This is a genomic window from Dokdonella ginsengisoli (assembly GCF_042652785.1).
GTDB lineage: Bacteria > Pseudomonadota > Gammaproteobacteria > Xanthomonadales > Rhodanobacteraceae > Dokdonella_A > Dokdonella_A ginsengisoli.
Genome location: NZ_JBHSHD010000016.1, coordinates 1 through 55739 on the forward strand (window position 1 = coordinate 1; position 55739 = coordinate 55739).

Below are 55739 nucleotides of genomic sequence, written 5' to 3' on the forward strand. Positions count from 1 at the left end.
TGCGCAGCTGCGTGCGCGCCTGCTCGCGCAGCATCCGTCGATGCGGCTCGCGCGCGACGCGCAGACCGTGCGCCGCTGCGCCGAGCGCCTGCGCGCCGGCACCCTGCGCGGCCTCGAACGCCGGCGCGCGCGCCTGGGCGAGCTCGCGCGCACCCTGCACGCGGTCAGCCCGCTGGCGACGCTGGAACGCGGCTACGCGATCCTGCTCGAACGCGACTCGGGCCGCGTGGTGCGCTCGGTCGAACAGGTGCAGGCCGAGGCCGAGCTGCGCGCACGACTCGCCGACGGCGAGATCGCGCTGCGCGTCGTGGATTCCTGATTCCGGGGGTTTCGTTCGCCGGCGGCGCGGCTCAGCCGCGCTCGAGCGTGCCGATCGAATGTCCCTGCTCGGCGAGATACTCGAGCCAGCGGTTGAGGAACGAACTCATGCGCACGCGCTGCTGGAACACGTCGCGCGCCGGCAGCAGCGGGCCGATCGCGTGCACGAGGCGGCGGTCGGCGCGGCAGTCGAGCACCTCGGCCATGTGCGCGTCGTGGTACATGCGCAGCTGCGCCGACGGCGCGGACTCCCCGGTCTGGCTGTCGACGAATTCGTACGTCAAGCGCAGGTCCAGCGTGTAGCGGTGGCGCTCGAGCACGTCCAGGCGCAGGTCGAGCCCGTCGTCGAGCGAGGAGCGGTAGCGGCCCAGCGCCAGCGCCTGCGGCGCGAACAGCCGCGCCAGGCGGTGGTAGTTCTCGGCGTACAGGCCCATCAGCCACGAAAAGCGGCTGGGCAGCAGCGACGACGGACGTTCGAGGACGGCGGACATGGCGGGGATCATAGGCAGGGGACGTTGCAGCGAACAGTCTTATGCAGACGCCGCGCGGCCGGTTAAGATGGGGCTCCCCACCGTCCGCACAAGCACCCTTCCCCGCGGACCACGACCGCGACGCGCCGCGCGCGGTCAGAACATGTGCTTTTCGATGCCGAGCTGGGACAGGATCTTGCTCGCGATTTCCTCGATCGAGGTGTGCGTGGTGTTCTGCACCGGAATGTTCTCGCGGCGGAACAGCTTGTCGGCCTGGTCGAGCTCGAACCGGCACTGCTCGATCTTCGCGTAGCGGCTGCCCGGGCGGCGCGCCTCGCGCACCTGCGCGAGGCGCTGCGGATCGATCGACAGGCCGTACAGGCGCGAGCGGTGCGGCAGCAGGCGCTTGGGAATCTCAAGGCGCTCGAGATCCTCCTCGGTCAGCGGATAGTTCGCCGCCTTCACGCCGTAGTGCAGCGCCATGTACAGGCAGGTCGGCGTCTTGCCCACGCGCGACACGCCGACCAGGATCACGTCGGCGTCGGAGTAATTCACGTCGATGCCGTCGTCGTGCGTCAGCGCGTAGTTGGTGGCGTTGATGCGCGCTTCGTACTCGGTGAAGTCGGTCAGGCCGTGCGCCTTGCCCACGCGCGGCGAGCGCGGCGTGCCGAGCTCGTTCTCCAGCGGCGAGATGAACGGCGCGAACACGTCGAGCATCAGCGCGCCGCTCTCGGCGACGATGTCGCTCAGGCGCTTGTCCATGATCGTGTTGACGACGATCGGCCGCGCGCCGCTCTGCGCGTAGGTCGTCTTGATGCGCACGGCCGCCGCGCGCGCCTTTTCGTCGCTGTCGACGAACGGGATGCGGAAGGTGTCGAAATCGATCGAATCGAACTGCGTCAGCACGCTGTGGCCGATCGTCTCGGCGGTGATGCCGGTGCCGTCGGAGACGTAGAAGATCGTGCGGCGCATGGATTTCCCTGGCGATGGTCGGACGACGGCGACGCAGCCGTCGGGACGCCAAGCATGCCCGAACGCGCGGCCGAGGTCGAAGCGTCGCTGCGCGGCTCAGCCGCGGCCGCAGAACAGGTCGAACAGCGTGCCCATCAGCCGGCGCACGCGCTCGTCGACGATCGCGTAGCGGATCGACTGCCCTTCGCGGCGCCCGGCCACCACGCCGTCCCGCCGCAGCAGCGACAGATGCTGCGAGACGACGCTCTGCGCCAGCCCCAGCGCGGCGGCCAGTTCGTTCACCGAGCGTTCGCCGTCGAGCAGCTGGCAGAGCAGCATCAGGCGGTTCGGGCTGCCGACCGCCTTGAGCACGGCGATCGCTTCGCCCGCGTGCCGGCGCAGGCTCGCCGGCGACGGCGCGGCGCGTCGGCGCGGCGCGCTCGCGCGTTTCACAGCGCGTCGACGGGCAGCTTGAGGTAGCTCAGCCCGTTCGCCTCCGCCGGCGGAAAAACGCCGCCGCGCATGTTGACCTGCACGGACGGCAGCAGCAGGCGCGGCATCGCCAGGGTCGCGTCGCGCGCCGTGCGCATGCGCACGAACTCGTCCTCGCCGATGCCGTCACGCACGTGCACGTTGGCGCGGCGCTCGGCGCCGATCGTCGTCTCGCAGACGTAGTCGTCGCGGCCGGGCGCCTTGTAGTCGTGGCAGAGGAACACGCGTGTCGCGTCGGGCAGCTCGAACAGGCGCCGGATCGAGCGATAGAGCCGGCGCGCGTCGCCGCCGGGAAAGTCGCAGCGCGCGGTGCCGTAGTCGGGCATGAACAGCGTGTCGCCGACGAAGGCCGCATCGCCGATCACGTGGGTCATGCAGGCCGGCGTGTGCCCGGGCGTGTGCAGGGCCACCGCCTCGATGCCGCCGATGCGGTAGGTCTCGCCGTCCTCGAACAGGTGGTCGAACTGGCTGCCGTCGCGGAGGAACGCGGCGCCCTCGTTGAACAGGCGGCCGAACGTCTCCTGCACCTCGCGCACGCCGGCGCCGATCGCGGTGCGGCCGCCGAGCCGGGGCTGCAGATAGGCCGCCGCGGAGAGGTGGTCGGCGTGCACGTGGGTGTCGAGGATCCATTCGACCTCGAACCCGCCCGCACGCACGAACTCGACCAGCGCGTCCGCCGAGGCGGTGGCGGTGCGGCCGGAGGCCTGATCGAAATCCAGCACGCTGTCGACGATCGCGGCCTTGCGCGTGGCCGGATCGTGCACGACGTAGCTGTAGGTGTACGTCGCCTCGTCGAAGAACGCCTTCACTTCGGGACTGGCCATCGCTTCCTCGTCTTCAGCTTCGCCGGGCAGGCAGGCGCGACGCCAGCCAGGAGCCGAGCGCCATCGTTCCCGCCAGCACCAGCACCGACGGTTCGCCGCCGCCGATCGACACCAGCGCAGGGCCCGGACAATAGCCGGCGACGCCCCAGCCGATGCCGAACAGCGCGGCGCCGAGCACGAGGCGGCGGTCGGCGGATTTCGCCGCCGGCAGGTGGAACGAGGAATCCAGCCACGGTCCGTTTCGCCGCAGCAGCAGGCGATAGCCCAGCGCGGTCGTCGCGACGGCCGCGGCCATCACGAACAGCAGGCGCGGATTCCAGGCGCCGAAAAGGTCGAGAAATCCGAGCACGACCGCGGGCTGCGTCATGCCGCCGAGGATCAGGCCGAAGCCGAACAGCAGGCCCGCGAGCAAGGCGACGGCTTCCTTCACGACACCCATCCCGCGAGCAGGTGCCGGAGCACGAACACCGTGGCGATGCCCGATGCCATGAACACCGCCGTCGCCAGCAGCGAGCGCCGCGACAGCCGGGCGATGCCGCAGACGCCGTGACCGCTGGTGCAGCCGCCGCCCAGACGCGTCCCGAAGCCGACCAGCAGGCCGGCCACGGCCATCCACGGCCACGACACCGCGGCGGCGCCGATGCCCGTTTCGCCGCGCAGCAGCAGCGCCGGCAGCGGAGCGGCCACCAGTCCGGTGACGAAGGCGAGCCGCCAGCCGCGGTCACCGCGGGACGCACCGGTCAGCAAGCTTCCGGCGATGCCACTGATGCCGGCGATGCGGCCCAGGCCCGCCATCAGCAGCACGGCCGACGCTCCGATCGCCGCTCCGCCGAGCAAAGAAAGAATCCAGTCCGCAGACACGGCTGCCTTCATTCGTATATTCGATGAAACGAATATATCTCCGCCCGCACGCAAGGCGTCAAGCACTCCGTGCCGCCGGCGCCTGCGGCACTTGCGCGCACGGGCGTGGCACGCGATCGGTTATCGCATGCCACGCCCGCCTTTCCGTATCGCCATCGCCGCAGCCCCGCAGCGGGACTGCGGCGTGCGCTCATCGCGCGACCGGCGTCAGCGTCAGGTCGTCGACCAGCACGCGCGGCGCGCTCGGCTGGCCGTCGTAGGTCGCGTACAGCTTGAGCTGGTCGAACTCCACGCCGGCGATCGAGAAGACCGCCGCGGTGACGTTGTCGCGGCCGCCGCCGTTGGCGATCGTGAGCTGGTCGCCGCCGACCAGGCTGCCGTTGCGGTAGGCGTCCAGGTGCAGCTGGATGCCGCCCCAGGGACCGTTCTCGTAGTAGGCCAGGTCGACCGAGACCGCGCTGGCCGGCTGGTCCAGATCCATCGTCATGCGCACCAGTGCGCCGATCGAGAAGTTCTCGCCGGGGATGTAGGTGGTGCCGAAGGTCAGCGCGTTCGGCGCGCTGCCGAAGTCCGGGAAGTCGCCGTGCAGCAGGCCGACGTTCTCGACGATCAACTCGCTGCCGACGTCCTCGGGCACGAAGGTGCTGCCGTCGGGGAACACGCCGCCGATGCCGTTGACGTCGTGGTAGTTCACGCCGTCGTAGGCGTAGCTCTCGCCGAGGAAGCCCTCGTCGAGGTCGTCGTAGGTGCTCACGTGCGGCTCCTGCGCGGCGCCGTCGAAGCCGTCGGCGAAGATGGCGTCCTCCTCCGGCTCGCCCGCCTCGGCGGTGCCGAACACGTGCATGCCGGTGCGGTAGGCGAAGGCGAACAGGCGGCCGTCGTCGGTCGCACGCAGTCGGCGCGGCTGGATGTAGGCCATCGTGGTGGTCTGACCGAGCTGCACCGGCGCCGACGGCACGGTGACGTCGAATTCGCGCAGGCCCTGCGCGTCGGCGAACCAGGCGCGGTCGCCGTGGACGGCGACGGTCGGCCGTGCGGTCCAGTAGTCGATCGCGTAGCCGCCCACGCGTACCGGCGCGGCCGGCTGGCTGAGGTCGAGCAGCTGCATGCCGGTGCCGCAGGCGACCGCGGCCAGCGTGCCGTCGGCGTTCAGCTCGATGTCGCTGGCGACCATGCCGAGCGTGTCGGCGCAGCCTTCGCTCCACAGCCCCACTTCGGCCGGCGCGTCCGGATCGCTGACGTCGAACACGTGCACGCCGGACAGCTCGTCGGCCGCGTAGACGTAGTGGCCGTGCACCTGCAGGCGGTTGATGGTGGTGACGGGGAGCGCGCCGCGCGCGACGGGATGGGCCGGGTCGGAGACGTCGACGACCTGCATCACGCCGCCGTTGGTGGCGGTGCCCAGATAGGCGAAGTCGCCGCTGGCGGCGACCGCCGACGGGAAGCCGTACGGCAGGCGGCCGAGCTCGGCCGGCTGCGTCGGATTGGACAGGTCGGCCACGACCAGGCCGTAGCCCCAGGCGACGAGGTAGGCGCGGTTGCCGTCGACCGCGAACTGCTCGAAGTCGCGCTGGTTCAGCGCCTCGGGCAGGTCCGCGTCGAAGCGGGCGAGCGGCGCCAGCGTGACGCGATCGGCGATGCCCAGGCCGTAGTTCTCCTGCAGGATGACCGCCTTGTCGCCGAGGATGGCGACGTCGTTGGCGACCGAACCGCCGACCGGCGCGACCGTGCTGAGCGCGACGGGCGCGAGCGGATCGGACACGTCGATGCGCGTGAAGCGGTCGGTGCTGGTGAGCAGCAGCGCGCCCTGCTCCAGCGCGGTGACCGAGTCGGCGCCGAGCGTGGGCAAGGTCGAATGGCCGACAGTGACCGGCGCGCTGCGGTCGGCAATGTCGTGGATGTCGATGCCGGCGAAGCCGAGGCTGTAGGCGTGGTCGCCGGAGACGAAGCCGTCGGTGGCCGGATCGGTGTCGATCACGCCGAGCGGCACCGTGGTGGCCGGGTCGGACACGTCGAACAGGCTCAGCTTGAGCCCGTAGGCGGCGGCCAGCGGCACCTGGATGCGGCTGCGGAACAGCTCCAGCGAGTCGCCGCCGCCGCAGCCCGCGTCGGCGAACACCGGCGCGCCGGGCGAGCTGACGTCGAGCACGACGCAGGCGTGCAGCGGTTCGGCCGAATTGGTCGTGCCGCTGGCGAAGATGCGGTCGCCGGCGACGACGCTGCGCTCGTAGGGAACCGGCGTACGCAGCAGGCGCGTGAAGGTCGGATGCAGCGGATCGGGCGCGAGATCGCCGTAGTAGATGCCGTTCTCGTTGTCGAACAGGTACAGGTAGCCGTTGGCCGCGGCCAGCGTCCACAGCGACTTGTAGCTCGGCGCCGCGTAGTCGCTGAACTGGTTCACCAGCGCCGGGTGGCGCGGATCGCGCAGCGAGTACACGGCGACGCCGCCACTGTCGTCACCGGCCTGCCAGCTCGCGTAGAGGTAGTCGCCCCAGCGCGTCAGGCCGCGGATCATGCCGTCCGTCGGCGCGTCGCCGGTGGCGGCCACCTGGCGCGGCGCGGCGGGATCGGAATAGTCCCAGGTGCTGACGATGCGCCCGCTCGGGATGTAGACCAGATCGCCCGCGATCACCGGGTCGACCACGTTGCCGCCGGCGACCAGGGTCAGCGGCAGCGGATCGGAGCCGCGCGAGGCGGCATGAGCGGGCGGCGCGAGGGCCGCGACGGCGCCGGCGACGGCCAGCGCGAGCAGGTTGAGCGATTTCAAGGCGACGAATCCTCCGGGTGCGTACGGCATCGGCCTCGTCAGGAGGCCGACCCGCCCGGACTCTGCCGCGAACCCGCCGCGAATGCATTCGCGAACGATTCGGCGGCGATGCGCCGGCGATTGAGCGGCGCCTAAGGCGTTGATCCGCCGTCGAAACCGTCGCGGAAGATCGCCTCGTCGACGGGACCGAACTGGTGCATGCCCATCAGGTCCTCGAACGCGAACACGCGGCCGTCGTCGAGCGCGCGCAGGCGCGTCGCCGGCATCAGGCCGGTCTCGTGGACCTTCAGCAGGCGCGGATGGGCCGGATCGCCGACGTCCAGTTCGTGCACGCCGTTGTAGTCGGAGAACCAGGCACGGTCGCCGCGCGTGGCGACCGCGCGGCCGGACCACAGGAACTCGATAGCGGGCGGCGCGTACTCGCCCAGCAGGGTCGGCTGCGCCGGATTGCCGATGTCGAGGATGTGCAGCCGGTCGTGGCAGGCGACGTAGGCGCGCGCGCCGTCGGCGGCGAGCTCGACGTCGAGCACCGGGTGGCTGGCGAACCCCTCGGCGCCGGGGCAGCCCTGGTACAACGCGATCTCGACCGGTGCATCCGGATCGCCGACGTCGAAGACGCGCAGGCCCGAAGTGCTGCTGTAGATGTCGTCGTCGGCGCCGTAGGCGTAGCGGCCGTGCACCTGCAGGCGGTCGATCCTGGGCACCGGCACGTCGCCGCGCAGGACCAGGTTGGAAGGATCGGAAGCGTCGATGATCTTCAGCCAGTTGTTCGAGTAGCCGCCGCGGCCGAGATAGAGGAAACCGTCCTGCTCGGCGATCCACATCCACGCGCCCTCGGCGATGAAGATCGGCGTGCGCGCCAGTTCCACCGGCCGCAGAGGATCGGACAGATCGACGACGTGAAGGCCGGTGTACGGCGAAGGCAGGTAAGCCACGTCGCCGGCGACGGCGAAGTCGGCGACGTCGTTGAGGGTGTGCCTGGTCTGCGGGATGTCGAAGCGCGCCTGCGGCGTCAGGTCGGTGGCGTCGGCGATGCCCAGGCCATAGGTGCCCTGCAGCAGCACCGCCTTGCCGCGCGCCATGGCGATGTTCCGGGCGAACGAGCCGCCGGGCTGCCACGCTTCGCTGGCCACGCGCGGGGCAGTCGGCGCGGTGACGTCCAGGCGCACGAGGCGGTCGGCGCCGTCGAGCACCAGCGCGCCCTGCGCGTAGGGCGTCACCGAGGTGCCGGCGAACAGATCCGGCGTGCCGGGCAGCTGGATCGGCGCATGCGCGGCCAGTACCGGGTTCGCGCGGTCGCTGAAGTCGACGACGTCGATGCCGTCGTGGCCGAGCGCGTAGACGTAGTCGCCGGACAGGAAGCCGTCGACCGCGCTGACGTCCTCGAGACTGCCAGCGACGACCATCGCGTCCGGATCGGCGACGTCGAACAGCGTGACGTTGTCCATGCCGAACGACAGCGCGTACGGCGGCTGCACGCGGCTGCGTGCGTGCATGGGACGCTCGCCGCTGCCGCAGTCCGCGCCGGCCGCCGGAGCGGCGGGCTCGGCCACGTCGTAGCTGGTGCAGAAGTGCCACTGCACGTCGAGCAGGCCGCTGAAGCCGCTGGCGTAGAGGCGGCTGCCGTGCGCGACGGCGCCTTCGTAGTAGATCGGCCCGGCGAACGGCAGCTCGTGGTGCCGCATCGCCGGATGCAGCGGATCGGCCGTCAGGTCGCCGTAGAACAGGCCGTTCTCGCGATCGAACGCGTACAGATAGCCGTTGGCGGCGCTGATCGCCCACAGGTTCTTCAGCGTGAACGCCGGGTAGTCGTCAAACTGGCTGACCAGCACGGGGCTGGCCGGATCGGCCAGCGAGTACACCGCGATGCCGGAATTGTCCAAGCCGGAGTACCAGCTGGCGTACAGATGGTCGCCCCAGCGCGCCAGCCCGGAGATCACGCCCTGCGCCGGCTGCGCGCCGGTGGTGGCGAGCAGCCGCGGCGCGGCGGGATCGGCGTAGTTCCAGGTGCTGACGATGCGTCCGCCCGGCACGTAGACGTAGTCGCCGGAGACGACCGGATCGCGCAGCTGTCCGCCGAGCGCGCGCTGGAAGGACAAGGGCTGCGCCGACGGCGCCTGCGGATTCGCCGGCGCGGCGCCGGCCGCGTGACAGCAGGCGCCGAGCGCGAGAGCGAGCGGAATTCTCATGGAACGGGGCTCCGGAAAGCGCCGGCAGCGGCGCGCCGGCACTCTGGCGCCGGCCGCGCTGCGGCAGCATGTACGGCCCGTGTGGCGGCGATTCGCCGGCGATGCGGAAAACCTTTGATCGCCGCCGTTTCCGATTCGTGGAAACTGAATTCCCGGATCTTTCAGCGGGTTACTTCGCGGCCATACCCGATTCGCGCAGCTCCGGCACGATGCGCTCGCGCGCCAGCACGGAGGCGTGCTCGTAGGCGCGCTGCCAGTCGTCGGTGCGGCCGAGCGCGCGCAGCAGCTGCGCCTCGGTCCAGGCGGCACGGAAATCGACCGGCGCCCAGGCCGCGATGGTGCCGACCAGCGCGGCGGCGCGATCGAGCTGGTCGGCCGCGATCAGCGCCGGCACCGCGATGGCGGCCACCTCGACGCGGTCTTCCGGCACGCCCAGGCGCTCGGCGCGCTGGCTGGCGTCGGCGAACCTGCCCAGCGCGACGTCGCGGCGGCCTTCCGCCCAGGCCTGTTCCGCCTCGGCCAGCAGCGCCTGCAGTTCGCGCCATTCGCTGGCGGGCCGCGATTCGACCCAGGCGCGCAGCGCCGCCGTCTCCCTGCCCGCTTCGTCCAGATGGCCGCTGCGGCGCAGCGCACGCGCGCGCAGTTGCCAGGCCAGCAGATAGGTGTCGGCTTCGTCGCTGCGCAGCGCCGGCGTCAGCGCCGACTGCGCCAGCTCGGCGGCCTGCGCGGCATTGCCGCGCTCGAACGCGACGCGCGCCGAGAGCATGTGCGCAATCGTCCGCGTGGCGGCGTCCTGCGACGGCGAGGCATCGCGCTCGATGCGCGCGAGCAGGTCCGCCGCCTCGCCCAGGCGCCCCTCGACGATGCACACGTGCGCGCGGGCCAGCACCAGCTGCCAGCGCAGGCGCTCGTTGCCGGTGTGCGTCTCCGGCGGCCAGTTCTCGTCGCTGAGCGCGCGCGCGGCGGCGTAGTCGAGCAGCTGCAGCTGCACGCCGATCATCGCGAAGCGCGCGTAGACCGACTCCTCACGCGCGCCGATCTCGCGCAGGCGCGCCTCGGCCTGGCGCAGCATCGGCAGAGCCTGCGCGACGCGATAGCGCTGCGCCACCACCAGGCCGAGATTCATGTCGCTGTGGGCGACGCCGAGCGCGTCGGCGCCGGCGGCGAACTCGACGCGCGCACGGCCGATCTCGGCGGTGGCGCGCTCTAGGTCTTCGTGCTGCGCGGCGACCGCGGCGCGGCCGGTGTACGCGGTGGCGAGGCCGATCGAATCGTGCGCCGGAGCCAGGATGTCGAGCGCCTCGCCGAAGGTCGCATCCGCCTCGGCGAAGCGCCCCAGGCGCAGCTGCGCTCCACCGAGCAGATTGAGGATGCGCCCGTGCAGGGAGACCTCGGCGTCCGCCGGCAGGCGGTCCAGCAGCGCCGTCGCCTGCTGCTGCACGGATTCGTAGCGGCCTTCGCCCATCTCAATCTGCGCCAGCCGCAGCACGACCTCCGGCGACTGGCGCAGGTCCGGTGCGGCCTGCGCGATCAGGCTGCGCGCCAGATCGAACTGGTCGGCGAGGATCGCCGCCTTGGTCCGCTGCAGCAGTTCCTGCAGCGCCAGGGTCGACGGCGCGTCGCGCGCGGCCGGCGGCTGGTAGCCGAGCCGGATCAGCAGCTGGTCGGCGGCGAGCCGGCCGGCGCCGAGCACGTCGGCGGCATCGGCCACGGCCAGGGTCCGTTCGCCGCCGCGGCTGGCGGCCAGAGTGACCTTCCAGCGTCCGTCGCGGAACTCGGCGCTGGGCGAAATCTGCAAGGCATCGGCGAACGCGGCCGGCGGCGCGCCGCCCTGCTTGAGCAGGACCAGCACGCTTTCCGTCGGCGCCGTGGCGAGGCCGCCCAGGCGCAGGCGCCCGGCGACCAGATCCATCAATCCGAACCGCAGCCAGGCCCATTCCGGCGCATCGGGCGTCTGCGCCGGCGTGACGTAGGCACCGACGCGCTCCGCCGCGGCGGGCGCGACGGCCGGTCCGTCCGGCCGCGTCCATTGCCAAAGCGCGGCAGCCGCGACGAGCGCACCGAGCAACAGCACCGCGACGAGCGCGAAGCGCCGCCGGCCGGCGGGACGATCGGGCGGCGGCGCCGCGGCGGGCGCCTCGGCCGGCGGCGCGACACCGATGTTTTCGATCGGCGGATCGGCCGCGGACGGCGCCTCCGGCTCCGCGGAAGCCGGCGGCGCGCCCTCCTCGACCTGCGTCTCCGCCGTCCAGCGGTAGCCGAAACGCGGCACCGTGCGGATCGAGGACTGCTCGCCGCCGGACTCGCCCAGCGCACGCCGGATGCGCAGGACGGTCTGCGCCAGCAGGGTGTCGGCGACGTCGGTACGGCCCCAGACCGCGGCGATCAGCTCGTCGCGGCCGACCGCGCGCTCGCGGTGCTCGATCAGGTAGGCCAGGCAGTCCAGCGAGCTGACCGGCAGCACGACCAGCTCGCCGGCGCGGCGCAGTTCGCGCGCCGCGGGGTCGAGGCAGAAGTCGTGGAACAGGTAGCGCCGCGCGGTCATCCGGGCAGGATAGCAGCCGCGCCGGGCCGGCTTGCTTGCCCGCGCGCGCGCGAAGCCCGAAAATTGGCGGCTCGCGCGGCGCTGCCGCGCTCCTCTCTCGTTTTCCCGGAGCATCCCTTGAGCGACCTCGTCCTTTGGCTCGACAACCTGCGCATGTCCGATCTCGGCAAGGTCGGCGGCAAGAACGCCTCGCTCGGCGAGATGATCGGCAATCTCGCCCAGCTCGGCGTCTCGGTGCCCGGCGGCTTCGCCACCACCGCACAGGCGTTCCAGGACTATCTGGAAAAGAGCGGCTTGGCCGCGCGCATCCAGGAGCGCCTGTCCACGCTCGACGTCGAGAACGTCGACGCACTGACCGCCGCCGGCACGCAGATCCGCGGCTGGATCGTCGACACCGCCCTGCCCGCCGAACTCGATGCGGCGATCCGCACCGCCTACGCCAAGCTGTGCAAGGACGGCGGCGCCGACGACCTCGCCGTGGCGGTGCGTTCCTCGGCCACCGCCGAAGACCTGCCCGACGCCTCGTTCGCCGGCCAGCAGGAGACCTTCCTCAACGTCACCGGCATCGAGGACGTGCTGCACAAGGTCAAGGAAGTGTTCGCCTCGCTCTACAACGACCGCGCAATCGCCTACCGCGTGCACCACGGCTTCAAGCACGAGGACGTGTTCCTCTCCGCCGGCGTGCAGCTGATGGTGCGCTCGGACGTCGGCGCCTCCGGCGTGCTGTTCACGCTCGACACCGAATCGGGCTTCCGCGACGCGGTGTTCGTCACCGGCAGCTACGGCCTGGGCGAAATGGTCGTGCAGGGCGCGGTCAATCCGGACGAGTTCTACGTCTACAAGCCCACGCTGCAAGCCGGCAAGCCGGCCATCCTGCGCCGCCAGATCGGCGCCAAGCAGCAGCGCATGGTGTATTCCTCCACGCCCGGCGAGCGCGTGCGTATCGAGGACACGCCGGCCGCCGACCGCGCGAAGTTCTGCCTCTCCGACGCCGACGTGCACGAGCTGGCCAAGCAGGCGCTGGTCATCGAGAAGCACTACGGCCGCCCGATGGACGTGGAATGGGCGAAGGACGGCATCACCGGCAAGCTCTACATCGTGCAGGCGCGCCCGGAGACGGTGAAGTCGCGCGCGCGCGCCACGCAGATCGAGCGCTTCCAGCTGAAGGCGCGCGGCGAAGTGCTCGCCGAGGGCCGCTCGATCGGCCAGAAGATCGGCTCCGGCAAGGCACGCGTGATCCGTTCGATCAAGGACATGAACCGCGTCGAGCCGGGCGACGTGCTGGTCGCCGACATGACCGACCCGGACTGGGAACCGGTGATGAAGCGCGCCGCGGCGATCGTGACCAACCGCGGCGGCCGTACCTGCCACGCGGCGATCATCGCGCGCGAGCTGGGCGTGCCGGCGATCGTCGGCACCGGCAACGCGCTGGACGCGATCCCCGACGGCACCGAGGTGACGATCTCCTGCGCCGAGGGCGACACCGGCTTCGTCTACGCGGGCCTGCTCGAATTCGAACGCGTCACCGCCGATCTCGACGCGATGCCGCCGGCGCCGCTGAAGATCATGATGAACGTGGCCAATCCCGAGCGCGCATTCGACTTCGCCATGCTGCCCAACGCCGGCGTCGGCCTGGCGCGCCTGGAGATGATCATCGCCAGCCACATCGCGGTGCATCCGAAGGCGCTGCTCGAATATGACAAGCAGGACGCCGAGACGCGCCGCCAGATCGACGAGCGCATCGCCGGCTACGCCAGCCCGGTCGATTTCTACGTCGACCGCCTCGCCGAAGGCATCGCCACGATCACTGCGGCGTTCGCGCCCAATCCGGTCATCGTGCGCCTGTCGGATTTCAAGTCCAACGAATACGCCAACCTGATCGGCGGCAAGCGCTACGAGCCGCACGAGGAGAACCCGATGATCGGCTTCCGCGGCGCCAGCCGCTACGTCGATCCGAGCTTCGAGCCCGCCTTCGCGCTGGAATGCCGCGCGATGAAGAAGGTGCGCGAGACGATGGGCCTGACCAACGCCTGGGTCATGATCCCGTTCGTGCGCACGCTGGAGGAAGGCCGCAAGGTGGTCGAGGTGCTGAAGAAGCACGGCCTCGAGCAGGGCAAGGACGGGCTGAAGATCATCATGATGTGCGAGGTGCCGTCGAACGCGCTGCTGGCCGACGAGTTCCTCGACATCTTCGACGGCTACTCGATCGGCTCCAACGACCTGACCCAGCTCACGCTCGGCCTGGATCGCGACTCCTCGATCGTCGCCAACCTGTTCGACGAGCGCAATCCGGCGGTCAAGAAGATGCTGGCGATGGCGATCTCCACCGCCAAGAAGAAGGGCAAGTACGTCGGCATCTGCGGCCAGGGCCCCAGCGACCACCCGGACCTGGCCGAATGGCTGATGGACCAGGGCATCGAATCGGTGTCGCTGAACCCGGACACCGTGGTCGACACCTGGCTGGCGCTGGCGAAGAAGAAGGCCGGCTGATCGCGTCGCGCGCCGGCGCCGCACTTCGCGGCGCCGGCACGCTGTTATGCTGCCGCGATCGTGGCAGCCATCGGTCCGTATGGATTCGAGCGACAGCGCAGCGCAGACAGCGTCTCCCCCGCCTCCGGGCGTGCTTCTGCGAACCTATGCCGCGGCCGAACTGGCACGGGCGATCGCCTGCCTCGGCTGGCGCGGCTCGCGCCTCCACACCGGCGTGCACCAGGCGCGCAAGTCGCTGCGCCGCACGCGCGCGACGCTCGCCCTCGGCGGCCCCGCGCTCGGCCCCGGCGCCGCCCTGATCGATCGCGAGCTGCGCGGCGTGAACACGAAGCTGTCGAAGCTGCGCGACGCCCACGCCCTGGTCGACACGCTCGACCACCTGCTGCGCAAGCGCGGCGACGATCCCGGGCTGGCTCCGGTGCTGCGGCGCGTACGGCGCAGCGCGGCCGGCGCGCGCGCAGCGCGTGCGCGCACGGTGCTCGCCGCCGATCCGCAGCTACACGACCGGCGCGCGCTGCTGGCGGTGCTGCAGGCCGCCCTCGCCGCCCTGCCGTGGGACGCGCTGACCGTCGACGGCGTGCGCGAAGCATTGCATCGCAGCGCCGCACGCGTCGACGAAGCCGCCGCCCGCGCGCAGGCCAGCGGCCGCGACCTCGACTGGCATCGCTGGCGCCGCCGCGCGCGCCGGCTGTCGCAGCAGCTGCGCGCGCTGGACGACTCGATCGCGATCCCGGCGGAACCGGACTACGTCAAGCGCGTGGCGGTGCTGCTGGGCGAGGCGCAGGACTATTCGCTGCTGCGCGAACACTGCGGCCGGCACGCCGGATTCGCCGCGGCCGATCGCGCCGTGCTGCGCGAACTGAGCGAACGCGGCACAGCACATCTGCGCGAGCGCATCCGCGCCGAGCTGCCCACCGCGCGCCGCGCCGGATCCGACACTCCCGGCGGCGATGCCCTCAAGGACCGGGCCGCGCGACCAGGCCGGCGGCGGCCGCGACCAGAACCCCTCCGCTGAAGACCAGGACGATCATCAGCGGAGTGACTTCGCGGCGCTGCGGATCCTTCGCGGAGAAGGAAAACAAGGCAGACACGATCCGCCGCGGCAGGCTTGCCTCGCCGCCGTCGCGGCGCAGGCGGTACGCGACGAGCGCCGAAACGGCGAACGGCGCCCACGGCAGTCACCAGTGCTCTCCGAGCCAGTCGCCGAAAGCCGGCGCGGCCATCAGATGAGCTTGATCTCGCGCAGGCGTTCCTGCAGGTACTCGTGCGCGGTGATCGGCTGCGGATAGCGGCTGGGGTTGTCTGCGTCGACGCAGGAAGGCAGCACGTCGATGACGAAGTCCGGATTGGGATGCAGGAAGAACGGCACCGAGTAGCGCGGCTGGCGCGCGGCCTCGCCGGGCGGATTGGTCACGCGGTGCGTCGTCGACGGATAGACGTGGTTGGTCAGCCGCTGCAGCATGTCGCCGATGTTGACGACGATGGTGTCGGCGTCGGCGGTGAACGGCACCCATTCGCCCTTGCGCGAGAGCACTTCCAGGCCCTGCGCGCTGGCGCCGACCAGCAGGGTGATGAGGTTGATGTCCTCGTGCGCGCCGGCGCGCACGTTCGGGATTTCCGGCGAGGTGATCGGCGGATAGTGGATCGGGCGCAGGATCGAGTTGCCGAAGTGGGTCTTGTCGTCGAAGTACGTCTCGGGCAGGTCGATGTGCAGCGCGAGCGCGCGCAGCACGCGCGAGCCGAGCGCGTCGAGCGCCTCGAACAGGCCGTAGCCGTGCTCGCGGAAGCCCGGCACCTCGTCCGGCCACAGGTTCGGCGCCATCACGTCGGCGTAGACCGAATCGCGCGCGATCTCGCGGCCGACGTGCCAGAACTCCTTCAGGTCCGGGTATTTCGAATCCTTCGCCGTCTCCACGCCGAACGGCGTGTAGCCGCGCGCGCCGCCGCCGCCCTTGACGTGGTACTTCAGCTTGGTCTCGGCCGGCAGCGCGAAGAAGCGCCGGAAGACGTCGTAGGCGGCGTCGATGCGCTCCTGCGCGATGCCGTGGCCGCGGATGCCGGCGAAGCCCCATTCGCGGTAGGCGGCGCCCAGTTCGGCGACGAACGCGTCACGGTCGCCGCCGCTGGACGGATCGACGTAGCGGCGGATGTCGAGCGTCGGGATGCGTGCGGTCATGGCGTCACGTCGGGGCCTGGGAAGCGGCCGATTTTACGGCCTCGGCGAGTTCGTCGGCGAGGCGCGCGACCAGCCCTGCATCGCCGGCCTCGACCGTGACGCGCACCAGCGGCTCGGTGCCGGACGGCCGCAGCACGACGCGTCCCTGCCCTTCCAGTTCGGCACGCACGCGCTCGAACACGCGCTGCACGTCGGCGTGCCCCACCAGCGCGGCGGCGCCGCCGGAGACGCGGACGTTGACCGTCGTCTGCGCGACCTTGCGCATGCCGGCGACCGCCTCGTCGAGCCGCCGGCGCGTGCGCATCAGCACGTCGAGCACCTGCAGCGCGCTGATGATGGCGTCGCCGCTGCTCGCGCGGTCGAGCGTGAGGATGTGGCCGGAGGTCTCGCCGCCGAGCACGCCGCCGTGCTGCTTGAGCAGCTGCAGCACGTAGCGGTCGCCGACGTTGGCGCGCAGGAACGGCACGCCGAGTTCGCGCATCGCGCGCTCGAGGCCGTAATTGCTCATCAGCGTGCCGACCAGCGGTCCGCGCAGGCGGCCGCCGGCGTGCCAGTCGGTGGCGAGCACGTAGAGCAGCTGGTCGCCGTCGACCAGCGTTCCCTCGCGATCGACCATCTGCACGCGGTCGCCGTCGCCGTCGAAGGCGATGCCGAGGTCGGCGCCGGCGGCGACCACCGCCTGCGCCAGCGCGCGCGGATGGGTCGAACCGCAGTCGCGGTTGATGTTCAGGCCGTCCGGCTGCACGCCGATGGCCGAGACCCTGGCGCCCAGCTCGGCGAACACGGTCGGCGCGATCTGGTAGGTCGCGCCGTGCGCGCAGTCGAGCACGATCGACAGGCCGTGCAGATCGAGCGAATCGGGCACGGTGGACTTGCAGAACTCGGCGTAGCGCGAGGCCGCGTCGCGCACGCGCACGACCTTGCCGATCGCCTCCGAGGCGACCGTGGTGAACGGTGCGTCGAGTTCGGCCTCGATCTCCTGCTCGAGCGCGTCGTCGAGCTTCTCGCCCTGCGCGGAGAAGAACTTGATGCCGTTGTCGTGATGCGGATTGTGCGAGGCGCTGATGACGATGCCGGCGCTGGCGCGCAGCGAGCGCGTCAGGTAGGCCACCGCCGGCGTCGGCATCGGCCCGAGCAGGCTGACCCCGGCGCCCGCCGAGACCAGGCCGGCCTCCAGCGCGGACTCGAACATGTAGCCCGACACGCGCGTGTCCTTGCCGATCACCACGCTGACCGCGCCGCCGCGGCGCGCCAGCACCGCACCGACCGCGCGGCCGAGCTTGAGCATGAACTCGGCCGTGATCGGCCACTCGCCGACGCGGCCGCGGATACCGTCGGTGCCGAAGTACCTGCGCGTGGCGCGAGGGCTGAGGGCTGAGGGCTGAGGGCTCATGCTCGTCGGGCTCGAAGAAGGCCGAGTCGAGCTGCGCGACCTCGGCTGTTCAGCCCTCGGCCCTCGGCCCTCGACCTTGCTCGGATCAATCGCCCATCTGCTTCTGGCGATGCTCCCAGCGTTCCTGCGCGTCGAGGCTCAGGGTCGCGATCGGACGCGCTTCGAGGCGGTCGATGCCGATTTCCTCGTCGGTTTCCTCGCAGAAGCCGTAGCGGCCTTCCTCGATGCGCTTGAGCGCCTTGTCGATCTTGGCGATCAGCTTGCGGTAGCGGTCACGCGTGCGCAGCTCGAGCGAATTCTCCGTCTCGCGCGTGGCGCGCTCGGCTTCGTCGCCGACGTCGCGCACTTCGTCGCGCAGGCTCTCGATGGTCTGGCGGCTCTCCTCGACGAGTTCCTCGCGCCACTTGGACAGCTTGCTGCGGAAGTACTGCAGCTGGCGCGGGCTCATGTACTCCTCTTTCGCGTTCGGCTTGTAGCCGGCGGGGAGATCGATGGTCACCGTGGTCGGCAGCGCGTAGCGGCCGTCCTGCATGGTCACGCCATTGTCCGCGGTCGGCGGCGGCGGCGTCGCGCGCGCCTTGGCGCCCTTGGCTGCGGTATTGGTTTCTGGCTTGCTGGTAGTCACGAATTTTCCGGGTGCTTCGTTTGCTTTGCGGGTGGACGGATTGGGCTTCGCCGGTGGCGCGGCGACCGCCTTGGTCTTGACCGGTGCCGGGGCCGGCGCCGGCTTGGCCGCCTTGACGGGCTTGGCCGGCTTCGCCGGTGCTGCCCTGCCGGCGGCGGTCTTCTTGACGACGGCGGCGGCGGGCTTGGTCGCAGGCTTGCGTGCCGGCGCGGTCTTGAGCGGCTTCTTCGCGGGCTTTGCGGGCGGCTTGGCTTTCGCGACGGGTTTCTTCGCGCTCGCCTTGGACGGAGGCTTGCGAGCCGCGCTGGCGGCGACGCGCGTCACCTTCTTGGCTTTCGCCGGCGCCTTCGCCGCTTTCGCGCGAGCGGCCGGTTTTGCTTTGCTCTTCGCCATTCCTAAGCCCATCTTGTGACTCGGCGGTCGCGTGTTATAGCCTAGTTCCCCACCCCCGGCAACCGCCGAAAACTCCTTGTCGCGACGCGGAGTTGGGCGCCCGCCACGGCGGCGGGAACCGGCCCCCGCACCGCGCACGGTCGTGCCGCGTGCAAACCGCTCCCGGCGCGAGCCGTGCGCACCCTGACCGCAGGTCCAAGATGTCGCGGCCGATCATTGTCCTGATCCGATGTTACAAGCGCTGGCTGAGCCCCCTGTTCGGCTCGCGCTGCCGTTTCCACCCGAGCTGCTCGGACTACGCACGCGTGGCGATCGCGCGTTTCGGCACGCTGCGCGGCAGCTGGCTCGGCCTGCACCGCATCGCGCACTGCCAGCCGCTGTGCGCCGGCGGCCACGATCCGGTGCCGCACGAATTCCGTCTCTGGCCTTCGCACGCCCCCGTCACCCAGGAAGAATCCCCGCATGAATGACTGCCTGATCATCAACGCCGAGCTCGTCAACGAGGGCCGCCGCTTCCACGCCGACGTGCGCCTGCGCAACGGCCGCATCGAGCACATCGGCGGCGACCTGACCTCGATGGGCAACGAGCGCATCGTCGACGCCGCCGGCCGCTGGCTGCTGCCCGGCATGATCGACGACCAGGTGCACTTCCGCGAGCCGGGGCTGACGCACAAGGCCGACATCGAGAGCGAATCGCGCGCCTGCGCCGCCGGCGGCATCACCAGCTACATGGAGATGCCCAACACCAGGCCGCCGGCGACCAACCGCGAGGCGCTCGAGGCCAAGTACGCGCGCGCCGCGCAGGTCTCGCGCGTGAACTACGCGTTCTACCTCGGCGCCACCAACGACAACCTCGAGGAGATCCGCACCCTGGATCCGCGCAGCGCGCCCGGCATCAAGGTGTTCATGGGCGCCTCCACCGGCAACATGCTGGTCGACGATCCGGCCATCCTCGACGCGATCTTCCGCGACGCGCCGACGCCGATCATCACGCATTGCGAGGACACGCCGATGATCCTCGCCAACGAGGAGGTGGCGAAGGCGCGCTGGGGCGAGGACATTCCGCCGGAACAGCACCCGCTGATCCGCTCGCGCGAGGCGTGCATCAAATCGACCCGGCTGGCGATTTCGCTGGCGAGCAAGCACGGCACGCGCCTGCACGTGCTGCACATCTCCACCGCCGACGAATGCGCGCTGTTCGAGCCCGGTCCGCTGGCCGGCAAGCGCATCACCGCCGAGACCTGCGTGCACTTCCTGCATTTCTCCGACGCCGACTACGCGCGGCTGGGCCACCGCATCAAGTGCAACCCGGCGATCAAGACCGCGGCCGACCGCGAGGCGATCACGCGCGCGCTGGCCGAGGGGCGCATCGACGTGCTGGCGACCGATCACGCCCCGCACCTGGCCGCCGAGAAGGCCGAGCCCTACGTGCGCGCGCCGTCCGGCCTGCCGCTGGTGCAGTACGCACTGCAGTGCGCGCTGGAACGCGTGTTCGACGGCCACCTGACGCTGGAGCGCGCGGTCGAAGCCGTCACGCACGCGCCGGCCACGCTGTTCGATGTGCGCGAGCGCGGCTACCTGCGCGAGGGCTATCACGCCGACCTCGTCCTGGTCGATCCGCGCAAGCCGCACACGGTCACCGCGGACGAGGTGCTCTCCAAGTGCGGCTGGTCGCCGTTCGAGGGCTACACGTTCCGCTCCAGCATCGCGGCGACCTTCGTCAACGGGCAGCCGGTCTGGCTCGACGGGCGCCTCGACGACGCCGTGCGCGGCCAGCGGCTGGAGTTCGCCCGGTGAGCCGAGCGACGCGGGCGAAGTCCCGCCGCGCGGGGAGGTTGCATTCGAGCGTGCTCGCCACCGCGTTGTTCGCGCTGCCGCAGGCGCAGGCGGCGCCGGCTTCCGGCGTGCAGGCTCCGGCCAGCGTGCCGCAGGGATCGCTGGTCGTCGTGCACGTCGCGCCCGGCAGCCAGGTACGCTACGCCGACCGCGAGCTGCGCGTCACGCCGGACGGCGCGGCCGTGTTCGGCGTCGGCCGCGACGAGCGCGGCCCGGTCTCGTTCGAGGTGCGCGCCCGGGACGGCAGCCGCCGGCGCGTCGCCGTCGAGGTGACGCCGCGCGACTGGCCGGTCGAACGCATCGTCGGCGTGCCGCCGAAGACCGTCGAACCGCCGCCGGAAATCGCCGAGCGCATCAAGCGCGAGCAGGCGCGCGTGGTCGCTGCCCGCGCGCGCGATGACGACCGCGCGGATTTCGAGCAGACCTTCCTCTGGCCGGTGACCGGCCGTATCAGCGGCCGCTTCGGCAACCAGCGCGTCTACGTCGTGAACGGCAAGGGCGTGCCGAAGTCGCCGCACTCGGGCATGGACATCGCCGCCCCGGAAGGCACGCCGGTGAAGGCGCCGGCGGCCGGGATCGTCAGCTTCGCCGACGGCGGCCTGTACCTGACCGGCGGCACCCTGCTGATCGACCACGGTCACGGCGTCAGCTCGAATTTCCTGCACCTGTCGCGCATCGACGTGAAGGTCGGCGAGCGCATCGCGCAGGGCCAGGTGGTCGGCGCCGTCGGCAAGACCGGCCGCGCCACCGGGCCGCATCTGCACTGGGGCCTGAACTGGTTCGACGTGCGCCTGGACCCGCTGCTGCTGCTCGAGCCGGCACGCTGACCGGCGCCCCGGCGCGCGGCCCGGCCTGCGCGCCGGGCATGACCACCCAGGCAATCCTCATGTCCGGCGCGTGACGCGCCGGTTGCACTTCGATGTCGACTTCAGCAGATTAGCCCCGCAGTGGGGAAGCCGCCGGCACGGCGGTGCGCAGACACGTCCGTCATCCATATCGGGGATCACGCCTTGAACGTCCATTCGTCCGTTCGCGCCGCGCGCCCGCGGCTTCCGACCTCACGCCTCGCCGCCGCCCTCGCCGCGGTGCTGTTTGCCCCGCCGCTGCTGGCGCAGGACGCCCCGGCCGCGGCCGAAGCGCCGGCGAAGAACGAACTCGGCACGATCACCGTGACCGCCGAGAAGCGCACCGAGAACCTGCAGGAGGTGCCGATCTCCATCAGCGTGGTCACGCCGGAGAAGCTCGAGGCGTTCGGCCAGTCCGGCGACGGCGTGCTGCAGCTCGCCTCGCGCCTGCCCAGCGTCTACGCCGAAACCTCCTACGGGCGCGAATTCCCGCGCTTCTACATCCGCGGCCTGGGCAACGGCGACTTCGACCTGAACGCCTCGCAGCCGGTGTCGATGGTGTACGACGACATCGTGCAGGAGAACCCGATCCTGAAGGGCTTTCCGCTGTTCGACCTCGACCAGGTGGAAGTGCTGCGCGGCCCGCAGGGCACGCTGTTCGGGCGCAACTCGCCGGCCGGCGTGATCAAGTTCGATTCGGCGCGCCCGACGCAGGAGACCAGCGGCTACGCGCGCGTCTCCTACGGCAGCCTGGGCACCGCCAACCTCGAGGCCGCGCTGGGCGGATCGCTCGGCGGCGCCTGGTCCGGGCGCATCTCGTTCCTCGGCCAGCACCGCGACGGCTGGATCGACAACACCTACAAGGGCACGAAGGACGATCTGGGCGGCTACAACGACCGCGCCATCCGCCTGCAGGCGCGCTACCAGCCGAGCGACGAGTTCGACGCGCTGTTCAACCTCCACGCGCGCCTGCTCGACGGCAGCGCGATGGTCAACCGCGCCAACGCGATCCAGTACGGCGACGACGCCTTCGTGCCCGGCTTCGAGCGCGACGAGGTGGCGCAGGACGGCAACAACAAGCAGCACCTGTTCACCTGGGGCGGCAACCTGCGCCTGGTGTGGCGCTTCGGCGATCTCAGCTTCACCTCGATCACCGGCCTGGAGCGCGCGACCACCTACAGCCTGGGCGACGTCGACGGCGGCTACGGTGCGGTGTTCCACCCGCCGATGGGCCCGGGCGAGATCCCGTTCCCGTCCGAGACCGCCGACGCGCTGCCGAAGGATCGGCAGATCACGCAGGAGTTCCGCCTGTCCAACGACCAGAGCGAACGGCTGAAGTGGCAGACCGGCCTGTACTACTTCGACGAAGACATTCAGATCAACAACTTCAGCTACAACACCTTCGCCGACCACGCGCTCGACACCTGGGCGCAGCAGCGCCAGAAGAACAAGGCCTGGGCGCTGTTCGGCTCGATCGACTACGCCTTCACCGACCGCTTCGACGTGCGCGCCGGCGCGCGCTGGTCGCATGACCAGCGCGACTTCTCGGCCAATCGCCTGTTCGGCTTCACCGGCCCGATCGGCCCGCTGACGTCCAGCCCGAGCGATTCGCGCTGGAGCGGCGACCTGACCGCCTCGTTCAAGGTCAACGACGACGTCAACATCTACGCGCGCGTCGCCAACGGCTTCCGCGCGCCGAGCGTGCAGGGCCGCATCACCTTCGGCAACGACATCTGGACGGTCAAGCCGGAGACGATCACCTCCTACGAAGTGGGACTGAAGGTGTTCACGCTCGACAAGCGCCTGCGCTTCAACGCGGACGTCTACTCCTACACGATGCGCGACCAGCAGCTGACCGCGGTCGGCGGTGCGACCAACATCGTGCGCCTGCTCAACGCCAAGCGCACCGAGGGCTACGGCGCGGAATTCGATCTCGAAGCCTTCGTCACGCCGAACTTCATCCTGACCGCCGGCGGCAGCTATAACCACACCCGGCTCAAGGACAAGGGCCTGGGCGTGGCGCCCTGCGGCGGCGGCACGCTCTGCCACGTGCTCGATCCGGTCGACGCCGGCGGCCTCGCCCTGGTCAACGGCAATTCGCTGCCGAACTCGCCCGAATGGATCGGCACGATCACCGCGCGCTACGGCATTCCGGTCGGCGACGGCGGCGAGTTCTTCGTCTACACCGACTGGAACTACCGCAGCGAGATCAACTTCTTCCTGTACGAATCGACGGAATTCCGCAGCAAGCCGTTCCTCGAAGGCGGCCTGCGCGTCGGCTACAACTGGGACCTGGGCAAGCGCGAGATCGCGCTGTACGCGCGCAACCTGACCGACAAGAAGGTCATCACCGGCGGCATCGACTTCAACAACCGCACGGCCTTCGTCAACGACCCGCGCATCGTCGGGCTGGAGTTCCGCGCGGATCTGTAGTTCCCGGCGGCCATTCGGGAGAAGCCGGGACTCTCTTCAGCGGCCACCGGGCGCTCTCAGAAGGAACCCTCACTGCGCTGCGCCGCAGGCGCGGGTGAGGGAAATCGAAGCGCTGCGTTCCGTCTGCCCTCATCCGCCTTCGGCACCTTCTCCCGCCAGCGGGAGAAGGAGAGCGGCAAATGCGTTCGCGACGGTCTTGCGCGCTCACTCCTCCGGCGCGTAACCGCCTTCCACGCCCTTGCTCGCATAGGCGACGGCATCGTGCGGATGCAGGCTCTCGTAGTGCGCCGCGCGCAGCCGGAAATCGGCGATGCGTTCGTCGGCGTCGAGGGTGCGCGCGATGCGGCGCGCGGCGTCCTCGCAGAACATCAGGTTCTGGCCGTTGGCGAGCGCGAAGGCCTGTTCGTCCTCGCGCTTGACCGCGGTCTGGACCGGAGTCTGCAGTGCGTGCTCGACGCGGTCGATGAGTTCGGTGATCGGGAAATCGAAGCCCGCCGCGAGCTTGACGCGCAGCGTCACCGAGCTGCGCTGGCTGTGCGGCGTCGCGACGATGCCGGCCGGCGTTCCGAGCCAGGCCAGCACCGCCTGACGGTCGAGCGCGGCGCCGTCGGCGAAATCGCGCGCGAACTGCTCCTGGATCAGCTGCCGCGAGAGCGCCGCCGACGCCGGGCAGGTGCTGGAGTACTGCACCTCCAGGCCGAGCTCCGCCGCGAAGCCCGCATCGTCCAGATGCGCGGCGATCTCGACCGGATACGAACGCCAGCCGCTGTTGCCGCTGGCCAGCGCCGGCCGCCGCACGAGATGGTCGAAGCGCACGCGCACGCGCGCACGGTCGGACAGGCCCTCGTGCGAATCGAGGAAATCGCGCAGCAGGCGGCGCAGCGCCGCCGGCGTCAGCGTCTCGGCCGAGAGATGGCGATCCAGGTGCAGGTACAGGCGCGACATGTGGATGCCGCGCGCCTCGGGCCGATGCAGGTTCACGAACGCGGCGACGCGCGCGCTGACCCGCTGCGCCTTGCCGTCCGCGCCGGCGACCAGCACCGGCAGCTCGATCTCGTCCATGCCGACCCAATCCAGCGCGCCGGCCAGTTCCGGGCGTCGCTCGGTGGCGACGTCGGGCATCGCGCGCTGGGTGTTGTCTCGATTCGTGTTCATGCGGAAATCCGGTGACGGACAGGCGCCCGAGTGCGGCGCGATGCCCAGAACTGCGGCCATTGTGGCCGATCCTCAATGCCCGGCGCAGCGCGCGGCCGCGACACGGTCAGGCCCGCGAACGCCGTCCGGCGCGCCAGGCGGCCCAGACGGCGGCCGGCGGCAGTTTTCCGAGCGCCTCGTTCAGCGCCGCGAGCGGCTCGTCCGCACGCGCCGCGCGGCGCGCGCGCGAGCGGTCGGCGCTGCGCATCGCCGCGCCGACCACGCCTGCGGCCTTCGCGGAAATCGTCCCGAGTTCGCTGGCGAGCGCCGATGCCCACTGCTGCAGTGCGGCCGCACGGGCAGGCGAGGTCTGTGCCAGATCGCCGCGCGCAAGCCGATGCCGGGCGAGCAGGTCCAGCGGCAGCGGCAGGCGGCCGGCACGCAGGCTGTCGGCCAGGCCGGCGGTTTCGCGCAGGGCGCGCGCCACCGCCGAGATCCGCGCGCGCGCGGAGGCTTCGACGCCGCCGAACAGTTCCGCCTCCACGTCCGCCAGCGGCCGGTACAGTTCACCGTAGCCGGCGAGCAGGACTTCCCGATCGGCGGCCGGTTCCGGCTCGCGCTGCGCCAGCGCACCGCGGATCGCCGCGTACCAGCGCGCCGGCGCCACCGCGGCGAAGGCGGCGTGAGTGGCGAGCACCTGCGTCAGCGGATGGCGCGCCTCGCCGCGTCCGGCGCGCACCAGCTCCTCGGCCCACCATTGCAGCTTGATCGCGGCCGGCTCCGCGTCGCGCGTGGCGAACGCGGCCTGCTCGAGCTCGAACGAAAGGCAGGCGAATGCGGCCTGGGCGTCACGGCGCTGCGGCGCGACGAACGTCAGAGCCAGCGCGAACTCGGGATGCGCCGCCGCCCATTTCGCCTCGAAGCTCGCCAGCGGCGTGCCGCTCTCCTCGTCCATCGTTCAGCCGAGCGCGAGTGCCACGAGCAGGCCGGACGGCGTCGCAACCACCTGGTCGGCGCCCCAGCTGCGCGGGTCGCCGCCGTCGAGATAGCCCCAGGCAGCGGCGATCGTGCGCATGCCGGCCGCATGACCGGCCTGCACGTCGCGCAGATCGTCGCCGACGAAGACGCAGCCGTCGGCCTCGACCCCGGCCAGTGCGCAGGCGTGCAGCACCGGCGCCGGATCGGGCTTCTTCACCGGCAGGCAGTCGCCGCTGACCATCGCCGCACAGCGCGTGCCGATCTCGATCTGCTCCAGCAGCGGTCGCGCCAGCCAGCCCGGCTTGTTGGTGACGATGCCCCACGGGATGTCGCGTTCCTCCAGCTGCGCCAGCACCTCGGCGATACCGTCGTACAGGCGCGTGTGCACCGCCATCGCGACCGAGTACAGGTCGAGGAAGCGCGGCAGCCACTGGTCGATCATCGCGTCGTCGGCGCCCGGCAGCCCCTTGCGCAGCATCGCGCGGCCGCCGGCCGAGACCACCTGCCGCACGGCCTGCGCGTCCGGCGGCGGCGCGCCGAGTTCGGCGCACAGGGCCGCCACCGCGGCGACCAGGTCCGGCGCGGAATCGACCAGCGTTCCGTCGAGGTCGAAGAACACCGCGCGCGGGGCGGAAGCGGCGAAACTCATGCCGGCCTGGAGGCGCAGGCGAGATAGTTGACCGCGACGCTGCCGGTCAGCCAGGCCTTGCGCGTGAGCGGGTTGTAGGCGAGTCCGGACAGGCCGTCGAGCACGAGGCCGGCGGCGCGCAGGTCGGCGGCCATCTCGCTGGGCTTGATGAATTGCGCGTAGTGGTGCGTGCCGCGCGGCAGCAGGCGCAGCACGTGTTCGGCGCCGAGGATCGCCGCGCCGAAGGCGAGCGGCGTGCGGTTCAGCGTCGACAGGAACAGCCTGCCGCCCGGCTTCAGCAGCGTCGCGCAGGCGCGGATAACGCTGGCCGGATCGGGCACGTGCTCGAGCATTTCCATGCAGGTGACGACATCGAACTCCGCCGGCGATTCCTCCGCCAGCGCCTCGACGCTGATTTCGCGGTAGTCGACCGACAAGCCGCTCTCGTGCAGGTGCAGGCGCGCGACGTCGAGCACGCCGGAGGCGAGATCGATCGCGGTCACCGCGGCGCCGGCACGCGCCAACGCCTCGCTGAGCAGGCCGCCGCCGCAGCCGACGTCGAGCGCGCGCGCGCCTTTCAGCGCAGCGCGTTCGGCGACGTAGCCCAGGCGTACGGGATTGAGATCGTGCAGCGGGCGCGATTCGCCGTCCGGATCCCACCAGCGCGAGGCCAGGCGATCGAACTTGGCGGTTTCGGCGCGATCGACATTGACGGCGTTCATCGGCACGGCTCCCAGGTCCTGTCACTCGCGCTCGCGCGCTTTCTCCCGCTTCGCCGCTGCGGCGACCGGCTCGCGGCGACCGCGACGACGATCCGGAGCGTGGCGCAGACGACGCGCATCAGGCTTCCGCGATGCGCTCGCGCCAGCGCTGCGCCTTGCCGCGCAGTTCGGCGACGTCGAGGTCGGTCAGGGCGCGCTCGTGCAGTTTGCGCCGGCCGGCGATCCAGACGTCGCTGACCTGGTTGCGCCCGGTCGCGTACACGAGCTGCGAAATCACGTGGTACATCGGCTGCGCCTCGATCGCGTCCAGGCGCACCGCGACGAGGTCGGCCTGCTTGCCGGGCTCGATCGAGCCGATGCGCGACTCCCAGCCGAGCGCCCGCGCGCCGCTCAGGGTGGCGGCGCGCAGCGTGCTGGCGGCGTCGAACGCGGCGGCGTCGCCCGCCACCGCCTTGGCCAGCAGCGCCGCCGTGCGCAGCTCGCCGAACATGTCCAGGTCGTTGTTGCTGGCCGCGCCGTCCGTGCCGATCGCCACGGTGACGCCGGCGCGGCGCAGCTTCTCGGCGGGGCAGAAGCCGGAGGCGAGCTTGAGGTTGGATTCCGGGCAGTGCACGACCGAAACGCCGGCGTCGGCGCAGGCGGCGATCTCCGCGTCGATCAGCTGCGTCATGTGCACGGCGATCAGGTGGTCGTTGACCAGGCCGAGCGCCTGCATGCGCGCGAACGGGCGCGCGCCGCGCTCGCGCCGGGCCTCCTCGACCTCGTGCGCCGTCTCGTGCAGGTGCAAGTGCACCGGCAGGTCGAGCTGGTCGGACAGCAGGCGGATGCGCTCGAAACTCTCGTCGGCGACGGTGTACGGCGCATGCGGCGCCCAGGCGGTGCCGAGCAGCGGCTCGCCCTTGAATTCGTCGTGCACGGCCAGCGCGCGGTCGAAGTACTCGTCGCGGGTGGCGGCCCAGGCGCTGGGGAATTCGATGATCGGCAGGCCGATCATCGCGCGGAAACCCAGGCGGCGGTACGTCGCGGCCTGCACGTCGGGAAAGAAGTAGTTCTCGTTGCAGCAGGTGGTGCCGCCGCGCAGCATCTCGGCGACCGCCAGCTCGATGCCGTCGCGCACGAACTCCGGCCCGATCGCCTTCGCCTCGGCCGGCCAGATGTGCTCCTGCAGCCAGCGCATCAGCGGCAGGTCGTCGGCGAGCCCGCGCATCAGGGTCATCGGATTGTGCGCGTGCGCGTTGACCAGGCCGGGGATCAGCGCGTGCTCGGACAGCTGCAGGTGTTCGCGCGGCGCGTAACGCGCGCGGGCTTCCCCGATCGGCAGCACGGCGAGGATGCGCTCGCCGTCGACGGCGACCGCGTGGCCTTCCAGCACCACGCCGTGCGGTTCGACCGGAACCAGCCAGCGCGGTTCGAGCAGGAGATCGATGGGTTGCATGCAAAAGGCGGGCTGAGGGCTGAGGGCCAAGGGCTGAAAACCTCAAGCTACGTGGGACCGCTGTTCAGCCCTCAGCTCCCGGCCCTCAGCCCTCGCTTCACTTCACGCGCGACATGTACTCGCCGGTGCGCGTGTCGACCTTGATCTTCTCGCCCTGCGCGACGAACAACGGCACGCGCACGACCGCGCCGGTCTCGAGCTTGGCCGGCTTGCCGCCGCCGCCGGAGGTGTCGCCGCGCACGCCCGGATCGGTCTCGGTGATCTCGAGTTCGACGAAGATCGGCGGCGTCACGGTCAGCGGAGCGCCGTTCCACAGGGTCATGATGCAGGTCTCGTTGCCCTTCAGCCACTTCGACGCATCGGCCATCGCGGTCTCGTCGGCGGCGAGCTGCTCGTGCGTGGAGGGGTCCATGAAGTGCCAGAACTCGCCGTCGGAGTAGAGGAACTCCATGTCGGTATCCATCACGTCGGCAGCCTCGACCGAATCGGTCGACTTCATCGTCATTTCCTGCGTGCGGCCGTTCTTGAGATTGCGGAACTTGACGCGCGTGAAGGCCTGGCCCTTGCCGGGCTTGACGTACTCGGTGTCGACGATCGTGCACGGATAGCCGTCCACGATGATCTTCTGACCGTTCTTGACGTCGTTCATGCCATAGCTGGCCATGGGGTCTCCTGAGGTTCGGTTCGGGCCGCGACAGCGGCTAGAATGGAAGGCTGAGAATCAGATAGCCGTTTATGATACCCGCAATGCCGCTGCCCGCGCAGCCGCGCCGCTGGCAGCAGATCTGGCGCGAGGCCGTCACCGATCCCGTCGAGCTGCTGCGGCTGCTCGACCTCTCCGCGCACGCAGCCGACCTGCTGCCGCCGGCCGATACCGGCTTCGCCCTGCGCGTGCCGCGCGGCTTCGTCGCGCGCATGCGCCGCGGCGATCCGGCCGATCCGCTGCTGCTGCAGGTGCTGCCGCAGGCGGCCGAGCTGGGCGAGGTACCCGGCTTCACGCGCGACGCGGTCGGCGACCTCGGCGCACGGGCGGCGAACGGCCTGCTGCACAAATATGACGGCCGCGCGCTGCTGATCGCCACCGGCTCCTGCGCGGTGCACTGCCGCTACTGCTTCCGCCGCCACTTCCCGTACGCCGAGGAGACCGCCGCGGCGAACCGTTGGCAGCTCGCACTCGGGCACCTGCGCGCGGACGCGTCGATCGGCGAGGTGATCCTGTCCGGCGGCGACCCGCTCTCGCTGTCGACGCCGAAACTGGCCGAACTGACGCAGGCGCTCACGTCGATCCCGCACGTGCGCCGGCTGCGCATCCACACCCGCCTGCCGGTGGTGCTGCCCGAGCGCGTCGACGCCGAGTTCGGCGGCTGGCTCGCCGCCCTGCCGCTGCAGAAGGTCGTCGTGCTGCACGCCAATCATCCGCAGGAGATCGACCCGGCCGTCGCCGACGCCTGCGCGGCGCTGCGTGCCGCCGGCGCGACCGTGCTCAACCAGGCAGTGCTGCTGCGCGCGGTCAACGACGACGCCGACGTGCTGGCCGCGCTGTCGGAGCGGCTGTTCGAAGCCGGCGTGCTGCCCTACTACCTGCACCAGCTCGACCGCGTCGCCGGCGCCGCGCATTTCGAGGTTCCGGACGACGCCGCGCTGGCGCTCGTCGACGCCCTGCGCGCGCGGCTGCCGGGCTACCTGGTGCCGCGGCTGGTGCGCGAAGTCGCCGGCGCGCCGTCGAAACTTCCTGTGTAAGTGCGGTACCGGCGCGTCGCTTCGACGCGTCGATGGAAAAGCTTCGGCGAATCCGGTAGAACGCAGGCATCGAAGGGCCGACGCTCGCTCCGCGGTCCGACGTTCCGTCTTCACGTCATCTTCGCCTCCGCAAGGTATCGCGGTCGCGCGGTCCGGCACGGCGGGACGCCCGCAACGATTGTTCCGCTCATCGCCTCCCTGACCGCCCTGCCCGATGACCCGATCCGACTCCATCATCAAACTGCTGCTGGTCGACGACTCGGTCGACGACGCCGAGCAGATCATCAGCATGCTGCGCAACGGCGGCATCGCCGTGCGCCCGGCACGCGCCGCCAGCGAAGCGCAGCTCGAGGCCGCGCTCGAACAGCAGACGCCGGACCTGATCATCGTCGACCTCGGCTGCCGCGAACTGACCCTGCCGCAGGTGCGCGAGATGGCCGAGCGCGGCGGCCGCGACGTCGCGCTGATCGCCGGCGGCAGGGAACTGACCCGCGAGACGATCATCCAGGCGTTCCGCGACGGCGCGCGCGCCGTCGTGCTGCGCGAGTCGCAGGAACTGGTGCAGATCGTCGTGCGGCGCGAGTTCGACTCCCTGAGCATGCGCCGCAGCGTTCGGCGCCTGGAAGCGGCCCTGCGCGAATCCGAGCGCCGCTGCGAGGCGCTGCTCGACTCCTCGCGCGATCCGATCGCCTTCGTGCACGAGGGCATGCACGTGCGCGCCAACCGCGCCTATCTGGAAATGTTCGGCCACGACAGCTTCGAGGACATCGAGGGCATGTCGATCCTGGACATGATCGCCGGCGAGGACGCCGACGACTTCAAGGCGCTGCTCAAGCGCCTGTCGAAGGGCGAGAAGCCGCCGCAGCGGCTGAACCTCAAGGCCAAGCGCGGCGACGATTCGACGTTCGACGCGACAATGGAGTTCGCCGAGGCGAGCTTCGAAGGCGAACCCTGCCAGCAGATCACCTTCCGTCGCCAGGTCGCCGACGCCGCGCTGGAACAGGAACTGGACGCGCTGCGCTCGAAGGACCTGATCACCGACCTGTACAACCGCCAGCACATGATCGCGCAGATCGAGCGCGCCGCCGCCGCGGCGGCCGAGGGCGCGGGCGACCAGGCGCTGCTGCTGATCGAGCCAGACAACTTCAAGCAGGTACTCGACACGATCGGGCTCGGCAACGCCGACGTGCTGCTCGGCGACATGGCCGCGCTGCTGCGCAGCCTGGTCGGCGAGCACGACACCGCCGGGCGCATCGCCGACCACACCTTCGGCGTGCTGGTCGGCGCGCGCGACAGCGAGGCGACGCAGACGCTCGCCGACAAATTGCGCAACGCGTTCGGCGAACGCATCTTCGAGGTCGGCCGCCAGTCGATCAGCCTGACCGTCAGCGTCGGCGGCGCACTGATCGGCGAGCGCAACGCGAGCGCCGACGGCGTGCTCGGACTGGCGCAGTCCACGCTGCGCGAGGCGCAGAGCAGCGGCGGCAACCGCGTGCGCGTGGTCGATCCTTCCGAACAGGACAAGGCCGCCGCCGAGACCTCCCGGCACTGGCTCGAGCAGATCGACCGCGCCCTGGCCGGAAACGGCTTCGTGCTCTACTACCAGCCGATCATCAGCCTGCACGGCGCCGACGGCGACTTCTACGAGATCCTGCTGCGCATGCGCGGGCCGCAGGGCGAGATCGCGCCGAGCCAGTTCCTGCCGGTGGCCGAACATCACGGCAAGATGCCGGCGATCGATCGCTGGGTGATCGCCAACGCGATCCGCGCGATCGCCGAGCGCGAGCGCGCCGGGCACCGCACGACGTTCTTCGTCAAGCTCGCGCCGCAGTCGCTGGACGATCCGACCCTGCTGCCGTGGATCGCGCAGCAGCTCAAGAGCTCACGCCAGCGCGCCGACTCGCTGGTGTTCGAGATGCCCGAAAGCAAGGTGGTGACGAACCTGAAGCCGGCGCGCGCCTTCCTGAAAGGGCTGGAGCAGCTGCGCTGCGGCTTCGCACTGGAGCAGTTCGGTTCCGGCCTGAACTCGTTCCAGCTGCTCAAGCACATTCCCGCGCACTATCTGAAGATCGACCGCAGCTTCATGGCCGAACTGCCCAAGCACAAGGAAAACCAGGAGCGCATCAAGGACATCTGCGAGCAGGCACACCACGCCGGCAAGCTGACCGTCGCCGAATTCGTCGAGGACGCGGCGAGCATGTCGATCCTGTTCAACTGCGGGGTGAACTTCGTGCAGGGCAACTTCCTGCAGGAGCCCGAAAAAGTGATGGCCCAGGGCGCCGCCTGAGCGGCGACGGCCCCGGGCCGGGACGCGGGATCAGGCCGCGGCGCGCAGCGCGGCGACGCGCTCGGGAATCGGCGGGTGGCTCATCAGCAGGCGCGCAATGCCGCCCTCACCGGAGATGCCGAACGCCTGGATCGCCTTCGGCAGCGTGCTCTCGCCGTGGTTGCCGGCCAGGCGCTCGAGCGCCGAGATCATCTTCTGGCGGCCGGCCAGGTGCGCGCCGCCGGCGTCGGCACGGAACTCGCGCCAGCGCGAGAACCACATGACGATCAGCGAGGCGAGAAAGCCCAGGCCGATCTGCAGGGCGATGACGATCGCGAAGTAGGCGAAGCCGTTGCCGCCGTCGCGGTTGCCGCTGATGGCGCGGTCGATGACGGTACCCAGCACGCGCGCGAAGAAGATCACGAACGTGTTCAGCACGCCCTGGATCAGGGTCATGGTGACCATGTCGCCGTTGGCGATGTGGCTGACCTCGTGGCCGAGCACGGCCTCGACCTGGGCGCGGTCCATGCTCTGCAGCAGGCCCGTGCTGACCGCGACCAGCGAGTTGTTCTTGCTCATGCCGGTCGCGAACGCGTTCATTTCCGGCCCTTCGTAGACCGCGACCTCGGGCATGCCGATGCCGGCCTGCTCGGCCTGGCGGCGCACGGTGTCGAGCAGCCAGGCTTCGCTCTCGTTGCGCGGCTGCGTGATGACCTCGGCGCCGACCGAGCGCTTGGCGATCCACTTGGACATCGCCAGCGAAATGAAGGAGCCGCCCATGCCCATCACGGCGGACATGATCAGCAGGCCCTGCAGGTTGATGCCGCCTTCCCGCTGCGTGTAGACGTCGATGCCGGTCAGCTTGACCACGATGGTCAACAGCAGCATCACCGCCAGGTTGGTCAGGACGAAAAGAACGATGCGCAACATGGTCTACCTCGACTCCGATTCGCCAATTCGATTGGCCCGCACCCGAAGCCGCCGCGGAACGCGGCGCTTGGACATCGCTGTGGATAGGTTCCCCGACAGGCTTTTTAAAGCCTATCCTGTTTCAATCGCGATCACGAGCCGGACCTTGGACCTCGATCGACGTGGCAGGTTCCGCAGCGGAACACGCCATCCATGACGATCCATCGCGGCCGCTTCGCGCCGTCGCCGAGCGGCCGCCTGCATTTCGGCTCGCTGGTGGCCGCGCTGGGCAGCTGGCTGTTCGCGCGCGCCGCCGACGGCGAGTGGCTGGTCCGCGTCGAGGACTTCGATCGTGAACGGGTCGTTCAGGGCGCGACCGAAGACATCCTCGCGACGCTGCAGGCGTTCGGTTTCCAATCCGACCGGCCGGTGATCCGTCAGAGCGAGCGCGACGCGATCTATCGCGCCGCGCTCGAGCGGCTGCGGCGGCAGGATCTGGTCTATCCGTGCTGGTGCAGCCGCAGCGACCTGGCCGCCGCCGGCGGCATCCATCCGCCGCAGTGCGTCGCTGGCCCGGACCCCGTGCGTCCACCCGCATGGCGCCTGCGCGTGCCGGACGAGACGATCGAATTCGTCGACGGCGTCCAGGGTCCGCAGCGGCAGGATCTTCGCCGCGAGGTCGGCGATTTCGTGGTCTGGCGGGTCGAGGACACCACCGCCTACCAGCTCGCCGTGGTGGTCGACGACGACGCGCAGGACGTCACCGCGATCGTGCGCGGCGCGGATCTGCTCGATTCCACGCCGCGGCAGATCCTGCTGCAGCGCCTGCTCGGCCTGCCGCAGCCGGAGTACGCGCACCTGCCGCTCGCGCTCGGCGCGGACGGACGCAAGCTGAGCAAGCACGACCGCGCGCTGCCCGTCGACGCATCCGATCCGCTGCCGTCCCTGCGCGCGGCCTTGCAGTTCCTCGGCCAGCCGGCGCCGCATGCACGCAACGTGCGGACCCTACTCTCCGCGGCGCTCGCCGCCTTCGATCCCGGCCGCATCCCGCGCACGACCGCGGCACCGGCGCCGTTTGCGGCGCTGCGGAAGGACGTTTGCTGACGCCGCGGGCACAATCGAAACGGACACTGCCTGCGTCCCCACCCCAACGAAAGCGAAGGAGCAAGACTCATGACGACGCGCGTCGCCCTGGTCACCGGCGGTACTGGCGGAATCGGCACGGCCATCTGCCGGCATCTCGCGAAACTCGGCCACAAGGTGGCCACCAACTATCGCGACGAGACGAAGGCCCGGGCCTGGCAGGAGGCGCAGCGCAAGGACGGCTTCGAGTTCGCGATCGCTCCCGGCGACGTGGCCGACGCGGCGGCGGCCGAAGCCATGGTGCGCGAGGTCGAGAAGCAGCTCGGCCCGATCGACATCCTGATCAACAACGCCGGCATCACGCGCGACACCACGTTCCACAAGATGAACGCGCTGCAGTGGCAAGAGGTCATCAACACCAACCTCGGCTCCTGCTTCAACGTGACGCGCCCGGTCATCGACGGCATGCGCAACCGCAAGTGGGGCCGCATCGTGCAGATCAGCTCGATCAACGGCCAGAAGGGCCAGTACGGACAGGCCAACTACGCCGCCGCCAAGGCCGGCATGCACGGCTTCACGATCTCGCTGGCGCAGGAGAACGCGAAGTTCGGCATCACGGTGAACACGGTCTCCCCGGGCTACGTCGGCACCGACATGGTCATGGCGGTGCCGGAAGACGTGCGCGCGAAGATCGTCGCGCAGATTCCGCTCGGCCGCCTCGGCGAACCGGACGAGATCGCCTATGCCGTCGGCTTCTTCGCCGACGAACGCGCGAACTGGATCACCGGCGCCAACCTCGCCATCAACGGCGGCCAGTACATGGGTTGGTGATGCGCGTGCTTGGCCGATGCCGTCTGGCATCGGCCGTGCGCATCACCAGATGAGGCAGGGATGCCGAGTGGGAGGGTCCGCCAGGGACGGCCAGCCATGGATGGCGTAAGGGACGTACCAGGGATGGTTGCTCCAGACCCGGCCAAGCACCTTCGAGCCCCGATCTTCGCACTGCCCAATTTGCTTCCGGGCGCATTCTCCTTTCGCCCTCGCAGCCTCGCCTGCCCCCCAACGCGCACTCGCCAAACCGCAGCATTTCCCCCCAACGAACGTTTGCTGCGCAGCATCCGAAACTGGTGCGCCGCGACACATTCTGCTAGCGTTGCGGAATGGCCGAAATCCGCATCATCAAGAAGTACCCGAACCGGCGTCTCTACGACACCGAAATCTCCAGCTACATCACGCTGGAGGAAGTCCGCCAGCTGGTGCTGGACGACGAGGAGTTCGAGGTCCGCGACGCCAAGACCGGCGAGAACCTGACCCGTTCGGTGCTGCTGCAGATCATCTCGGAGTACGAGGAACGCGGCCAGCCGATGTTCACCACCAAGCTGCTGTCGCAGATCATCCGCTTCTACGGGGATTCGCTGCAGGGCTTCATGGGCGGTTATCTGGAGCGCAGCCTGCAGATCTTCCTCGACCAGCAGCAGCAGTTCCGCAGCCAGCTGAGCAACATCCTCGGGCAGACGCCGTGGTCGATGCTCAACGACCTGACCGAGCGCAACATGGATCTGTGGAAGTCGCTGCAGCAGGGCTTCCTCACCAGCGCCGCGAACAGCGTGCGCAACGGCGCCTTCGATCCGTCGAAGACCAAGAAAGACCCCAAATCCTGAGTTTCGGGCCCGTGCCGTTCGGGCCTTGACACGTTTCCGTCACGTTCCTAGCATCCCGCGCGCTGCGCCGCAGCAAATTTTGGCTGCGTCGATTGCCGCAGCGCACGAGCAGGAATCATCGATGAGCAAGCGTATCGCGATCGTCACCGGCGGAATCGGCGGACTCGGCACGGAAATTTGCAAATACCTCGCCCGCTCCGGGCGCTTCGTCGTCGCCGTCGACCTCGCCAGCCGCACCGAGCGCGTCGAGCAGTTCCGCACGGAAATGGCCGAATTCGCCGACTCGGTCGTATTCGAGCCGCTCAACGTCGCCGACTTCCAGGCCTGCGCCGAACTCGTCGAGCGCATCACCAGGCAGCACGGCCCGGTGTCGATCTTGGTCAACGCGGCCGGCATCACGCGCGACACCAGCCTGCGCAAGATGGCCCCCGAGCAGTGGATCGACGTGCTCAAGGTCAACCTCGAAGGCGTGTTCAACATGTGCCGCCATGTCGTCGACGCCATGACCGCGCAGGGCTTCGGCCGCATCGTCAACATCTCGTCGGTGAACGGCCAGACCGGCCAGTTCGGCCAGACCAACTACTCCGCCGCCAAGGCCGGCATGCACGGCTTCACGATGGCGCTCGCCCGCGAAGTCGCGCGCAAGGGCGTCACCGTCAACAGCGTCTCGCCGGGCTACTGCAAGACCGCCATGGTCATGGCCGTGCCGGAGGACATCCGCAACCAGATCGTCGCCGACATCCCGGTCGGCCGCCTCGGCGAACCGCACGAGATCGCGCGCGTCGTCGACTTCCTCTCCGCCGACGACGCCGGCTTCATCACCGGCGCGAACATCCCGGTGAACGGCGGGTATTTCATGAACTACTGACGGTAAACTCGGACACCGCAATGTGATGCGGTTTCTGAGACAGATACGTCATAGATTCGCGTTCTAGCTACCCAAGCAGCTACCCATTCTTGTGCTGGTGGGCACCAATGCAGCCCTGCTTGGCTACGCCTCCGACCGCATAACAGCAAAAGTACGGCGGCGGCTCGAATTCTTCCTTTCCAGCCAGAGGGGTGCGGCTGAAGCACCCTACGTCACGACGCCCTTCCGGTTTGGCCGCTCGCAGCGAACCCTTGCGCGATCCATCGAATCGCCAACCATAGAAGGGTGCTCGGGAAGAGGAAGATTGCCAGCCATTTGGCCGCAAGCCCCCAACGCATCGACGCTTCCATTGCTGCCCAATCCTTGGTCTTTGCGAAGTAGCAGTTGCCACCGTGCTCCTTGAGCGCTCGAACGGAATCACTCATTGGCATATCGGGGTAAGGTTGCCCCAGCATCTCAAGGGTGTTCAGCGGCAACGTGGCGACATCCTCAGAGCACAGCTTTCTTATCGCTTCCGTGCGCATGCGCTCCGCAGTCGGGACGCGCTGCCACTGATCGAGCGCCAAGTAGCCGACGATTGCGCCCCAGCAGAGGCACCGAACAATCACAAGACGATTCCAGCCGGTCATGGCCCCTCCCCTGCGCATCAGGCTATCGCACTTGGCTGGCCACCGCATGGGTACAAGGCTATGACCAATAGAATCCTTGATTGAGATTCACCGGCCCTGCTGGGCGACTGCCAGCAGCTCCTCGTCGGTCATCTCCGCCGCGCTCAGTTCGCCACGGACTCTTGCATTGACGTCCGTCGTGGACAACCTGGGAGCGAAGTACGGAGCAGCTGCCTTCGCCGCATCCATACGCTCGGTGAAGGTTGGCTTGTAGCCGTCGATCTCTTCGCCTCGCGAGATCCGTAGCAGGTACTCGTGCGGAAGCTCGCCAGTCTTGGCGGCTTCCTCCCTGGCCTTCTTGGACATCTTGTTCACGCCGCCGAGCTTGCGGCCGGCGCCGTCTCTCTTTCCTCCACGCATCATTGAACTCCTTGATTACCGAACAATTGAGCGGCATCCGTCAGATCAGGATCACTTCCTCGTTCGGCCATGTTCGCCAAGACGGAAACCTGGGACGGCAATGCATGGACCGGGACGGTGGTCTGCCTCGCCAGCCATCGCACGAACGTGGGATTCGTCATCAGCCTTGCGCTGAGATTCGCCGCGGCCACGCCTGCGACTATGCCCGCTGCGGCTCCGTAATGCCCGCTGAGGAGCGCGGTGACGGCCGTTGCCGCAGTCGTCGCCTGCGTGGCTGCACCCGCCGTGCCGGCCGGATTGCGGAACACCATCGAACCGTCACGAACGTTGGACGTTGCCTTGGCTATTTGGTCCAAGTCGTTGCGAAAAGTCGGCCCCATCCGATCGAACAGGACTTGCTTCGCCGCTCCGCTGAGCTTGTTCCAGTTGGTCAGGAAGGATTCCGTGCTGAAGGCGTCGCCGAGTTCGTTCTGGGCACTCGGGTTGGCGCTGCCAAGCCTGCGCACGACTGCACTCGTGACGATCTTGGCCTCCTCGGGCTTCAGGCTCTGCATGACGCCGTGCAGCGTGCTTGCGCCTTCACGAGTGCCGCTGAGCGCTGCCTGGAATACCTTCTCCGGACCGCCTGCACGATCCACGACCGCCTCGACGCGCTCTAGTCGATCCATGCCGGCGCGGTAGTAGTTCTCCGCACGATTCGTGGCAGCGAATGCCTTGGGATCTCGCGCTGCCTGGTTGCGGATGTCCTGTGACAGCGCTCCGTAGAGCTGCTTCAGTTCGCCTCGTGGTACATCGGAGACGAGTCCCGCATTGGCGATCATCTCGCCAACCCGCGTGCGAAGCTGCTTCACGGCTTCATAGGGGAGCTGGCCGGACTGTCCACCTGCGGCCAGGGCAGACTTCATATCCTCGTCCAGGGCATTCCCGATCGCTGACAACTTCGGATTCGCCAGGAGAGCGCTGGTGGCCTCCGCTCCCTTCGTCGGTGTCGAGACACGCGCGAAGAACGACTGTGTCGCCCGCAGAGGAACCTGGGTGTCTCCGGGCATGAACTGGTCGACCCTATCGTACAGATCGCGTGCTTGTGACTTGAACCGCTCCACGAATCCACCGGGACCGGCAATCCCTCGCTCGATCGCTCGACCCGCTGCGGCCGGGTTGGCGTTGACCGCAAGCCCATCTGCATTCGCCCTTACCGCATCGCCAATCTGGTCGGCCTGCTTGCCGGCGAACTTGGCCATGACTCCAGCGGACCCGGGAACACGGGCCAGGAGGGATTCCAAGGCTTGCGCAGTACGCCCTTCGGTCGCCTGTCCCACGGTCGGCGTGGTGCCTGCGGTCTGGAAGGCATCGATGGTTGACTGCATCGCCTGCCGGCTTTGCTCACCGCCACGCACAGCTCCGCGCAGTGCAGCACCGCCAGCGGCTGCGGCTACTGAAGGACCCAGACCTCCAGCCAGGGCAGCCAACGTTTGTTCGCCTTCCGTCGCGCCCCGAGCCTTGGCGATCTCCTGAGCTGCGGATCCCGTCAGAGTGCTGGCCGCCTGCGATAAGGGCTGCGCCGCCATCTGCGGAGCGCCAGCGGCAAGGCCACCGCCCATCATGAGTCCCGTCCCGACGAGCGCGCGCGAAGCGTTCCCAATGCCTTCCTCCAGGGAACCCTCCGGCTTCGGCAGTCCGATCCAGTCCGCGAGCTGAGAAGCCGACTCACCCGTCCGCTGGTAGCGAGGCGCTTCCCCTGTCACCAGCGACGACAGATCGTGGTTCCGTGGGGCGAGATAGTCGATGGTCTGGCCGATAGGGTCAGCCGCGATACCAAGTAGATTGCCAGCGCCCTCGATCGCGTAACGTCCAGCAAGCCCGGCCTGTCGACCAATCTGCTGCAGCATTCCCGGCTCTTCGGGGGCAGCACCAATCAACCCTCGACGGCGCGCCTCCGCGAGCATGTCCTGTTGTGCGGGCGGGAGAATTCCGCGTCGCTCTGCCTCTAGAAGTAGTTCTGCATTCATGGGCCCAACCCCAATGCGGCTCGAATCTCCGCGTCAGTCATGTCCTTCGGAGCCTTCATCGCTTGAGAGGCAGACGTAGCCTCCGCCGGCCTGGTCGGAGCACTCGGCACATAGCCGGCAAGCGTCCTGTTCTTGTTTACGTAGTCCTGCGCGCGCTGGTATTCGTCGATGTCGAACTTCGACGCCGTGCGCATGATGTTCAGGAGGCGGGCGTTGGCACGAGGGTCATTGCCGAAGCCGGGCATTCCCTTTTCGATGAACTCGCGGTCCGCATTCGAGATCCCGGAACCCGTGCCAAGCTGCTTCACTCGCTCCAGGACTGCCGGCTGGATAGCGCCCTTGAGCGACTGGAGGTCGGCACCCGCCTGCGTTCCGAAGTATTGGCCCGCCATCGCCATGGCTTCGGGAATCTTGCCCGTCTGGGTGTTGCTCAGGATCTGCTCGATGACGTCCGCCTGCTTGAGCGTGTTGTTGGCGGCGATGGCTCGGTCGCGCCACTTCACGAACTCGCCCGCATCCTTCTCCCCGAGCGCCTTCTGGAAGGCGTTCTCGTTCGCCATGTTGATGCTGGTCACAGCTCTGCCTGCATGCGCCTTTTGCAGCATGAAGTTCTGCGCTTCCTGGTTCGGCGTGAACTTCATGTTCAACGGATCAACGAAGCCGCCCGACGACGAGTCGTACTTCACCTCTGGGAAGTCTCGTTTCGCTTGCGCCTCGGACTGCGCCTTGCTACGAGCGACGGTCGTATCCTTGAGTATCTCCTGCTGCATCTTGCGCTGATCGTCTTCGAGCTGACGCTGCCGTTGTGCTGCGGCCGACTTGTTCTGCTGATCGAAGTACCGACGAAACCAGTCCGAGACTTTCCCCTCGTCCTCGTTCTGCATCATGTGGCCGCGAATCATCGACGCTGCACCAGCGAGCAAGCCGGCGGTCCCAGAGTTTGGAATGTAGGTGGAGTTCATCAGCGCCTGCGCGAGTGCTTGACGCTGTTGGAGCTTCTGCTGATCCGCGTACAGGTCGGCTAGGCCAGACGGATCAGTTGAGAACTCGTAGAGATTGGTCGGAATGTTCTGCTGCATGGGTTTCTCTCTCCGTCTTAAGCTTGGCAATGCAGGTATTGATGACGTCTAGCTGTAGGGTCAGTAGTTGCATGTAGAACAGAACGCGTTGCTGGGGATCACCGATGTCCTCGCCCATGATTGCGGCGTGCGAGACGTCGAGAACCCCCTGGAGCTGCGCCTCGACCTCTTCGAGAAGTGCGCTCATGTTGGTCCTCTCGGATTGAACTCCGCGCATTGGCGCTTGGCATGGGGATAGGCAGGAACATTCGCTTCCACGCCCTTGCCGCAGGTGCCTAGGCCACCGGCAGGGTTGATGGAATCTCGGACAAAGAAGATGCACTCAGCACAAGTCACCGGGGGCCGAGGGATACCTCGGCCTTGCCGCTGACACGAGCACCACGGACAACCGAGAACTATGGGCCAACCCGAGATGATGGGCGCATGCGCCGCGACCTCGGGAGCCAACCAAACGGGGCCGCACTTACGGCAGAGCGCCGGGGCGGTTTCACCAGCGGGACACTTTCCCTGCGCGCGCAGATGGGTATCCCTCAACGCCAGAACGAATGCCCTGCGGGCGCGCTCTGGCAACAGTTCGCAATCGAGCACGTCCGCATCTGGAAGCGTATCGATCAGCGAGGTGTCGACGACCTCGACCTCAGCGATATGCCGCAGGCGACTGCGAAGTTCCGATAGTCGGATGCTCACGATCAAGGCGGGCTTGCTCACCCGAATGCGTTCCGTGAGTTCCGGTGTCAGCGTGCCGCTTGGTGCTGCCACTTTCAAATGATTCTCAACGACCGCGAGGCGGATCCCGTGGTCGTTGAGTTCCCGAAGAGTGACCGCGCTCATAGCGTCACTTCCTCGATAGGCAAAACCGCAACACCGCATGCCATAAATTCTTGCGGTGTTGCGGCCTTGGAAGCCTCTGGAACCCGCGCCACCATTGGCAATTCCGCAAGGCCGCAAGATTCTGTGGTGAGGCTTGCGGCCTTGGTGTTTGCGGTGTTGCTGGTAGGAAGCCGCCAGACCCAATACCCACCGCCAGAGTTTCCGGAGCTGATGCGCTCTGCGATCACGCCGAGATCACGCTTGGCGGTTTCGATTGTTCGCCAAGAGGCGCCAGCGCCATTGGCTTCGGCCTTGAGCTTCTTCACTGGCACTTCGCCACGGCTAAGCTCGGTTCGGAGCCACTCTGCTGCCTCATTGCGCGGACCGCCATCGATCTCCTCGAAGTCACCGAGTAGCTCCCGCGCGGTCCCATCCAATGCAGCCCCCCAGCGAACAACAGAGGCCGAAATGCCCGGTTCAACCTCGACTTGCTCAAGTTCGTAGGCGAACCCACCGCCATCGGGGCCGATGTTCGACTTGGCACGTGCGAACAATCGTGCAGGGCCTTCTTCTTCGTCGCTGCGTTTCGCCGCAACCATGACAACTCGGGCAACCGCACCAAACGCGATGCTTCCCGTAACACGCTCGACCGGATCGCGACCACTTGACCCCTTCGAAAAGTGGGAAATGCCTATCACAGCAGCGCCAAGGCGATCTGCCATGTTCACAAGTGGCTGAAGACCGCGCCGAACCTCGGTGTTCTTGTGGGAATCGCCACCGACCGCTGTTACTACCGGATCGACAATGATCAGTGCCACGTCGCCGATACGCAGTACCTCCAGCTCAAGAGCCGGAAGATCATTGGCTGGGTCGAAGGGTCTGACCTCATTGCCGACCTTCGTATCGCCGATGAAAAACACGCGTGACAAGTCGGCACCGGCAGCATGAAGACGAGGAACCAGCGTATCCGCTACGTCGTCCTCGCCGGACCAGATGACTACATTGCCGCGTTTTGCCCGCGCTCCGCACGGCCAATAACCACCACTAGAAATGGTGGCGGCAAACGACATAGTTATCGTCGTCTTGGCAACACCAGGAGGGCCGGCGATTACATGAAACTTGCCTCGCGCGAAATAGCCGCGCCAAACCCAATCCATGGGGACACACTTGATAGAGGTAGCTGGAATGATCTCGATGACTGCTTGGGCTTCTTCCTGTTTTCCGGCGAACGAAAACTCTCGCCGATCAGTGAGCCTTTGCACAGTCGCGAGCTCGCGCTCTGCCTGCTCATCAAGATTTGCGAACCTTTTCTCAGCTGCGCGCATTGAGCACCTCGCGCGCGTCATGGATCCGTTGGCAAGCAATACTGAGTCGCGCCTGGTCATCGGCCGCGAGCGGTTCGCCTCTCTCCGGATAGGCCGCTGCGCACAGGACAACAGTCGCTTCGCGATCGAGAACTCCGAGAGCCGCCGACCATCCTGCGATCTTGGCGTGCATTCGCATCTCGGAACGCTCAGACGGCGTCATGTCGCGCCTTTCGCATTGTGGGTAGAGGGATGCCAAAGACAGTCCCATCGCCTCAAGAATGTCCCTCGCCGAGTCGCCACCGAAGTCGTGTAGTAGAACGGCGCCATCAGCACCGCGCGCCAGCGAAACCGAAGCGGTCCGATCCTCTCGGGTTGGAGCCTTGAACGTCGCGCGATTCGGCCCGAGGCGTCTTACTCCATTGGCATGCGACAGAATCAGTTCGAACGGATCGCTATCTTGGATAACATTCGACGAAGCGGCTGTCATGCGCACCCCCGCACCAGGCGGATAACAGCCTCGGCGAACGACTGGCCGAGCCGGCGCATTTCGAATCCAATGAGATCCCCGCCGACGCCGCAGTGCGAACAGCGGAATCCGCCCCGCGTTTCCGTCAGTTGGACGCTAAGGCTGCTGTTCGTGTCAGCATGAAACGGGCACGGGCCAACAGCCCAGCCGCTCGCGCTGGGCTTGCTGAGCCCCGCGATGTGGGCGCGGTAGTAGACGCTCGGGTGAAGCAACCGATCGCGCCAGCTCTTCGGTAACGAACGCGTAGCGTGTTCGTTGTTGTGAGATGCTCGGGGCTCGTCACCACACAGTGCGCGATAGCCGTCGAGTGCGCTAGAATTGCGGATACGATCGATGTGGTTAGTGGCCTCGGGCAGCGTGCTACCGCTACCGGGGCCAAATCGTTTCTGAGGCGTGTTCATGCCGCCTCCTGCTGATCGCCGGGACCACTGACAGAGGCAATCAACGCGCGCACGTCTTCGGCGCGCCAAGCGGTGATTCGTTCACCGAGCGAGCGGACTGGCTGGGGATAGCGGCCGTTTCTGACGCCAGCCCACCAGGTACTTTTGCTGACTGGGATTACGGATAGAACCTGCGGCAAGCGCAGGAAGCCTGTGGCGGGAAGGTCTTGCATCGCGTCTCCTATAGTTCGTCCGTCACTGCATTGCGACGGACGTCCTCAGACGAGGCGATGCCTATGATTAGTTTTTCTTGTCTAGACGCAACAAGGCGTAGAGGTGAACATTGTGGCTAGTTTTTCACCGCATCTTCTGTCTCTGTAGCCGCAATGAGCGCATCTGCACGCTTGATGACCTCATCCGCTTCCTTCCATCGACGTACATCTGCGTCTAGGATCGTCTTGACCGCGTTCACACTAAGTGAATGCATTCCAGCCAAGATAGCCATGCGCGCGCTCTTCTTTGATACTTCATGCCGCATTACTCGCTCCTGAGCGACTATGAGTGAGTCGCGATCCGCATTCTTTCGTCTTCCAACCCTGACTTCAGCACGCGAAATCGCCTTGCAGGCCCCCTCGGAAGTCGCCGCACGATCGAGTAAAACCGCTACCAAGGGGGCGAACTCAGCTGGCAGGGAACGCCCCTGACGGAAGACTTCTGCCAATGTCGCAAATGCGGCCGACGCGCGGCCCTCGTCCCCGAGTAAAGCCGCCACTAACGTGTCGGAAATAAAAATGTGTGCTGCTCGCTCATCGTTTGAGCCAAGCAGCGAGACCATTCCCTTTTGCAGGATGTTTGCCATGCGCGCACCTCCGCGCCCTTCAAAGAGCGCCACGGCAACGGGGGAAGGTGCCCCGCGTTCGGCTGGCCGGCCTAGCCGTGGCGATTCTGGAATGGCTGCTAGTGACGCATCGAGGCCATGAATTTCAGTGCGGCTCTGGCTTGCAACAGCAGCAGATCGCCCCCCTCTGTAACACTCATAGCCAGCACCATGCGAGAGGCCTCAACTTTCTGGAAGGCGATTGCTGCGCCGTCATCAGATGCTATCGATGAATACGCTCGCCAGTCCTCGTTGCGCCACGATTGGAGCGCCGTGCGAACTTGCGCACGCTCAGACACCGGGAACTCCCTCGCTACACGCTCCACAGCCAGAAGCAGGACGCCAGCTGGCCTTGAGCTTGGTTCCGATATCGACCTGCCGTCAGTCCTTGACGAGGGAGCATGGCGGCACGCCCCCACTCGCCCTGGTCTGATCGAGCCATCAATCTCCACGATTCCGAACCCACGCGCATGAGCGCGGGAGCGCCTCAACTTTTTTGGCGGGTGCAGCCCAGCATAGAATCCTGCCGCGAACGGGCCCTCCGTCTCAACCAAATACCGTTGGACCAGGGCATCCACGGGTTCTTCTGGACGTCCTGCACGTCTTGCCGCCCTTTCCTGGCGAATGCGCCACGCTCCGAATTTCGGATGGAGAACGAGGTCATCTGCACCGAGCAATGAGTTGGGCTTGCGCGTGCGCCTGTGCTGCTTTGCTCGAGCGCCTAGCACCTCCGCGATGTAGCGCTGAACTTGGTCTTCGTGGTTCTCATAGGGAAGACCGGCCTCGCGGGCCTCTTGGTCTTGTTGATGAGACCAAACCCTGAACTTGGGATCGAACGGGAGATCATCGGACACAGTTGGATTCCTTCCAGTCACGACCGTGCCTCCCTAGATGCGATAGAGATACGGGCGAGCGATTCGCTCGCCGTCTTTGCGGCCTTGCGGCTCGGCGACACATCAATGGAAGCCAACAGCTTTTCCTTGGCGCGATGCTCTCGTTCGAGAGATTGTGCGAGGCCCCAGAAGTGCGGGCTGACATAGATTTCATCGCAATGGCGATGGTCATCGTAGGCACATCCGCCTCGCCCTTCGCACTGCAACGCAGTCCACCGTTTCCAGCATTTCCAGTAGGCGCTACTTTGCACTTTCCACTGCACTTCGCTCCTAGGGATGCTGAAGTGCGGAAGCTCTGTCACGACGTACTGGAAGAACCCCACCGGCTCTACCTTCGTCAGCTTCGGGAACTGTTCGACATCGATGCCCACCTGCTCGCAGAGATAAATGTAGGCATCGTCGACGTGAGTATCGAGCAACTGATGCTCATCGCGGATTGTTTCCATCGCTTCGGAAAGTAGGTGCCAGACCATTCTTCCACCCACTCCGCTCGCGTCCTCAATCGCATCGTGTATGGAGTTACGTGTTTCTTGTGAGAAGTCGATCTGGTAGATGCGCCTGCGCCATGACTTCGGCTCTAGCTCGGCGCGTGGGACGAAGGTTGGAATGCTGGTCGGTGCGCCATGCGTCTTGGATGATCTGGGCATGTCTGTGGACTCCTGACTGAGATGGAGTCCGCCACGAGCGCCGCTGGGCGAAGGTGGCGGACGATGCAGGATTGGCGTACCGGCAACTGGACCGGCGAGCACGAGGCTCTCCCGCACCGCCCGCCATGAAGGAGGGACGTGCGTGCCCGGCCGACACACGGGCATGAAAAAAGCGCCGGGCATCGGTTGATGGGCGCTTATGCGCCAGTTGATTCAGGACGCCAATCCTGGTCGCCGATTAGGCGGCGACGAAAAGAGCATGCATCTGCAATAGGGCCATGTCAATGGCCGCTAGTCCGGCACACAAACCGGCTACGACCTTGAACGCATAGTTACGGAACCATCCCTCCTACAAGTCCGTAGGCTGAAGGACAAGCGCAATTGCTTCCAGATAAAAGTGGCTGGCCGAGAGCGCACATACCCAAATTGGTTGAACATACCCCTCCAAATCCGCGCATCTGAACTGCGCCAGCGAACGCCCCTCCTGGAACCATGCACATGCAACTGGACCCGACGATCAAAGGAGCGTTGAGAATGCAGGGTCCTGCTGGTGTAACGCACGCATTACCCATCGTGGGTGGCGTAGGCGGAGTCGTTGGATCAGAACCGAGTGCGACAGGAGTCACGGAAGGAACTAATGCTCCAACCGCAGCTCCCAGCGGCGTTCCACACCAACAAGGCGTCCCAACTGGGCCAGACCCATTTAACTGGCATCTCCCCAGCGCGGTTCCACAGATCGAGGATTGCGTGTCGCCAAAACCAGACATAGGTACTTGATTGATCGTATCCGAATTGACTTCGATTCCTTTCGATGCGAGCGACGCCGCGCTCCGCATGCCAGACCAAGCGACATAGCGAGTTTCTGCTTCATACCCTGGCTTCTCTACCGAGTGATAACTTCGGAGATAGCGGATAGCAAAATCCTTAATACCCCAGTCCGCAAACTGACGGACGTGCGTCAGCTCATGTGCCCACAGTGTAGGGTTATAGTTTGCATCTTCGGCCGTCTTAAACATGATCACGTGATCTAAAGTTATCGCTAGTGCTTCTCCATACTTTATAGATGCATGCTGTAGCGTGAAATCACCTCCACCAAAAACGCGAAACACCGCGCGATCCATAGTGGCCTCGTCGATGAATCCTGTGAGGCTCTCGCGGATTTGAGGTGGAATAGGTTGCACTCCACCATTCAATGCATCGTTGCGTGAGGCGATGATCATCTGCTCAAGAATGGGTGCATACATTTGAACCATCGTCTCCTTGACGACGTGCGTGGCCCCTTCTTCCAAAGCCTTGTAAGGAGGAATAGCTTTCTTGACTTGGCGATGCGCGTCATCAAGCGCAGTTCCCGCACCGGGGGCTATGTTTTCAACAAAATCCCCGATCAAACCACCAGCTTGTGCGTTAAACGCACTGAACGACATGCAAAGTACGGCGCCATATGCGCACGCACGCAACACGGCACATGAAAGCATGGCAGACCTCCCCAGTCCCCAACGCGTCAACCCATTCTGCGCCTGATGCAGGCGCCAAGCGAGGGGTTCTTAGCCCCAATGATCGATGGCACTAAATTTGCCGCCCCTGGACCGGGGCTGCCCTTTCGGTAACTCGGCGATGCGTCGCTGAGCCGCCGGGTTCAAATCGATCACGCGCTTAGCTTCGTTCAAAGCCATTTCTCCGGACTTGCACTTCTCGATGATTTCGGGGACTGCTTTCTCGATCACCTTGGATGCGGCGTGCACGGTCTGGCCGGAGACGCCCATGCGAGCGCCGGCTTTGTCGCGAGCTCGACCAGGCTCGACCTCGGACAAATTTGTCCGAGGCTGAGGACTGGCGCCGCCAGTGCTGGTAGCAAGTCGTCGCTTCGCCTGCTCCCGTTCGTACTCCAAGAACCCAGCGGCGATGAGCGCGCGCCGGGTGGCATTGAGGCTGCGATGCACGCAGGAGCTTTGGACGAAGCCAACAGGGTCGTTGCCGATAGCGACACACGAACTGCCGGACGCCCGAGCTGGTCTTTGAGCGGTCAGTATCGCGCGGCTAACGCTGGACGCTGCGGGGGCTCAGCTGATGGCACGGATGCGTCATCAAGAATGAATCCAGTCCCCTTGACCCCCATCGTGACGCGCAGGTACTCGACCTCAACCTTCGCGCTGTTGATCGCAACCTGAGCAAGTTCAGCGACTACGCGCGCCCTGTCGATGTCCATTGGCTCGTCGAGGTCCAGGACCGCTTCGATCGTTGCGAAAAGATGATTGCGAAGATCTAGCATCTTGTTTTTCATCTCGTCGCTCCTGAATAGCACGCCTCAGCTGCCGAAGTCCTTGCATCGCATCCCAAAGCTCTGGCGGGTAGTGCGAGAACAAGTTCCTACGCAGTGCCTCTGACTTTGCAACCAGTTCAATATTGTCCAAGTGGATATGGGATCGATCGCCATCACGAAACGCGAGGACGTGGCCCTGGGGAACGCAGCCGTTCGCTTGCTCCCAAACGAGGATGTGACTCCTCCTCCAATTCCTGCGATGAGCCCCAGGCTCTTCGGCCACCTTTGTCATTCGCCACCCTCCCTGTAAGCGCTCCTCTCCGATCTCTCGCGCATGAACTCCTGGATGGCCTTGTTTGAATTTTCCTGGGTGACAATATTTCCTCAAGCATGTTCGGTTCTTTCGTAGTCCCATTCGAGCTGCCTCGGACTCTACCTGCTTGAGCGAACGCCCCAAGACCACGGCTAAAACTCGATTGTTGGCGTCGTTGTACAGCTCGCGAAGAAGCTTGCGATCAAGATCACTCCATCGGAAACACCTACGGGACTTCTTGATGGTCATGACGCGCACCAAGCATCTGCGGGCCATGGATGCTCGCGCTGCATCAACATCTCGTCCAGCCAACAACTATGTGGATAGGCTGTGGATTAGCGCGAATTTCGAGAACCGCACCACAGCTTTGCAATCACGGCCCCAGCTTGGGCCGAGCACGGCAAGCCAGAGGCAGACGAGCCACGATCAGGCCGGTGAGTACCGAGAGTGCTTGAGATGAAGCGAGCTTTGTAGGAAATTTCCTACGCGACTGACCGACGGTTTCCGACTGTACCGGCCCGAAGTTTCGTGCATGATTCCCTGGCGCCATTCCAGCGCACACAGGGGATTGCCATGAACAAGATCATCGTAGGCGTTGCCTCACTCGCCATCTTCGTTGCCGGACCGGCCTTTGCGCGAGGTGGCAGTCATCGCTCGTCGGGTCATAGCTCGACAGTCCACGTCGCCGGTCATACAACGAAGTCAGGCAAGTACGTTCCTTCTCATACTCGCACCGCCCCTGACCACAGCAAGTACAACAACTGGTCCACCAAGGGGAACGTCAATCCGTACACGGGCAAGGCTGGCACCAAGGACCCTAGTCATAGATAGGGATAGCCGCGCGGGCGACGAAGAGCCGCCCGCGCTCCCTAGCTAGCAGTGAGAGAAATCGCAGAATCGCAGGAATCGCGGCGCGGCAGGGCCTCCTATCATTGTTTCCGCCGCGGACCACCTTCTGCGGGTCCTGGTAACCCTCCTCAACGAGGGCGCGCGTCAACGCATTGAAGACCAGGTTCGAGTCGGCCTCAGAGCGGGTAAAGCTTGAGGGGGAGTTGGCTTATGGGGAGTGAGGCGCGCGCGCAGCGCCACCGAGATGGCAGCACGGTGGGGGTCCCCCGCTGCCGGAGGGCAGCGGGCTATTGCACGCGCCCGCTGCCGTTGCCAATCGCCAAACGGGCCAAGCAGTAATGTCCATTGATCAGCTTACGACCTTGCCAAGATTCACCGGAAGATGATCGCGCCGGCAACCCGCTCGTGACGTAGCGCTGCCAGGTCGTCGTAGATCTGGCTCGCATTGATGCCCAGCCCATAGGTTCCGACGAATAGGTCGGATGTCAGCGCGGGAGCGTTATTAGTACGGCTTACGAAAACGTCACCTCCAGCGTTGATCCACACGGCAACATCGTGAGCAGCGGCATGAGAACGAACCGTCTTGGAGAGCAGCTTTAGGTCCCCTAGCAGGGAGCCCACCTCCAGAGTCCCCGCCTCTTTCAATGATCGCTTCATAGCCGAGGCCTCAGGAATACGCATTGGTGATGGGACGTCGAGAACTGCGGAGTTAACCTCAGCCTTCGGGACGCGTACGCGGTCGACGAGGTGGCCGCGGTGTCTTCGAGGTGCTCGGAATCGTGTCTTGATTGCGGCGCGCGTGCATATGCTTGACCACCCAGCCGACCGAGAAGCCGATCACCCCAACCAAGATCACCGTCTCGACGGGATGACGAGACACCGCACGCTGCGTGGAGCGGCTGGCTCGCGTTAGTTGGGCGAGCGCTTCGTCGCGAAACGCAGTTGCGGACTCCATCCCCGCCGCACTTTGCCTGGAGACGCCATTGAGCACGTCTCGGAGCATGCTGGACAGGCTATCCCGCGCTCGCGTGAGCTGATCGATCGCATCGGTGATTGCTGCTTCTGTTTTTGTCGTCATACCTCTTCTCCTCCTCTGGAACGGTTGCCTTCAGGGCCCGGAAATCTCCGGATGCCCGTCACGAGACTTCTTGCCGGGCAGCCTGCTCGGCTAGGGCTGCAGATCCATTGGCTGCTCTGTTGCATTGATCGCGTCCATCACGAGGTTCGTTTGCGGTCGCTGATGGAATCGCCCCGACCCGCGTGCGCCCGAGGGTTATGTTCTTGGCAGCTCGCACTTCACGGTTGGAAAATGTCCATACCTCACCCGTATCCGTAATGAAGACCGTCCAGTACAGATCGGACTCAGGCCCGTAGTCGATTAGGATGTGGGCGAATCCTTCACCTCTCGGGGTGAGCATTGGCAGCGGGGGATTGAGCTGCAGCATGGAGCCTCCTTACGTTTGCCTGATGGCTGAATAGCCATTCGGTGCAGATGCAGACCTTCAGGCCAACGTCCGCAGTTTCGGCTCTCGGTCCCACTGCCGTGTCTTCGCGGCCTGGATGAAGCCCTTTATGTCCGATGCACTGATCACACCGGCATCCTTGGCAATGCCCGCGGCTCGCAAGACGGGTTCTGCGCCACCGTCGAAGGCGATCGCTTTGAGGTGGCCGAATGCATCACGCAACCAGTCCACGGCCGCGGCTTCCTTCGCCAAGGTCTTGCCAGCAGCGGCGGACAGCACGATCGCTACCGCATCGAAAACGATCGAGGGTGTGCCGGCGAGTTGACCATCCGCAGCCTGCGTCCTGCCGTCACTCAGCGTGACGCCACCGACCTTGGACGCGACGATCTTGACGGCCGCTCCCGCATCCTCGGCGGCCTTGCGTAGGGCCTTGATCGTGCCGGCATCGGAACCGGCACCGATCAGAATGCCAATCTGCCGGCCTTCCAGCGTGGCCTTCATCTTGCCGATGATCTGCAGAGCGGGCGACGGCGGGCGATCCTCCGGCTTCACCGTGGCGGGAGGCGCAGGAGGAAGGGCATCCAGCGCCAGTCCCGTGGCGACGCGCTTGGCGAGGTCCGCGTCGATGTGGCGCAAGTGACCAACCACCGCTTCGCGCACGTGCAGGGTCTCCACCTTGGAGAGCTCGAACACCAGCGCCGAGGCGATGTGCGCCTGCTCGGGTGTGGTCTGGCTGCGATAGAACTGCCGCGCTTGGCTGTAATGGTCAGCGAAGCTCCCGACACGAATACGGCCCTTTGTGCCTTCGTCGGCCGGTTGGCCGAACGTGCGGAAGCCGTTGGGCGCTTCCCGCGGACTATCCACCTGCAGCGAGCTGGGGTCGTAGTTCACGCGGCCCTTGGGCACGTGCATTTGCATGCGGCCATCGCGCTGCAGATTGGCGTATGGACACTTGGGCGCGTTGATCGGAAGCTGATGGAAGTTTGGGCCGCCGAGGCGCAGGAGCTGCGTGTCGAGGTAGGAGAATAGACGCCCCTGCAACAGGGGGTCGTCGCTGAAGTCGATGCCCGGCACGATGTTGGCCGGGCAGAACGCCACCTGCTCGGTCTCGGCGAAGAAGTTGTCCGGCCAGCGGTCGAGCACCATCCGACCAACAACCTGCAGCGGCACGAGTTCTTCGGGGATGAGCTTGGTCGAGTCGAGATGGTCGAACGGAAATTTCGCCGCGTCTTCTTCAGTGAAGAGCTGCACGGCGAACTCCCATTCCGGGTAGTCGCCGCGCTGAATCGCCTCGAACAGGTCGCGGCGGTGGAAGTCCGGATCGGCTCCGGCGAGCTTCACAGCCTCGTCCCATACCGTGGATTGCAGCCCCAGCTTAGGCCGCCAGTGAAACTTCACGAAGGTCGATTCCCCCTTGGCGTTAACCAGCCGGAAGCTATGGATGCCGAAGCCTTCGATCATCCGCAGCGACCGCGGGAGGGTACGGTCGCTCATCGCCCACATGATCATGTGCATCGCTTCTGGCGTGAGCGAAATGAAGTCCCAGAACGTGTCGTGCGCACTGGCTGCCTGCGGGAAGCCGCGATCCGGTTCCATCTTCACGGAGTGGATCAGATCCGGGAACTTGATCGCGTCCTGGATGAAGAACACAGGGATGTTGTTTCCGACCAAATCCCAGTTGCCCTCCTTCGTGTAGAACTTCACGGCGAAACCGCGCACGTCACGCGGCGTGTCGACGGAGCCGGCACCGCCGGCAACAGTGGAAAAGCGGGTGAACAACCGCGTCCGCTCGCCGACCTCGGTGAGCACCTTGGCTGTGGTGTATTTGCTCAGCGACTTGGTCAACTCGAAATAGCCGTGCACCGCGGATCCGCGTGCATGCACGATGCGCTCAGGGATACGCTCATGATCGAAGTGAGTGATCTTCTCGCGGAGGATGAAGTCTTCCAGCAGCGTCGGCCCGCGCGACGTCGAGCGTACCGAGTTCTGATTGTCCGCGATCGGAGTCCCCTGGTTGGTAGTCAGCGGCGGATGCTTGCCTCCTGCAAGCTGGTGTCGTTCGCCCCCATTTCCCGAAGCAGAGGGCTGTTGCCCTTTGGATTTATGAAGGCGGGACGACTTTCTGACGTTCACCGGATTCTCCTCGGCGGACTTTCGGTGGGATCGAGCAAAAATGGATGGGAGATCGGAGACGACCAGGGCTTACTAAATCGAGTCGTCCTTCAACCTAGCGACGACAGTACCGGCCTGGCAGAGCATTCTGTACTAGAAGGCCTAGTATCTGTGTGCGGAAACGTACAGAGCGTCAGCCAGCTACCGCGTAGAAGGTGCGTTGAAGAGACGATCTTTGCCGTGGTGCCAGACGCATGCGGCTCCGATCGGCCCGCGGGATGTTTCGATCGAGGAAACGAACGTGCCTACTTTGTGGTGCTCCTGTTCCGCGTCCTTGCCGCACGAAGGAGAGTCCATCCACTTCCGACTCGATGGTCGTGGGGCCTCGCTGACTGGGACGTATATAAGGGGGTTCTTCCGATCGCGCTGGGCCGAGTACGACGTTGGACGCGTCCTTTCATGGCGGGCGCCCGACGTGATTGAGTCGGACAGCATGGCTGTCACTCTTGAGCATCGATAGGAAGCCGCATGCAACCTGAAACTCCGAAGCGCCTCAAAGAGCTTCGTCAGTTGCACGAAGTGGAGACCTACTTGCAGGGCGCTCGGACGGATCTGCGCCTGAAACCGGGAAACCAGGAACTTCGAGCCTTCGTAGGGATGGCCGAAAAAGTTTTGGCGTACGAGCGAAAGCGGCTTGCAATTAAAGGCACCTGAGGCGGAAACGGCTCAGCCCCGGGCGAGTTTTCTGTAAGCCATTTCCAAACAAGCCTAGGACTGCAGCAGCTTTGAACTCCTCGACCGACGCAGAGGCTTCCCCTCTTGCTCAGCGATGAGCTTCTGCAGATAAGCAACGCGCTCTTCCTCTGGGAAGAACGCGATCACGTGGGCGACCGTCAGGCGGTAGCGCTTTCGTAGCCCTGGAACTCCGCCTTGGCTTGCGCCAGGCGCTCCTCGACGCCCACCTTCTCCAAAGGGGGCACAGGCTGACGCGCCGTGTCGTTCTTGCGGTCGAGTTCCGCTAGCTCCTGCTGGAACTGGCGGAAGTCGTAGCTGCTCTGCTTCATACGTAGTTGGGCTCAAGGGATGATCGGCCCGCCTAGCCCGACCATGGAGCGCGCGCCCTCCGGCAAATCTGACGAGAGCGCGAATGGTATTACCATTCCTAGAACGTCTACGCTGACGTGTTCCTCGCCCCAGAACGAGCCGTGACTGACTTTCTACGCCCTCCGCAAGCCATCTCGATGGCCAAGTCGCAAAACTTTCGTCGCGCGAGATGGATGCTGGTCGTACTGTTTCTGGCTGCCGCCCTCTCGATGTCGCTAGTCGATCGTGCTCCCCCTTGGATTGCAGTGATCGAAGTGGCGATCTACGTGCCAGTGTTCCTCTACGTCGCCTTCTGGCCCTGCCCGATATGTCACAAGCCATTCGCGCTCAGGATCGGCTGGATCATGATCTGCTGGCCATGGGTCAACCACTGCCTGCACTGCAACAGCGGACTTCTTTCGCCCAAAAGAAAAGCCCCGCGCTAGGCGGGGCCTGATCTAGCTACGACGTTGGGCGTTTGAAATCTAGATCGAGCTGGCCTCCGAAGACCTTCTTGATGTTGGATTCATACTCTTCTTGAGTGTTGGAGACGCTAGCGATGCCAGTCAACTTGCCAAGGTGGACACGCAGCGCCTTCACGCCTATCTCAGAGAGAAACTGGTGTAACTTGCCGCCGGACCTCTTGCTCTTCTCACGACTCTCTCTCGTTAGAGTCAAGATCTTGCCATTGCTGCGCGCCAGCGGTTCATACACCTGACGTTCGGTGAGCCATTTGAACTTCCAAGGTCTATTGCGGACAGGTTTGGGGAGCGCATAGAGTCGATACCACTCGTTGTACAGCTCCTCAGGAAACTCGCGTTCATACTCGCGAGCCTCCTCCCGCACGAACACTTTGAACGCCGCAATAACCTCTTCTCGGGTAGCGTCGTAGCCCGCCAAGGCATAGACCAGACCCTTGATTCCAGCCTTTGCCGAGGCGCCGAGGATTACGTGCGCTTGACGTGCATAAGGCGCCTGCCTATCAGTCAACTTGCCAGCGGCCTCGGCAGCCACGATGGCCTTACAGATGTCTATTAGCAGGGTCACATCGTAGCCGTTTCCCTCAACAAC

Annotated in this window: 56 protein-coding genes and 1 pseudogene (1 of these 57 running past the window's edge); 16 read left to right on the plus strand and 41 right to left on the minus strand. The window is 66.8% G+C overall.

Going from position 1 to position 55739, the window contains the following annotated elements; genetic code table 11:
• Window positions 1–319 (plus strand): exodeoxyribonuclease VII large subunit (locus ACFO6Q_RS17840; protein ID WP_380022477.1); only part of this gene is annotated, 319 nt, incomplete at its 5' end.
• A 31-nt stretch (window positions 320–350) separates the two neighbouring features.
• On the opposite strand, the gene ACFO6Q_RS17845 is transcribed toward ACFO6Q_RS17840, so the two are convergent.
• The 9 genes from ACFO6Q_RS17845 to ACFO6Q_RS17885 form a co-directional block, all read right to left on the minus strand.
• Window positions 351–809: a DUF1249 domain-containing protein gene (locus tag ACFO6Q_RS17845; RefSeq protein WP_380022478.1), complete on the minus strand. Its 459-nt coding sequence runs from the start codon at window positions 807–809 to the stop codon at window positions 351–353.
• A gap of 135 nt (window positions 810–944) precedes the next feature.
• Entirely contained in the window at window positions 945–1760 is an 816-nt protein-coding gene (ppsR, locus tag ACFO6Q_RS17850) for a posphoenolpyruvate synthetase regulatory kinase/phosphorylase PpsR (RefSeq protein WP_380022479.1), read from the minus strand.
• 96 nt (window positions 1761–1856) lie between these two features.
• On the minus strand, window positions 1857–2192 hold the full coding sequence (locus tag ACFO6Q_RS17855; protein WP_380022480.1) for an ArsR/SmtB family transcription factor: 336 nt from the start codon (window positions 2190–2192) through the stop codon (window positions 1857–1859).
• Window positions 2189–3055: an MBL fold metallo-hydrolase gene (locus ACFO6Q_RS17860; RefSeq protein WP_380022481.1), complete on the minus strand. Its 867-nt coding sequence runs from the start codon at window positions 3053–3055 to the stop codon at window positions 2189–2191. Before ACFO6Q_RS17860 ends, ACFO6Q_RS17855 begins: the two co-directional genes overlap by 4 nt.
• A 13-nt stretch (window positions 3056–3068) precedes the next feature.
• The gene (locus ACFO6Q_RS17865; RefSeq protein WP_380022482.1) at window positions 3069–3485 is read right to left on the minus strand and encodes a DUF6691 family protein; all 417 of its coding nucleotides are present in this window, start codon (window positions 3483–3485) and stop codon (window positions 3069–3071) included.
• Window positions 3482–3928: a YeeE/YedE family protein gene (locus ACFO6Q_RS17870; RefSeq protein ID WP_380022483.1), complete on the minus strand. Its 447-nt coding sequence runs from the start codon at window positions 3926–3928 to the stop codon at window positions 3482–3484. The genes ACFO6Q_RS17865 and ACFO6Q_RS17870 overlap by 4 nt, the downstream gene beginning before the upstream one ends.
• A 178-nt stretch (window positions 3929–4106) precedes the next feature.
• Window positions 4107–6683, minus strand: coding sequence for an LVIVD repeat-containing protein (locus ACFO6Q_RS17875; protein WP_380022484.1), 2577 nt, complete (start codon window positions 6681–6683; stop codon window positions 4107–4109).
• Between the two features lie 131 nt (window positions 6684–6814).
• Window positions 6815–8872, minus strand: coding sequence for an LVIVD repeat-containing protein (locus ACFO6Q_RS17880; protein WP_380022485.1), 2058 nt, complete (start codon window positions 8870–8872; stop codon window positions 6815–6817).
• Between the two features lie 169 nt (window positions 8873–9041).
• Window positions 9042–11417, minus strand: a complete 2376-nt coding sequence (locus ACFO6Q_RS17885) for a winged helix-turn-helix domain-containing protein (RefSeq protein ID WP_380022486.1) — start codon at window positions 11415–11417, stop codon at window positions 9042–9044.
• 117 nt (window positions 11418–11534) lie between these two features.
• On the opposite strand from ACFO6Q_RS17885, the gene ppsA reads away from it, so the two are divergent.
• Both ppsA and ACFO6Q_RS17895 read left to right on the plus strand, forming a co-directional pair.
• Window positions 11535–13907 carry a phosphoenolpyruvate synthase gene (gene ppsA, locus ACFO6Q_RS17890; RefSeq protein ID WP_380022487.1) on the plus strand — a complete coding sequence of 791 codons (2373 nt, stop codon included), beginning with the start codon at window positions 11535–11537 and terminating at the stop codon, window positions 13905–13907.
• A gap of 130 nt (window positions 13908–14037) precedes the next feature.
• On the plus strand, window positions 14038–14922 hold the full coding sequence (locus ACFO6Q_RS17895; RefSeq protein ID WP_380022488.1) for a CHAD domain-containing protein: 885 nt from the start codon (window positions 14038–14040) through the stop codon (window positions 14920–14922).
• A 207-nt stretch (window positions 14923–15129) separates the two neighbouring features.
• Here ACFO6Q_RS17895 and ACFO6Q_RS17900 read toward each other — a convergent pair whose 3' ends face one another.
• The 3 genes from ACFO6Q_RS17900 to dksA all read right to left on the minus strand — a co-directional run bounded on the left by ACFO6Q_RS17900 (window position 15130) and on the right by dksA (window position 18506).
• Window positions 15130–16083: an isopenicillin N synthase family dioxygenase gene (locus tag ACFO6Q_RS17900; RefSeq protein WP_380022489.1), complete on the minus strand. Its 954-nt coding sequence runs from the start codon at window positions 16081–16083 to the stop codon at window positions 15130–15132.
• A gap of 4 nt (window positions 16084–16087) precedes the next feature.
• A complete protein-coding gene (glmM, locus tag ACFO6Q_RS17905) occupies window positions 16088–17476 on the minus strand; it encodes a phosphoglucosamine mutase (RefSeq protein ID WP_380022490.1) in 1389 nt (462 codons plus the stop codon).
• Between the two features lie 85 nt (window positions 17477–17561).
• Window positions 17562–18506 (minus strand): RNA polymerase-binding protein DksA, encoded by a 945-nt coding sequence (dksA, locus tag ACFO6Q_RS20105; protein ID WP_465251711.1) that lies wholly within the window; start codon window positions 18504–18506, stop codon window positions 17562–17564.
• Between the two features lie 188 nt (window positions 18507–18694).
• Between dksA and yidD the strand changes: the two genes are divergently transcribed.
• From yidD to ACFO6Q_RS17935, 4 genes are all read left to right on the plus strand, one after another.
• Entirely contained in the window at window positions 18695–18964 is a 270-nt protein-coding gene (gene yidD, locus ACFO6Q_RS17920; protein ID WP_380022493.1) for a membrane protein insertion efficiency factor YidD, read from the plus strand.
• A complete protein-coding gene (locus ACFO6Q_RS17925; protein ID WP_380022494.1) occupies window positions 18957–20291 on the plus strand; it encodes a dihydroorotase in 1335 nt (444 codons plus the stop codon). The genes yidD and ACFO6Q_RS17925 overlap by 8 nt, the downstream gene beginning before the upstream one ends.
• A complete protein-coding gene (locus tag ACFO6Q_RS17930) occupies window positions 20288–21157 on the plus strand; it encodes a M23 family metallopeptidase (RefSeq protein ID WP_380022495.1) in 870 nt (289 codons plus the stop codon). Before ACFO6Q_RS17925 ends, ACFO6Q_RS17930 begins: the two co-directional genes overlap by 4 nt.
• A gap of 183 nt (window positions 21158–21340) precedes the next feature.
• Window positions 21341–23608 carry a TonB-dependent receptor gene (locus ACFO6Q_RS17935; protein ID WP_380022496.1) on the plus strand — a complete coding sequence of 756 codons (2268 nt, stop codon included), beginning with the start codon at window positions 21341–21343 and terminating at the stop codon, window positions 23606–23608.
• Window positions 23609–23812: 204 nt separating this feature from the next.
• Here the strand turns inward: ACFO6Q_RS17935 and folE2 are convergent, their stop codons facing one another.
• From folE2 to efp, 6 genes are all read right to left on the minus strand, one after another.
• On the minus strand, window positions 23813–24763 hold the full coding sequence (gene folE2, locus ACFO6Q_RS17940) for a GTP cyclohydrolase FolE2 (protein ID WP_380022497.1): 951 nt from the start codon (window positions 24761–24763) through the stop codon (window positions 23813–23815).
• 106 nt (window positions 24764–24869) lie between these two features.
• Window positions 24870–25697: an isoprenoid biosynthesis enzyme family protein gene (locus ACFO6Q_RS17945; RefSeq protein WP_380022498.1), complete on the minus strand. Its 828-nt coding sequence runs from the start codon at window positions 25695–25697 to the stop codon at window positions 24870–24872.
• Between the two features lie 3 nt (window positions 25698–25700).
• Window positions 25701–26369, minus strand: coding sequence for an HAD family hydrolase (locus tag ACFO6Q_RS17950; RefSeq protein WP_380022499.1), 669 nt, complete (start codon window positions 26367–26369; stop codon window positions 25701–25703).
• Entirely contained in the window at window positions 26366–27070 is a 705-nt protein-coding gene (gene ubiG / locus ACFO6Q_RS17955) for a bifunctional 2-polyprenyl-6-hydroxyphenol methylase/3-demethylubiquinol 3-O-methyltransferase UbiG (RefSeq protein ID WP_380022500.1), read from the minus strand. Before ubiG ends, ACFO6Q_RS17950 begins: the two co-directional genes overlap by 4 nt.
• A gap of 118 nt (window positions 27071–27188) precedes the next feature.
• Window positions 27189–28505, minus strand: a complete 1317-nt coding sequence (locus ACFO6Q_RS17960) for a TRZ/ATZ family hydrolase (RefSeq protein ID WP_380022501.1) — start codon at window positions 28503–28505, stop codon at window positions 27189–27191.
• A gap of 97 nt (window positions 28506–28602) precedes the next feature.
• On the minus strand, window positions 28603–29169 hold the full coding sequence (gene efp / locus ACFO6Q_RS17965; RefSeq protein WP_380022502.1) for an elongation factor P: 567 nt from the start codon (window positions 29167–29169) through the stop codon (window positions 28603–28605).
• An 83-nt stretch (window positions 29170–29252) separates the two neighbouring features.
• Between efp and epmB the strand changes: the two genes are divergently transcribed.
• Both epmB and ACFO6Q_RS17975 read left to right on the plus strand, forming a co-directional pair.
• On the plus strand, window positions 29253–30245 hold the full coding sequence (epmB, locus tag ACFO6Q_RS17970; RefSeq protein ID WP_380022503.1) for an EF-P beta-lysylation protein EpmB: 993 nt from the start codon (window positions 29253–29255) through the stop codon (window positions 30243–30245).
• Between the two features lie 214 nt (window positions 30246–30459).
• Window positions 30460–32532 carry an EAL domain-containing response regulator gene (locus tag ACFO6Q_RS17975; protein ID WP_380022504.1) on the plus strand — a complete coding sequence of 691 codons (2073 nt, stop codon included), beginning with the start codon at window positions 30460–30462 and terminating at the stop codon, window positions 32530–32532.
• Window positions 32533–32562: 30 nt separating this feature from the next.
• Here the strand turns inward: ACFO6Q_RS17975 and htpX are convergent, their stop codons facing one another.
• Window positions 32563–33441: a protease HtpX gene (gene htpX, locus ACFO6Q_RS17980; RefSeq protein ID WP_380022505.1), complete on the minus strand. Its 879-nt coding sequence runs from the start codon at window positions 33439–33441 to the stop codon at window positions 32563–32565.
• A 192-nt stretch (window positions 33442–33633) separates the two neighbouring features.
• Between htpX and gluQRS the strand changes: the two genes are divergently transcribed.
• The 4 genes from gluQRS (at window position 33634) to phbB (ACFO6Q_RS18000) (ending at window position 37032) form a co-directional block, all read left to right on the plus strand.
• A complete protein-coding gene (gluQRS, locus tag ACFO6Q_RS17985; RefSeq protein WP_380022506.1) occupies window positions 33634–34524 on the plus strand; it encodes a tRNA glutamyl-Q(34) synthetase GluQRS in 891 nt (296 codons plus the stop codon).
• A gap of 69 nt (window positions 34525–34593) precedes the next feature.
• Complete coding sequence (gene phbB, locus ACFO6Q_RS17990) at window positions 34594–35334, plus strand: acetoacetyl-CoA reductase (protein WP_380022507.1); 741 nt, start codon at window positions 34594–34596, stop codon at window positions 35332–35334.
• Between the two features lie 329 nt (window positions 35335–35663).
• Window positions 35664–36164: a polyhydroxyalkanoate synthesis repressor PhaR gene (phaR, locus tag ACFO6Q_RS17995; RefSeq protein ID WP_380022508.1), complete on the plus strand. Its 501-nt coding sequence runs from the start codon at window positions 35664–35666 to the stop codon at window positions 36162–36164.
• A 121-nt stretch (window positions 36165–36285) separates the two neighbouring features.
• Window positions 36286–37032, plus strand: a complete 747-nt coding sequence (gene phbB, locus ACFO6Q_RS18000; RefSeq protein WP_380022509.1) for an acetoacetyl-CoA reductase — start codon at window positions 36286–36288, stop codon at window positions 37030–37032.
• Window positions 37033–37244: 212 nt separating this feature from the next.
• On the opposite strand, the gene ACFO6Q_RS18005 is transcribed toward phbB (ACFO6Q_RS18000), so the two are convergent.
• From ACFO6Q_RS18005 to ACFO6Q_RS18080, 16 genes are all read right to left on the minus strand, one after another.
• Window positions 37245–37661, minus strand: a complete 417-nt coding sequence (locus ACFO6Q_RS18005) for a hypothetical protein (RefSeq protein WP_380022510.1) — start codon at window positions 37659–37661, stop codon at window positions 37245–37247.
• A gap of 87 nt (window positions 37662–37748) precedes the next feature.
• The gene (locus tag ACFO6Q_RS18010; protein ID WP_380022511.1) at window positions 37749–38060 is read right to left on the minus strand and encodes a hypothetical protein; all 312 of its coding nucleotides are present in this window, start codon (window positions 38058–38060) and stop codon (window positions 37749–37751) included.
• Entirely contained in the window at window positions 38060–39949 is a 1890-nt protein-coding gene (locus ACFO6Q_RS18015) for a hypothetical protein (protein WP_380022512.1), read from the minus strand. Before ACFO6Q_RS18015 ends, ACFO6Q_RS18010 begins: the two co-directional genes overlap by 1 nt.
• 116 nt (window positions 39950–40065) lie before the next feature.
• On the minus strand, window positions 40066–41148 hold the full coding sequence (locus ACFO6Q_RS18020) for a hypothetical protein (protein WP_380022513.1): 1083 nt from the start codon (window positions 41146–41148) through the stop codon (window positions 40066–40068).
• Window positions 41105–41335, minus strand: coding sequence for a hypothetical protein (locus ACFO6Q_RS18025; RefSeq protein ID WP_380022514.1), 231 nt, complete (start codon window positions 41333–41335; stop codon window positions 41105–41107). Before ACFO6Q_RS18025 ends, ACFO6Q_RS18020 begins: the two co-directional genes overlap by 44 nt.
• A complete protein-coding gene (locus ACFO6Q_RS18030; protein ID WP_380022515.1) occupies window positions 41332–41979 on the minus strand; it encodes a TubC N-terminal docking domain-related protein in 648 nt (215 codons plus the stop codon). Before ACFO6Q_RS18030 ends, ACFO6Q_RS18025 begins: the two co-directional genes overlap by 4 nt.
• On the minus strand, window positions 41976–43283 hold the full coding sequence (locus ACFO6Q_RS18035; protein ID WP_380022516.1) for an AAA family ATPase: 1308 nt from the start codon (window positions 43281–43283) through the stop codon (window positions 41976–41978). Before ACFO6Q_RS18035 ends, ACFO6Q_RS18030 begins: the two co-directional genes overlap by 4 nt.
• A complete protein-coding gene (locus tag ACFO6Q_RS18040; protein ID WP_380022517.1) occupies window positions 43270–43752 on the minus strand; it encodes a hypothetical protein in 483 nt (160 codons plus the stop codon). The genes ACFO6Q_RS18035 and ACFO6Q_RS18040 overlap by 14 nt, the downstream gene beginning before the upstream one ends.
• Window positions 43749–44192, minus strand: coding sequence for a CHC2 zinc finger domain-containing protein (locus ACFO6Q_RS18045; RefSeq protein WP_380022518.1), 444 nt, complete (start codon window positions 44190–44192; stop codon window positions 43749–43751). The genes ACFO6Q_RS18040 and ACFO6Q_RS18045 overlap by 4 nt, the downstream gene beginning before the upstream one ends.
• A complete protein-coding gene (locus ACFO6Q_RS18050; RefSeq protein ID WP_380022519.1) occupies window positions 44189–44404 on the minus strand; it encodes a helix-turn-helix transcriptional regulator in 216 nt (71 codons plus the stop codon). The genes ACFO6Q_RS18045 and ACFO6Q_RS18050 overlap by 4 nt, the downstream gene beginning before the upstream one ends.
• 116 nt (window positions 44405–44520) lie before the next feature.
• The gene (locus ACFO6Q_RS18055) at window positions 44521–45030 is read right to left on the minus strand and encodes a hypothetical protein (protein ID WP_380022520.1); all 510 of its coding nucleotides are present in this window, start codon (window positions 45028–45030) and stop codon (window positions 44521–44523) included.
• Window positions 45031–45919: 889 nt separating this feature from the next.
• Window positions 45920–46588, minus strand: a complete 669-nt coding sequence (locus tag ACFO6Q_RS18060; protein ID WP_380022521.1) for a hypothetical protein — start codon at window positions 46586–46588, stop codon at window positions 45920–45922.
• Between the two features lie 332 nt (window positions 46589–46920).
• The gene (locus ACFO6Q_RS18065; protein WP_380022522.1) at window positions 46921–48012 is read right to left on the minus strand and encodes an eCIS core domain-containing protein; all 1092 of its coding nucleotides are present in this window, start codon (window positions 48010–48012) and stop codon (window positions 46921–46923) included.
• A gap of 120 nt (window positions 48013–48132) precedes the next feature.
• Window positions 48133–48351, minus strand: a complete 219-nt coding sequence (locus ACFO6Q_RS18070; RefSeq protein ID WP_380022523.1) for a hypothetical protein — start codon at window positions 48349–48351, stop codon at window positions 48133–48135.
• A 260-nt stretch (window positions 48352–48611) separates the two neighbouring features.
• Entirely contained in the window at window positions 48612–48869 is a 258-nt protein-coding gene (locus tag ACFO6Q_RS18075) for a hypothetical protein (RefSeq protein WP_380022708.1), read from the minus strand.
• Window positions 48763–49437 carry an HNH endonuclease signature motif containing protein gene (locus tag ACFO6Q_RS18080; RefSeq protein WP_380022524.1) on the minus strand — a complete coding sequence of 225 codons (675 nt, stop codon included), beginning with the start codon at window positions 49435–49437 and terminating at the stop codon, window positions 48763–48765. Before ACFO6Q_RS18080 ends, ACFO6Q_RS18075 begins: the two co-directional genes overlap by 107 nt.
• A 297-nt stretch (window positions 49438–49734) precedes the next feature.
• Here ACFO6Q_RS18080 and ACFO6Q_RS18085 point away from each other — a divergent pair, with 297 nt between their 5' ends.
• Window positions 49735–49992, plus strand: a complete 258-nt coding sequence (locus ACFO6Q_RS18085; protein ID WP_380022525.1) for a hypothetical protein — start codon at window positions 49735–49737, stop codon at window positions 49990–49992.
• Window positions 49993–50382: 390 nt separating this feature from the next.
• Here ACFO6Q_RS18085 and ACFO6Q_RS18090 read toward each other — a convergent pair whose 3' ends face one another.
• The 4 genes and pseudogenes from ACFO6Q_RS18090 to ACFO6Q_RS18105 form a co-directional block, all read right to left on the minus strand.
• On the minus strand, window positions 50383–50667 hold the full coding sequence (locus tag ACFO6Q_RS18090; protein WP_380022526.1) for a hypothetical protein: 285 nt from the start codon (window positions 50665–50667) through the stop codon (window positions 50383–50385).
• Between the two features lie 58 nt (window positions 50668–50725).
• Entirely contained in the window at window positions 50726–51088 is a 363-nt protein-coding gene (locus ACFO6Q_RS18095; protein WP_380022527.1) for a hypothetical protein, read from the minus strand.
• A 58-nt stretch (window positions 51089–51146) separates the two neighbouring features.
• Window positions 51147–51455 carry a hypothetical protein gene (locus ACFO6Q_RS18100; RefSeq protein ID WP_380022528.1) on the minus strand — a complete coding sequence of 103 codons (309 nt, stop codon included), beginning with the start codon at window positions 51453–51455 and terminating at the stop codon, window positions 51147–51149.
• Window positions 51456–51512: 57 nt separating this feature from the next.
• A pseudogene (locus ACFO6Q_RS18105) lies at window positions 51513–53546 on the minus strand (catalase); the annotation flags it as partial.
• 567 nt (window positions 53547–54113) lie between these two features.
• Here ACFO6Q_RS18105 and ACFO6Q_RS18110 point away from each other — a divergent pair.
• On the plus strand, window positions 54114–54299 hold the full coding sequence (locus ACFO6Q_RS18110; protein WP_380022529.1) for a hypothetical protein: 186 nt from the start codon (window positions 54114–54116) through the stop codon (window positions 54297–54299).
• Window positions 54300–54478: 179 nt separating this feature from the next.
• On the opposite strand, the gene ACFO6Q_RS18115 is transcribed toward ACFO6Q_RS18110, so the two are convergent.
• Entirely contained in the window at window positions 54479–54649 is a 171-nt protein-coding gene (locus tag ACFO6Q_RS18115) for a hypothetical protein (protein WP_380022530.1), read from the minus strand.
• 213 nt (window positions 54650–54862) lie between these two features.
• Here ACFO6Q_RS18115 and ACFO6Q_RS18120 point away from each other — a divergent pair, with 213 nt between their 5' ends.
• A complete protein-coding gene (locus ACFO6Q_RS18120) occupies window positions 54863–55114 on the plus strand; it encodes a hypothetical protein (RefSeq protein WP_380022531.1) in 252 nt (83 codons plus the stop codon).
• Between the two features lie 16 nt (window positions 55115–55130).
• Here ACFO6Q_RS18120 and ACFO6Q_RS18125 read toward each other — a convergent pair whose 3' ends face one another.
• Window positions 55131–55739 carry the 3' portion of a P63C domain-containing protein gene (locus tag ACFO6Q_RS18125; protein ID WP_380022532.1) on the minus strand. Its footprint extends 366 nt past the window's final position, so only the last 609 of its 975 coding nucleotides appear in the window; the start codon falls outside the window, past its right edge; its stop codon occupies window positions 55131–55133.

Bases quoted from the DNA above. Each gene is read 5' to 3' on its own strand.
- ACFO6Q_RS17845 (WP_380022478.1), bottom strand. From the start codon at position 809: ATGTCCGCCGTCCTCGAACGTCCGTCGTCGCTGCTGCCCAGCCGCTTT.
- ppsR (WP_380022479.1), bottom strand. From the start codon at position 1,760: ATGCGCCGCACGATCTTCTACGTCTCCGACGGCACCGGCATCACCGCC.
- ACFO6Q_RS17860 (WP_380022481.1), bottom strand. From the start codon at position 3,055: ATGGCCAGTCCCGAAGTGAAGGCGTTCTTCGACGAGGCGACGTACACC.
- ACFO6Q_RS17870 (WP_380022483.1), bottom strand. From the start codon at position 3,928: ATGAAGGCAGCCGTGTCTGCGGACTGGATTCTTTCTTTGCTCGGCGGA.
- ACFO6Q_RS17880 (WP_380022485.1), bottom strand. From the start codon at position 8,872: ATGAGAATTCCGCTCGCTCTCGCGCTCGGCGCCTGCTGTCACGCGGCC.
- ACFO6Q_RS17885 (WP_380022486.1), bottom strand. From the start codon at position 11,417: ATGACCGCGCGGCGCTACCTGTTCCACGACTTCTGCCTCGACCCCGCG.
- ACFO6Q_RS17900 (WP_380022489.1), bottom strand. From the start codon at position 16,083: ATGACCGCACGCATCCCGACGCTCGACATCCGCCGCTACGTCGATCCG.
- glmM (WP_380022490.1), bottom strand. From the start codon at position 17,476: ATGAGCCCTCAGCCCTCAGCCCTCAGCCCTCGCGCCACGCGCAGGTAC.
- dksA (WP_465251711.1), bottom strand. From the start codon at position 18,506: ATGGGCTTAGGAATGGCGAAGAGCAAAGCAAAACCGGCCGCTCGCGCG.
- yidD (WP_380022493.1), top strand. From the start codon at position 18,695: ATGTCGCGGCCGATCATTGTCCTGATCCGATGTTACAAGCGCTGGCTG.
- ACFO6Q_RS17925 (WP_380022494.1), top strand. From the start codon at position 18,957: ATGAATGACTGCCTGATCATCAACGCCGAGCTCGTCAACGAGGGCCGC.
- folE2 (WP_380022497.1), bottom strand. From the start codon at position 24,763: ATGAACACGAATCGAGACAACACCCAGCGCGCGATGCCCGACGTCGCC.
- ACFO6Q_RS17945 (WP_380022498.1), bottom strand. From the start codon at position 25,697: ATGGACGAGGAGAGCGGCACGCCGCTGGCGAGCTTCGAGGCGAAATGG.
- ACFO6Q_RS17950 (WP_380022499.1), bottom strand. From the start codon at position 26,369: ATGAGTTTCGCCGCTTCCGCCCCGCGCGCGGTGTTCTTCGACCTCGAC.
- ubiG (WP_380022500.1), bottom strand. From the start codon at position 27,070: ATGAACGCCGTCAATGTCGATCGCGCCGAAACCGCCAAGTTCGATCGC.
- ACFO6Q_RS17960 (WP_380022501.1), bottom strand. From the start codon at position 28,505: ATGCAACCCATCGATCTCCTGCTCGAACCGCGCTGGCTGGTTCCGGTC.
- efp (WP_380022502.1), bottom strand. From the start codon at position 29,169: ATGGCCAGCTATGGCATGAACGACGTCAAGAACGGTCAGAAGATCATC.
- epmB (WP_380022503.1), top strand. From the start codon at position 29,253: ATGCCGCTGCCCGCGCAGCCGCGCCGCTGGCAGCAGATCTGGCGCGAG.
- ACFO6Q_RS17975 (WP_380022504.1), top strand. From the start codon at position 30,460: ATGACCCGATCCGACTCCATCATCAAACTGCTGCTGGTCGACGACTCG.
- htpX (WP_380022505.1), bottom strand. From the start codon at position 33,441: ATGTTGCGCATCGTTCTTTTCGTCCTGACCAACCTGGCGGTGATGCTG.
- gluQRS (WP_380022506.1), top strand. From the start codon at position 33,634: ATGACGATCCATCGCGGCCGCTTCGCGCCGTCGCCGAGCGGCCGCCTG.
- phbB (WP_380022507.1), top strand. From the start codon at position 34,594: ATGACGACGCGCGTCGCCCTGGTCACCGGCGGTACTGGCGGAATCGGC.
- phaR (WP_380022508.1), top strand. From the start codon at position 35,664: ATGGCCGAAATCCGCATCATCAAGAAGTACCCGAACCGGCGTCTCTAC.
- phbB (WP_380022509.1), top strand. From the start codon at position 36,286: ATGAGCAAGCGTATCGCGATCGTCACCGGCGGAATCGGCGGACTCGGC.
- ACFO6Q_RS18005 (WP_380022510.1), bottom strand. From the start codon at position 37,661: ATGACCGGCTGGAATCGTCTTGTGATTGTTCGGTGCCTCTGCTGGGGC.
- ACFO6Q_RS18010 (WP_380022511.1), bottom strand. From the start codon at position 38,060: ATGCGTGGAGGAAAGAGAGACGGCGCCGGCCGCAAGCTCGGCGGCGTG.
- ACFO6Q_RS18015 (WP_380022512.1), bottom strand. From the start codon at position 39,949: ATGCTGCAGCAGATTGGTCGACAGGCCGGGCTTGCTGGACGTTACGCG.
- ACFO6Q_RS18020 (WP_380022513.1), bottom strand. From the start codon at position 41,148: ATGCAGCAGAACATTCCGACCAATCTCTACGAGTTCTCAACTGATCCG.
- ACFO6Q_RS18025 (WP_380022514.1), bottom strand. From the start codon at position 41,335: ATGAGCGCACTTCTCGAAGAGGTCGAGGCGCAGCTCCAGGGGGTTCTC.
- ACFO6Q_RS18030 (WP_380022515.1), bottom strand. From the start codon at position 41,979: ATGAGCGCGGTCACTCTTCGGGAACTCAACGACCACGGGATCCGCCTC.
- ACFO6Q_RS18035 (WP_380022516.1), bottom strand. From the start codon at position 43,283: ATGCGCGCAGCTGAGAAAAGGTTCGCAAATCTTGATGAGCAGGCAGAG.
- ACFO6Q_RS18040 (WP_380022517.1), bottom strand. From the start codon at position 43,752: ATGACAGCCGCTTCGTCGAATGTTATCCAAGATAGCGATCCGTTCGAA.
- ACFO6Q_RS18045 (WP_380022518.1), bottom strand. From the start codon at position 44,192: ATGAACACGCCTCAGAAACGATTTGGCCCCGGTAGCGGTAGCACGCTG.
- ACFO6Q_RS18050 (WP_380022519.1), bottom strand. From the start codon at position 44,404: ATGCAAGACCTTCCCGCCACAGGCTTCCTGCGCTTGCCGCAGGTTCTA.
- ACFO6Q_RS18055 (WP_380022520.1), bottom strand. From the start codon at position 45,030: ATGGCAAACATCCTGCAAAAGGGAATGGTCTCGCTGCTTGGCTCAAAC.
- ACFO6Q_RS18060 (WP_380022521.1), bottom strand. From the start codon at position 46,588: ATGCCCAGATCATCCAAGACGCATGGCGCACCGACCAGCATTCCAACC.
- ACFO6Q_RS18065 (WP_380022522.1), bottom strand. From the start codon at position 48,012: ATGTCGTTCAGTGCGTTTAACGCACAAGCTGGTGGTTTGATCGGGGAT.
- ACFO6Q_RS18070 (WP_380022523.1), bottom strand. From the start codon at position 48,351: ATGGGCGTCTCCGGCCAGACCGTGCACGCCGCATCCAAGGTGATCGAG.
- ACFO6Q_RS18075 (WP_380022708.1), bottom strand. From the start codon at position 48,869: ATGAAAAACAAGATGCTAGATCTTCGCAATCATCTTTTCGCAACGATC.
- ACFO6Q_RS18080 (WP_380022524.1), bottom strand. From the start codon at position 49,437: ATGGCCCGCAGATGCTTGGTGCGCGTCATGACCATCAAGAAGTCCCGT.
- ACFO6Q_RS18085 (WP_380022525.1), top strand. From the start codon at position 49,735: ATGAACAAGATCATCGTAGGCGTTGCCTCACTCGCCATCTTCGTTGCC.
- ACFO6Q_RS18090 (WP_380022526.1), bottom strand. From the start codon at position 50,667: ATGAAGCGATCATTGAAAGAGGCGGGGACTCTGGAGGTGGGCTCCCTG.
- ACFO6Q_RS18095 (WP_380022527.1), bottom strand. From the start codon at position 51,088: ATGACGACAAAAACAGAAGCAGCAATCACCGATGCGATCGATCAGCTC.
- ACFO6Q_RS18100 (WP_380022528.1), bottom strand. From the start codon at position 51,455: ATGCTGCAGCTCAATCCCCCGCTGCCAATGCTCACCCCGAGAGGTGAA.
- ACFO6Q_RS18110 (WP_380022529.1), top strand. From the start codon at position 54,114: ATGCAACCTGAAACTCCGAAGCGCCTCAAAGAGCTTCGTCAGTTGCAC.
- ACFO6Q_RS18115 (WP_380022530.1), bottom strand. From the start codon at position 54,649: ATGAAGCAGAGCAGCTACGACTTCCGCCAGTTCCAGCAGGAGCTAGCG.
- ACFO6Q_RS18120 (WP_380022531.1), top strand. From the start codon at position 54,863: ATGCTGGTCGTACTGTTTCTGGCTGCCGCCCTCTCGATGTCGCTAGTC.